Genomic DNA, 54,603 nt, shown 5'->3' with positions numbered 1-54,603 from the left:
AGGTCACGCGGGGTGTAGATCGAGTTGTTGGTGAGCACCAGGAAGGGCTTGCCGGACTCGCGCAGCCTCTTGAGGAAGGCGTCGGCACCGGGGATCGGGACGCCCTCGTGGATCAGCACACCGTCCATGTCGGTGAGCCAGGACTCGATGGGCCTGCGATCTGCCATCTGGGATCTCCTGCCGTACGCATGGGGGAACCGGGAACGCCACAACAACCGGGGAAGCCGCACCACTGGTGCGCGCCCGAGCCCCAGCGTAATCAGCACGGCCCGGCCGTGATCCCGCGGGCGCCGGATATGCGGGAGATCTCAGTGGCGTCCGCGACGCAGCAGGAACGGGGAGCCGGCCACGAGCACGCCGCCCGCCACCATGAGCAGCCCACCGATCACCGCGTCGAGGCGGTGCGCCGTCTGCCGCCCGCCCTCGGCCAGTGGCTGCGTGGACGGGCTGTGCCGCGGGGTGGGCGACGGCGTCACCGGTTCCTTGCGCTTCGGTTCGCCCGTCTTCCGCCCCTCCTCCTTCCGCGCGTCCTCCTTCGGTGCGTCGGCGGCGCCGGCCTTGGCGACGATCCGGAACCGGTAGTCGTTCGACTCGCCGACCCAGCCCCCGTCGTTCCCGCGCCGCTGCACGATCGCGGCGTTCGCCACGACGTCGTTGCGCCGGGCGTCGGAGGAGAGCGCGAGCCGTACCTTCACGGTGAGCGTTCGCCCGGGGGCCACGGTGAAGCCGGGGAAGCCGTCGTCGAAGGCGCCGACGAGCTCGCTCCGGTCGGTGCGCCGGAGGGCGACCGGGTGCGCGCGGTCTCCCTCGAAGAACTCCAGCTTGGGCTGCTCGGCCGTCAGCACGCGCCGGGTGTCGACCAGGACGATCACCGGGTGGATGTGGGCGCAGGTGTGCGCGGTCGTGTTCTTGAGGTCGATGAACCAACTGTGCTCGGCGCCACCGGCCTTGTATCGGTCGGGGCCGCCGTGGATGCGTGTGGTGAGCGGGAAGGCGTTGCCGGTGGCGGCGGCACAGGTGGGCTGCGGGCCGGCCGGCAGCGCTGCGACGGATGCGTGCAGGAAGAGGACGACGGCGGCCAGGGCGCAGGCCAGGAACAGGGGCAGCCGAGGCAGCAGAACGGTGCGGGGCAGCCGTGACAGGTGAGACAGGTGGGACGAGCAAGGCAGGCGAAAAATTCGAGGCGGTCGCATGAAAATATGACCGACCATGGGTGGCGGCCCCCTGCGCACGCCACGCCCTGAGGGCCGTAGTCGGCGGCCCAAGTCCCCTCGATCAGCGCAGTGGGATCGACGTCGGGGAACCCGGTGACTCACTTTGCCAACCGGGTTGCGAAAGTAGAGCCATGACTGGCACAGCCACTGGTACTGGCACCCCCCTCCGTGTGGGCCTCGTCGGCTACGGCCTCGCGGGCTCCGTCTTCCACGCCCCGCTGATCGCCGCCACCGAGGGTCTCGTCCTGGACACGGTGGTCACTTCCAACGCCGAGCGGCAGGAGCAGGCCCGCGCCGAGTTCCCGGACGTGCGCCTCGCCGCCACCGCCGAGGAGCTGTGGTCCCGGGCCGGTGAGCTGGACCTGGTCGTCGTCGCCTCCCCGAACAAGACGCACGTCCCCCTCGCGACGGCCGCGCTCGAGGCGGGCCTGCCGGTCGTGGTCGACAAGCCGGTCGCGGGAACGGCCGCCGAGGCGCGGGCGCTCGCGGCTCTGGCCGAGGAGCGCGGCCTGCTGCTGTCCGTCTTCCAGAACCGCCGCTGGGACAACGACTTCCTGACCGTGCGGGGGCTGCTGGCCGAGGGCGGGCTCGGTGAGGTCTGGCGCTTCGAGTCCCGTTTCGAGCGCTGGCGTCCACAGCCCAAGGGTGGCTGGCGCGAGTCCGGGGACCCCGCGGAGATCGGCGGTCTGCTGTACGACCTCGGAAGCCATGTCGTCGACCAGGCGCTCGTGCTCTTCGGCCCCGCGGCCAGTGTGTACGCCGAGTCGGACGTCCGCCGTCCGGGCGCGCAGGCGGACGACGACACGTTCATCGCGCTCACGCACATCAGCGGCGTCCGCTCCCACCTGTATGTCTCCGCGACGACCTCGCAACTCGGCCCGCGTTTCAGGGTGCTGGGCTCTGGGGCGGGCTATGTGAAGTACGGCCTCGACCCGCAGGAGGCGGCGCTGCGCGAGGGCGGGCGCCCCGGCCCCGGCTGGGGCGAAGAGCCCGAGGCGCTGTGGGGCCGTGTGGGCGCCGGGGAGTCCCCGCTGACCGGCGGCGGAGTCCCCGTACCGACCGTCCCCGGCGACTACCCGGCGTACTACGCGGCGATCGCGAAGGCCCTGCGCGAGGGCGGCCCGAACCCGGTCACCGCGCACGAGGCCGCCGCGGCCCTGGAGGTCCTCGAAGCGGCCCGGCGCTCGGCGCGTGAGGGCGTGACCGTGACGCTGTGACCGCTCTCAGCGGTACAGCACGGCCCGCTCGACCGCGCTCCACGTCGTACTGGTCACCACGTACAGCGCGGCGGCCAGCGGCATCACCGCCACGGTGACCAGCGTGAAGAAGGAGAAGAACGGCATGACCTTGGTGACCGCACCGAGGCCGGGCACCTGCTCGCCGTCGCCGGCCGGGGCCGGGGTCATGGCCGTCATCCGCTTCGTACGCCGGTAGGTGAAGGTGGCGACGGCCGCGACGAGCGCGAACAGCCCGAGGTAGACGAGCCCCGCCGCTCCGAAGAGCCCGCCATGACCGAGCGCGTCGGCCCACCGGTCGCCGAGCGGTGCGGCGAACAGCGTGTGCGTGAGCAGGTCGTTGCTCTCGCCGCCGATCGTCGTGCTGGAGAACAGGTGGTAGAGCAGGAAGAAGGCGGGCATCTGGAGGAGGGCGGGAAGGCAGCCGGACAGCGGGGAGACCTTTTCCTCCGCGTGCAGTTCGAGGATCGCCTTGTTGAGCTTCTCCGGGTTCTTGGCGTGCTTCCTGCGCAACTCGGTGATCTTCGGCTGCAGTTGGGCGCGCGCCTGTTGTCCGCGGGCCGAGGCCCGGGACAGCGGGTGGACGAGGAGGCGTACGAGCGCGGTGAACAGGACGATCGCGGCGGCCGCCGCGGAGGCGTGGAAGAGCGGCTGAAGCAGTTCGGCCAGCCGCTCGACCAGGCCTGCGAACGCGGACAGGAACATGGACATGGGTGAGCCCTCCGGGGGTCTCGTCGTGCCGGGTCGGTGAAGGTGTCGGCATGACGACCCGCGTTGGGGCCACACGGGCGGTACGGGGGGTACGGGGCTGTACGCGCACGTACGGCGAACGTACGGCGGTGCGTACGGCGTTGCGTACGGAAGAGGACCGGGTGTGTGGCCTACGCGGCGGTCGCCGGAAGGGCACGCCCGGGCGCCCGCGGTCGGCTGCGGCCCGGGGCGTCGGGGTCCCGTTGCGGCAGGAACGCGGTGCGCTGCGCACGGTCACGCAGGGCCGTGCGCACCCGGGTCGGCGGCACGGCGGGCACGCTGCGCGCGGCGATCAGCGCACAGACGGCGAGGGCGGAGCCGACCGCGGCGGTCGCGGCGAAGGCGACGGCGGCGGTGAGGCTGCCGGTGTCGAGGACGGCGGCCTGAAGGATCAGGAGCAGCAGCACGGCGGCGGGCCGCAGGTTCGTCCAGGACTGGATCACCGCTGCCCTCCCTCAGGTAATTGCCTTGTCGTACTTCACCGTTATACAGGATCGGCCACTGTCCACGATCGGCCACCGCCCGGGTCGACCACGGTCGGGAGGGGCGCTCCCGGGCCGTACCCCCGTCCAGAGGCGATCACTGCGCGGGTTCGGCCTCGATCGGCGTCAGCAGCCGCTTCGGCCTGAGCAGCGCCCGGCTCACCGGGTCGGCCGGGTCCGGGTCGAGTCCGGGGCCCGGCAGCATGTCGATCTCCGGGACGGGGACGACGGTTCCGCAGGCGGGACATTCGCCGTACGGCCCGAGTTCCTTCTCCGTCCCGCAGGTCGCGTGCCGGAACGCGCGCAACTGCGCCGTGGTGAAGTGTTCGCGCCCCCACAGGCCGAGCGAGCGCAGGACCGGCCACAGCGCGATGCCGCGGTCGGTGAGGACGTACTCGTCCCGGGGCGGCGCCTCCTGGTAGCGGCGCTTCTCCAGGAGCCCCTCGGTGGTGAGGGTCTGGAGGCGGGCGGCGAGGACGGCGCGCGGGATGCCGAGGTGGACGAGGAAGTCGTTGTAACGCCGTACGCCGTAGAACGCGTCGCGCACGACGAGCAGTGTCCACCGCTCGCCGACGACCTCCAGCGCGCGGGCGATCGAGCACTCCTGCGTCGCGTAGTCCTTACCGAGAGCCATGACCCCCACTGTAGCTGCGTCCGGACGCTTTAGTTCAGTGATCGAACCGACTTTTACTGCTCTTGGTTCATCGATCGAACCAAGGCTGCTACGGTCACTCCCGTCGAAGGTTCAGTAACTGAACCTTCGCGTGAGTCGCCGACGATCGATCGGTCGATCAGTCGGTCCGCCCGTCCCCGAACCGACCCGTCCCGACCCCTCCCGTCCCGTCCCGCCCCGGAAGGGCAGGCCATGCCACAGTTGGAACGCACCGCGGAAACCGTCGCCGCCCCCGCCGCCCCCAAGACCCCGCGGGCGGCCCCCACCCTCGCCCTGACCAGCGCGGCCACCGCCATGGCGCTGATGAACTACACCGCGCCGATGGTCGTACTCCCCGACACCGCCGCCGCCCTGCACACCCCGGTCTCCGCGCAAGCCTGGCTCCTCAACGGCACCCCCCTGGGCCTGGCCGCCCTGCTGCTGGTGGCCGGCAGTCTCGCCGACGACTACGGCCGCCGTCGGATCTTCCTGGCCGGCACCGTCGCCCTCGGCGTGACCACCGCGCTGGGTGCGCTCGCGACCACGACATGGCTCTTCACCCTGGCCCGCATCGCGCAGGGCGCGGCGAGCGCGGCGATCCTCGCCAGCAGCCTCGGTCTCCTGGTGCACGCCTTCCCGACCGCGCGCGGCCGACTGCACGCGACCGGGGTGTGGGGCGCGTTCGTCAGCGGCGGCATCGCGGTGGGGCCGCTGGTCGCCGGGGCGATGCCCACCTGGCGGGTGGCGTACGGGGTTCTGGGCGCCGCGACGCTGGTGGTCGCGGCCCTGTCGGCGGGCGCCCTGACGGAGTCCCGCGCACCCCGCGGCGGCCGACCGGACCTGGCCGGCGCCACCGTCTTCAGCCTCGCCCTCGTCTCCCTGGTGGCGGCGCTGACCCTGGGCCGCGACGGCTGGCTGCGCGCGCCGGTGGCCGAACTGTTCGCGGCTGCGGTGGCCCTGGTCGCGGTCTTCACCCTGATCGAACGCCGCGCCCGCACCCCGATGATCGACCTGGCCCTGCTGCGCCGCCCGCGCTTTTTGGGTTCCGCGGCCGGCGGCCTGTTCACGGGCCTGGCGGTGATCGGCCTCTTCAGCTTCCTGCCGGCCCTGCTCCAGCGGACGCTGGGCCTCACGCCGATGAACACGGCGTGGCTGCTGCTGCTCTGGTCCGGGCTGTCCTTCACGGTCGCGCTCCAGGCGAAGCGACTGGCGGGCCGTATCTCACCGCGTCGCCAACTGGCCGCCGGCTTCGCGCTCCACGCGGTGGGTGTGCTGACCATGCTGGGCGCGACCGGCGCGCACTCCTGGACCCGACTCCTGCCCGGCCTGCTGATCGGGGGCGTCGGCAGCGGCCTGCTGAACGCCGCGCTCCCGCTGGTCGCCGTGGACTCGGTCCCCACCCAGCGGGCGGCGATGGGCTCGGGCGCCCAGCAGACGTTCCGCTACATCGGCTCGTGCGCGGGCGTGGCCCTCACGATCGCCCTGGTGACATCGGGCGGCTCACCGGCCCACGGGGCGAACATCGCCCTTATCGTCTCGGCCGGGCTGGCGCTGGTGGGTGCGATCGGGGTGCTGGCGCTGCGGGAACGGGCGTGACGGTCGTCCCGAAGCCGGGTCGGCCTCTGCTCGGGCAGCGTGCCCCGCGAGCGCTGGACACACTGCCCGAGCAGGGCGCACCGGTCACATGGCCGCTCAGGCAGAATCACCTCACCGGTGTCTGCAGCATGAGTGGCCCGATCGGCGACGGGACGCCGGAGTTCGGCTGCTCAGCGGCCGCACGGCCCCTCACGCCTCGCGGGCGGCCGGGTAGTCGGGCCCGATCGCCGTTCGCCTGCCCGGGCCACGGGTCACCGGGTGCGGTAGGCGTCGACGATGGTCTGGGTGAGGGTGTTCCCGCCGGTGTCGGTCAGGTTCGCGCGCAAGGAGACGCCGGTGCCCGCCTTCGGGTTGCGGATCGTGACGGCGCCGTTCTCGACCGGGACCTGGGTCCACGAGGCGCCGCCGTTCACGGATACCGAGACCGCCAGCGAGCGCACTCGTCCGTGCGAGCCGGCACCCAGCACGGTGACGGGGACACGGAGTGTCGAGTTCGCCGCCGCCGTGCCGGTAGCGCTGAGCGCGGGCGAGAACCGCACGACGCTCACCGGCATCGAGGTCGGACTGGTCACTGTGCCCGAAGTGAAGGTCCACGACGCGGTCACGCGGGTTGCGGCGCCGGGGGCGCCGGTGCGATTCACCGTGCTGGTGAGCCGGTATGCCGCGCGCCCCTGCGGCACGGTGAACTTGGCCTTTCCGGGGGTGCCGGTCTTTGTCCCGACGAGCACGCCGTTGCGGTGCAGAGTGGTCGAGGCCGACGCGTACGTCGGTGACGACGGCACGTGGCCACCGCCGTCGGCGAGCAGCGGGACATCGACATTGAGGCTGTTGCCGTCACGTACGACGCCGGGACGGCCGGTGAGGAGGGGACCGAAGACGGCGTTGTCGAAGGTGTGCGTGACCTTGCCCCCGGCGCGCACGGCAATGCGGTCGGCGGAGTAGCGGTTGGGTGCCTTGCCGGGCGCACCGGGGACCGCGTAGCTGACGTCCCAGGTGCCGCGTCCGGGTGTCACGAAGTAGGTGGCCGTGCCGGGGGTCGCCAGGGTCCGGGCGACTCCGACGGTCGGTCCGACGGTCGGTTGCAGGTCGAAGGACGCTTTCCCTGTGGTGCCCGGCCGGGCCGCGCCGCGGATCTGCAAGGTGGCCAGGTCCTTCGTGGCAGGGTGACGGGTGAGCCCGGTCAGGGCGCGGGGGCCGGTGAAGGTGTAGCCGAGCGCGTAGCCGCCCTTGTCGGTCGTCCAGTACGAGTCGAACCACTGCTTCACCGAACCGGGTTCGGCGTCGGGGCCTAGGTGTGCGACGCGCAGTTTCGACGAGGAGGTGATCAGGTTGGTCTCGCGGACGGCGCCGCCCTGCGTGACCCGGACGAACATCGCGCCGTGCTGGAAACCCGCGGAGTGGTCGGGCGGCTGTACGTCGACGGGGGCGGTGGTCCGCGCGTCGATGGTGATGGTGGTGTCGCGGTTGAGGTCGAGGCGCGGTTGGACGATCCAGTCCGTGCCGTCCGCGCCGTCACCGGTGCTCAGGGAACTGTCCAGCAGGTACCGGCCCTGGGGAAGACGCACGGTGGTCGTGCCGGAAGCGTCGTACGGGTGGGCGACCTTGTCGGCGCCCGCGCCGGAGATTCCGGTGACGTTGGTGGCGTAGGACCCGGTCAAATGGCCCGCGCGGTCGAGGTGCTTGATCGTGAGGGTGTACGTCTTGGGCGTCGCGGCGAAGGCGGCGGCGTCCCATACGGCTGTCGTGCTGCCAACCAGGGCGACGGCGACAGCCAGATTCCGGAGGATGCTCCGGCGAGGTACGGAAGAAGTGCTCATGACCTGTACTGCACTGCCGGGCGCCGGAGTTCCTGTGTTCCACATCACTCCGGGTGCGGGGTCGCGACCTTGGGCGACAGGCGTGGTGCACGTCACTGGAACCGGTGCGACGGAAGCGGCAGAGCAGAGTGTGGAATCACTCATGAGGAAACGCTTCCGCCGCGGAGACCGCGACGCCTTGGGAGAGCTGTACGACGAGCACGCACAAGTGCTGTACCGCTATGCCCTGCGCGTCACGGGCGACTGGGCGGAGGCCGAGGACGTCGTCTCGGCGACCTTCCTGGAGGCGTGGCGCGGCCGGGAGAAGCTGCACCCCGAGGGGGACAGTCTGCGCCCGTGGTTGCTGGGAATCGCCACGAACATCATGCGCGGCAACGCACGCGCACGCCGACGCCGCGAGATCGCACTCGCCCGCATCCCGGAACGCGGCTCGGTTCCGGACTTCGCCGACGATCTCGTCACGCACCTCGCGGACGCGGAGAAACTGCGCGCCGCGCACACCGCACTCGCCCGCCTGCGGCGCCGCGACCGTGAGGTCTTCACCCTCGTGGTGTGGGCCGGCCTGGACTACGCGGCCGCGGCCAAGGCACTCGGCGTACCGATCGGCACCGTCCGGTCCCGCCTGTCCCGCGCCCGCACCCGGCTGCGCGAGCTTGCCGACGCCGAAACCCGGGCCACACGCTCGCAGGCTCCGCAGGCCCGAGCCGAACGGACGCCCGCGACGCACAGCGGGGAACCCTCCAGCGCCCCCGACAAGCCAGTACCGGACCGCGTCCCCGCGGCCCGGTGGTCGATCCAGGAGAACCACGGATGAACACCACCCCGCGGCGCCGTACGGACCACCGGTCCGAGGAGACCGAACGCCTCGGCCTCGCAGACCTGCTGCCCCCGCCACCGGTCCCGGGCCTGGGTCCCGACCGTGAACTGCGGTTGAAGGAAGCACTGTTGCGTAACGCCACCCTTGCCGAACCGACCGGTCGCGTCACCACCCGGGCCTCGCGCCCGCGCCGGCGACTGCTCCAGGTCATGGTGCCGGCCGTCGCCTGCGCCTTGGTGGTCTGCGGCGTCGTGGCAGCGAACCTCACGGACACACCGGGGCGCGGCACTACCGCGGTCACGGGTGGCGGCGCCCCGCGTACGCCCGAAGCGACGCAACTCCTCGACCGCATCGCACTCGCCGCCGCCGAGACGAAGCAACCGGCCGTCCGTTCCGGCCAGTTCGTGTACGTCGAGAGCAAGGTCGCCTACGCCGGGCAGAGCGCCGCAGGAGGCTCGATCACCATGCCTCCCGTGCACACGCGGCAGGTGTGGCTGTCCGCCGACGGCAGTCGCCCCGGCCTGCTGCGCGAGGCGGGCCGGCCCGACACCCCGCTCGGCGCCGACGCGCCGGTCCACACCCTCGACGGCCCAGGGGCGACGCCCCGCCCGAGCAGCCTGGGCAAGCAGGGCCCCTCGATCGACGACCCGACCTACGAGTACGTCGCGTCGCTGCCCACCGACCCTGACGCCCTGCTGAAGCTGATCCGGAACGAGACCCGCGGACAGGGCCAGGACCCGGACCAGCGAGCATTCACCGCGATCGGCGACCTGCTGGCCGAGACCTGGGCACCACCGCAGGTCAGCTCCGCGCTTTACAAGGCCGCCGCGAAGATCCCCGGGGTCACGGTGATCCATGCCGCAGCCGACGCCACGGGGCGCGAAGGCGTTGCCGTCGCCCGTACGGCACACGGGCAGCAGACGCAGTGGATCTTCGACCGGACCACGTACGCGTTCCTCGGCGAACGATCGGTCCTCACCGAAGCCGGCGACGCAGGCCCGGCCGGGACCGTTGTCGGCACCTCCGCCGTCCTCACCAAGGCCGCGGTCGACCGCGCCGGCGTGACTCCCGCGCCGACGACGACGTAGCGCGGCAGCCACGCGCACCGGCCGCCCCGGAGCGCGGTCCCACCGGGGCGGCCGATGAGCCGCGCGCCTGCGACGGTTCGCGGCCGTCCGCCCATCCTGTGCGGGCCGCCGTCGTCCGCTCGGCACTGCTCCTGTGATGACCCCCGCTGCGCCGGGCCAGGTGTCGGCCGGCACACGAGGCCGACGGGTCGCGCCCCGTTCCCTGGCAGGCACCCCGGTGTGACCGCCCCCTCAGCCCCCTCCCGCACCCCTGGCCTGCGAATCTCTCTCCTTTGTCGGTCGGCGACGACTACGGCCGCCGCCGGATCTTCCTGGCCGGCACCGTCGCCCTGGGCGTGACCACCGCGCTGGGTGCGCTCGCGACCGACCACGACATGGCTCTTCACTCTGGCCCGCATCGCGCAGGGCGCGGCGAGCGCGGCGATCCTCGCCAGCAGCCTCGGCCTCCTGGTGCACGCCTTCCCGACCGCGCGCGGCCGACTGCACGCGGCTCAGCCGACCCCGGGCCCTTCCTCCTCCGGAGGTGCGCCTCGGCCGATCGTCATGGACCACCGCACGGCCGAGGGCGCCTCCACGGACACCACCCCACTGCGGTCCGCCCCTGTCACGGCGATCTGGTTGTAGTCGGTGCTGACCTCGCCGGTGAGGCATTTCTGCGAGAAGGAAGTGTGCACGGACGACACGACGACTTTGATCTTCCCCTGCCCCTGACAACGCGCGGCCACGATGAGCGCGTCGCCCTTCTTGCCCTTTCCGTACGGGAAGGAAGCGTTCCCGCGGGTCTCCTTCTGACGGCCGGCGAGCGTTTCGGCGCTGTCCAGCTCCGGCGGTTTCCGCACGGAGGGCTCGATGGTGCCGGGGGTGGTCACCGCTACTGTCGGTACGGGCAGGGTCGAGCGTGTGGGCTGGACGGTGCGCTCGGTGCCGGAGGTCTCCGTCGTGCAGGCGGCGAGCGACAAGCTCAGCGCGCCAATGGCGATACCCAGTCTTGCGAAGGTTTGGCGAGACATGTCAGTTCCCCCCAGATGGCCAGCCGATATGGGCGGCGTGCAGCCGAATCATCCCAGCGCGCGGCGGGGAACCACAGCTTCCCGCGGCTTTCCTGAGCAAGAACTGAGGTACCCGCCGGAGCCCGTCGTCGGCTCCCGTCACGGAGACCGTCGCACGCGGGGGCTCTCCCCCGCGCCCCGGCGGACCGCCCGGGTGCCACGGGCACAAGAGACCTGAGAGACCCCCTCCCCTGCCCCTGGCCTGCGAATCTCTCTCCTTTGTCGGTCGGCGGCAGTACGGTGTCACCCATGCGCCCCGACACGCCTGCCGAGAACGTCGACCACAACGCCGAAGCGGCACGCCTGGAGCGGACTGCCGGCCTGTACCCCGCGGACGCGGAGCACCTGCTGCTCCAGGCCGCGGCCCACCGCGAACTGGCCGACGACCGTCCCGGCGCGACCGCGCTGTACGACCACCTGCTCTCGTCCTCCGAGCCGTTGGAGAACCCCCACCTCGTACGCGCCCTGAAGGCGTCGAACCTGTGGGAGTACGACCACGAGGCGGAGGCACGAGCGATCATCGACGGCATCCGCGCGGCCTCCCCTCGCCACCCGGCCCCCTGGGTGATCGTGGCGGAGTCCCTGGAGTCGCACGACGAGCTGGAGGCGGCGGAAGAAACGTTCACGGAGGGGCTGAGGCTCCTGCTAGGCGACACCTGGGAAGCCCCGCACTCCACGCACACGCTCCTCTACGGCCGCCACCGGGTCCGCCGCATGCTGGCCGCCCCCCACGACGACTGGGACATGCTGGCGGACACCCTTCACTCCTCCCCGGTCTCCCTGGACGAGCTCCACGACCCGAAGCGCATCTGGTCCCTGGGCTCGAGCAACCCGACGGAGCTGAAGGCGGAGATCAGCCGCCTGCGAGCAGAACTGGGCGCATACCGGGAAGCCCTGTCCCGCCCGTTCCCGGTGGCGGTCCTGCACTGGCCGGCCCCCGAACTGACGGAGCTGGTGTCGGCGTACCCGTCACTGGCCGCCGAGTACCCCTCCCACGAGGAGCACCTGGCGACGATAGAGGCCTCCATGAGAGAACTGGCGACCTCGGGCACCCCCAACCTGGGCATCGTCACGGGCACGGTCCCGTCGTACGAGGCCTTCGCGGCATCGGAGAGCTCGTCACCGACGGACGTCTCACTGCTGCCTCAGTACGCGACGACGCTGGCAGCGCGGGGGCGGGCTGTGGCTTGGCCGCCGGAGAGGGGGGATGGGTGTTGGTGTGGGTCGGGGCGGGCTTATGGGAAGTGCCACGGCGTAAAGGCGTAAGCCCCACTCAGGCATAGGCGGTTCCGAAGGTTGGCCTCGGCCTACCACCAGATGTCGTTTGGAGGGCTTGGGCCAACTCCGCAGGCCGGGACCAGGCAGTCGGGGGCCACGAGTGGCCCAAACCCTCCAATTTCGGCGGCTGTCCGAAAACGATCACCTTTCGTCCCACGACCTTCGGTTGTCAGTGAACGCTGCTAGAACAGATCCGTATCGGCGCGCGAGATCGCGCGGGGGCGCACCATGAGGGATCGAAGGAGCAGTCGTGGCGGAAGCGGGGGGGGCTGTCGCAGCCGGTCGCGGGGGTCTACGAGCAACTCATCACCGAGAATCTGCAGGATCGGATCGAAGGACTCGAAGCCGCAGGCTGGAAGGCCATCGACGCGGAGGTCAGCGCGGAGTCCGCACCGCATGTACTGGCCCGGTACATCGGCGAGGACGTGGGACGACGACTCAGCCAACTGCCGCCGCAGAAGCGGGTGGTCGCCGCCAACCAGATCATGCAAGCACTGGCTGCCAGCGCACCCGACCCGGATACGGACGGCTCCCTCTCCATCGTCGACGGCCCGCGGCAACTGCTCGCTCTTGCCAAGCAGGAAGCACCCGGCGTCTATGCGATGCGTCCCCTGACCCCTCTCTCGGAAACGGCGTTGATCACCAACGCGCCGGACGATCCCAATCTGGGTGCCGAGTTGCGCGCCGAGCTCGCCACGGCCGACAGCATCGACCTGCTATGCGCGTTCGTGAAATGGCACGGCATACGCGTGTTGGAGGACTCGCTTCGCGCGGCGAAGGAGCGCGGCGTCCGCATCCGAGTCATCACAACCACCTACATCGGCGCCACGGATCGGTACGCGTTGGACCGCCTGGTCCGAGAGTTCGGCGCCGAGGTGAAGATCAGCTACGAGATCCGGTCGACGCGTCTACACGCGAAGGCTTGGCTGTTCCGCCGCGAGACCGGCTTCGACACGGCGTACGTGGGCAGTTCCAACTTGTCGAAGGCCGCATTGCTCGACGGTCTGGAATGGAACGTACGACTGTCGTCTGTCGCCACGCCCCGGGTGATCGACAAGTTCGAGGCGACCTTCGACGCGTACTGGGACGATGCTGCCTTCGAGTCGTACGACCCCGACAAGGATGGGCAGCGACTCACCGACGCGTTGGCCCAGGCGGGCGGCAAGGGATCACCGGGTGACGAGCTCAAGATCAGTCTCTCTGGGCTCGAAGTCCAGCCGTTCCCGCACCAGCGAGACATGCTGGAGCGTCTACGCGTCGAGCGTGAGATTCGCGGCCACCACGAGAACCTCCTGGTCGCGGCCACTGGCACCGGTAAGACGGTTATGGCGGCGCTGGACTATCGCGACCTGCGCGACCAGCGCGGCGGGGAACTCCCTCGGCTGCTCTTCGTGGCACATCGCAAGGAGATCCTGAGGCAGTCCCTACGCACCTATCAGGAGGTACTCGGCAACGCCTCCTTCGGCGAGCTGCTCTACAACGGGGAGCAACCACGCGAGTGGACGCACGTCTTCGCCAGCGTTCAATCCCTCAACCTCCAGCGACTGGAGCAACTCACTCCAAGCCATTTCGACGTCATCGTCATCGATGAGTTCCACCACGCCACCGCGACCACCTACCGCCGTGTCCTTCAACACTTCACACCGACCGAGTTGCTCGGCCTCACCGCGACGCCGGAGAGGATGGACGGGCACAACGTGCAGGACGAGTTCTTCAAGGGCCGGATCGCCGCCGAGATGCGGCTGTGGGAAGCACTGGAGAACGATCTCCTCTGTCCCTTCCACTACTTCGGAATCCCAGACGGCACCGACCTCTCCCAGCTCAACTGGCGAGCGGGTTCCTACGATCGAGATGAACTCGGCAACCTCTACACGGCCAGCCACGCTCGGGCCCTCATCGTCGTCAAGCAGGTTCAGGACAAGATCTCCAACCCGGCCGCCATGCGTGCCTTGGGCTTCTGTGTGACCAAGAAGCACGCGCACTTCATGGCCGACCGCTTCCGCGAGGCGGGGTTCCAGGCCGCCGCGCTCGACAGCGAATCGACCCCCGCCGAGCGCGAGCGCACACTGAACGATCTCAAGGCCGGCCGGATCCAAGTGATCTTCTCCGTGGACCTGTTCAACGAGGGCTTGGACATCCCGGACGTCGACACCCTGCTACTCCTGCGCCCCACGAACAGTGCGACCGTCTTCCTCCAGCAGTTGGGACGCGGGCTGCGCCGTACACCGAACAAGCCGGTGCTGACGGTGCTGGACTTCATCGGCCAGCACCGGGCGGAGTTCCGCTTCGAAGAGCAGTTCCGTGCCCTGACCAACCTCTCCCGCAACCGCCTGGTCGACAACATCGAGCGGGACTTTCCCCAGTTGCCCTCCGGCTGTCAGATCATCCTGGAGGGCAAGTCCAAGGATCTCGTCCTGGACAACATCCGTACGCAGCTCAACGCCACGATCAACACGCTGGCGAAGGAGGTCAGGGACTACAGCACGCCCAAGCTGGCCGACTACCTGCGCGAGAGCCGTCGCGAGATCAAGGAGCTCTACAAGAACAAGAACTCCTGGACGGCGATCCTGCGTAAGGCCAGGCTCGTCAAGGGCTCCGATGTGCCGGGCGAAGAGGAACTCCTCAAGCGTGTCCACGCGTTCCTCCACGTGGACGACCACGAGCGAGCCCACGCATATCTGCGCCTCCTCACAGACGACGCCCCCGACTACGACTCCCTCTCCCCCACCGAGCAGGCGTACGCTCGCATGCTGTTCTTCAACCTGTGGGACAAGGCGGGCGGCTTCTCCAGCTACCGCGAAGGCCTTGAGTCACTGCGCGCGCAGCACGTGTTCCGCGACGAATTGCAGCAGGTCCTGTCGTACGTCCTCGATCGAACCGACCACTTCCCCATTCCGCTGGACGGTCCGCTCAGCCACCTCCCGCTGAAGATCCACAGCTCCTACAACCGATCTGAGGTTCTCGCGGCCCTCGGAGTGGCCCGGCTGGGCGGCCAGATGCCCGGAGTCTTCGCCCAAGGAGTGACCTGGGTCGAGGACATCAAGACCGACGCCCTTCTCATCACGCAGGAGAAGAACGAGAGGGACTTCTCACCCAGCGTCCGCTACAAGGACTACGCGCTCAGCCCCACCCGGTTCCACTGGGAGTCGCAGGGAAACACGCCTGAGAACTCACCAACGGGGTTGCGCTACCAGCGGCATGTCGAGGAGGGGAGTCACGTCCTGCTGTTCCTGCGCCGCTACAAGAACAACAGCATCGGCAAGTCCGAGCCCTGGATGCTCCTGGGCCCGGCGACCTACGTGAAGCACACCGGCAGCAAGCCGATGGCGATCACCTGGGAGCTCCAGCACGAGCTTCCGGCCGACGTGTGGGCGTATTCGGCCATCGCCACGGGATAAGGACGCCATCCAAGAAGCGCGTGAAGCATGGCCGATCACGGACCTTCTCACCATACGGTTCGACGTGGCAGGCTCCGGCTCTCTTCGACCTGCGCCTCGAAGCGCGTTTGGGCACGGTCCACCACATCGTCCGCGTCCCACCCATGGGCCCGCAGCCAGTGAAGAAGGTCCGTCAAGACGTCGATCACCGTCTCTTGAGCGATCAACGTGCTGAGCTTGCTGGAACGCGGCTCACTGGGGCGGCGTGTCTGTTTGTAGAGGCCGAGGAGCGCCTCGGCGCGAGTCACGCCCGCGCCTCCCACATGGCCGTGTGGTGAGGTCAGCGGTGTCGCCAGCTCGCACCAGGTGACTTTCCGATCGGGGTGCAGTTGGACGCCCCACCGATCGGCGACGGCATCGAGAAGGGCCATGCCGCGTCCGGTTTCGGCGTCGGAGTCCGCGTCGACGAGAGTGGGAAGGGCGCGTGTGTCGGGATCGGAGACCTCGATGCGCAGATGAGTGCCGCTCATGGAGACCGCCAGGGTGGCCGGGGTGCCGTGGCCGACGTGCGTAATGACGTTGGTTACAAGCTCACTCACGCAGAGTTGGGCCTGGCCGGTGAGGTCGTGCAAGCCCCAGATCCCGAGATGCAGCCGCATGACGCGGCGCAAGGCGGCCACCTCGGCGGGTTCAGCCGTGAAGGCCAGGTCCCACGGCTTGCGTGACATACAGACTTCCTGGATCACGAGGACCCCCTCTTCTCACACGCCAACTCACCAGTTAGCGCAGAGCTATGGACACTCACCGTGAGTGTCACTGTCCGGTCGCGGCCGACTGCGTCCTCCACTCGAACCAAATACAAATTGCACTTGACCGCACACACAGAGTTGCATTGCAACTCTCGAAATGGAACTCTCATCACAGGGGCTTCGGAGCACACCCGCGTACCGTGCGCCCCCGGCGCACACCGTCTTGCCGTTGTGCTCGCACACCCAGGACGATCTGTTGGAACGATATGGAGGGCCGCGAACATGCCAGTTGGACCCACGACCCGCAGGCGTCAGCTGGGCGCTGACCTGCGCCGTCTCCGTGAACTCAAAGGCATGACCCTGGAGGAGGCAGGCGCACACGTCGGCATCTCGAAGGCCACGCTCAGCCGTTACGAAACCAAAGAGGGCACTGTGAAGTGGCCAGCCGTCGACGCCCTGTGCCGCGAGTACGGGGTATCCGATGAAGAGCGATTGGCACTCGTCGAGCTGGCGAAGGGAGCGAAGATCCAAGGCTGGTGGCGCTCATTGGCCGACCCCATCCCCGAGTCCATGAACCTCATGCTCACGCTCGAGGACGAGGTGGTGCGCGAGGACCACTACGCCTGCATGTACATCCCGGGCCTTCTCCAGACCCGCCAGTACGCCGAAGCGGTACATCGCGCCTCCGAAGTGCAGTGTGCCGAACGGGAAGTTCAGCACATGGTCGACATCCGCATGAAGCGACAGGAGCTCTTGGAGCGGGATCAACCGCCGCACATCTGGTGTGTGATCGACGAGGCAGCGATCCGCCGTCGCGTGGGTGGCCGGGAAATCATGCAGGAGCAGCTCAAGCACCTTCTTGCCGTTGGACAGCGACCTCACGTGACGATTCAGGTGCTTTCCTTCTCGACAGGCGCACACGCTGCGTCCGTCGGCAGCTTTGCGATCCTGCGCGGTCAGAGCCCGGAGCTGGACGTTGTGTACGTGGATCTTCTCGGCGGCGGGCTCTTCATGGAGAAACCGCAGGAGTTGGATCGCTATAGGTTGGCGTTCGAATATCTCAGCGCTCAGGCACTCGACTTCGAGTCCTCGGCTGAGCTGGTCAACCGCATAAGCCAGGAGATGACGTGACGGCACCCAGAGCTCTGAAGTGGTTCAAGTCCTCACACAGCGGCGGCAGCGGGACCGAGTGCGTGGAGTGCGCCCGCGCCCCCCACGGCGCGCTTGTACGCGACTCCAAACTCGCGAGTGGGCCTGTCGTCGCAGTGAGGGGCGAGGCGTGGCGTTGCTTTGTAGACGCGGTGAGCCAGGACGCGCTGTTTGTCCGGGCTTGACGGCGGCGTGGCCCTCGGGCGCCCCGAGTGGGGCCGCCTCGTCGTCCTACTCCTCCGGCTCCCAGGCCTTGAGCAGGTCGAAGAGCTGCCGGTCGCCGTCGAGCTCCAGGGAGTCCATCGGAATGCGGTCGTACAGGGCGAGGAGCAGCTCGCCGGCCGTGCCCCGGGCGGAGGCGACGGCCGTGTCCGGGCGATCGCCGGCAGCGGTGCCGGGCGCGGGCAGACGGGTGCTCCGTGCGCCGTCGGAGGAGAGCGAGAGGCGCCAGGAGCGGCCCTCGGTGGCTTGGAAGTCGATGGCAGCGGGCTGGTGCGGCCAGGCGCTCTTCCAGGCGCAGCAGGTGGACAGGAACTCCTCGACACCGTCGAGTGCCGCCTCGTCCGGCAGCGGCTGCGGGGTGCCCAGGGTGATCTGGGCGTCGTAGGTGTGCACCGCGGCCTCTTGGACCTGGTGCCGGGCGACGGCACCGGCGGTCTGCGGCGACTGCGACGGACCCCACCACGTCCAGCAACCGCGATCCGGGCCGGCCTCGCGCAGCGCGTCCAGTAGCTGCTGCGTCGATGCGGCCGACCAGGCCAGCAGAGCCTCGCGTTCCCGAGGCGCGGCCTCGACGAGCTCCGGCTCGGACTCGGCCGGAGGCACGGCGGCAGGCCCCGCGGCGACGGCGGCGGCCCAGAAGCGGTGCACGCCACCCAGGTGCTGCGCCAGGTCCAGCAGCGTCCACTCGGGGCAGGTCGGCACCTGCGCGTCGAGGCTGGGCGCGGAGGCGACCACGGCCCGGAACGCGATCGACCGTTCGTCTATCAGCCGCAGCAGAATGGGGTGCTCCAGAGTCTCTTCCACGCCGGTTGTCTATCACCGTGCTCCGCCGGGCTGCACGCGGTTTGAACCGCCGACGCGGCGGGCGCGCGGCACGAGCGGCGAGCCCTCGGATGACGCGGTGTACGGCGCCTGTTCAACGGCGGGGGAATCCGTACGCGTGACACTTTTTGCGAATGTGTCACGCTTCGGCCGGTACGCCCCCGGGGCCCCGGCCGCCGGTTCCATCGTCAAGTGGCCGCTGAGCGGCGGCGATTACGCAACCCCGCTCGGTAGGTCCGGGAGATCAGCCCTGCCCCCGCTCCCCCACCCCACGTTCCACGCAGAACTCGTTGCCCTCGGGGTCATGCAGCGTCACCCAGCCCGTGCCGTCGGGTCTGCGGTGGTCGCCCTGGAGTGTGGCGCCCAGGGAGAGCAGGCGCTCGACCTCCTGGTCCCGGGTGCGTTCCTGGGGCTGGAGGTCCACGTGGACGCGGTTCTTCACCGTCTTGGGGTCGTCCACCCTGACGAAGAGCAACGTGGTCGAGGAGGTCGTGACCACGGCTTCCGGGTCTCCTGGGAAGTCGTCGTCGGCCAGTGAACCGTCCAGGGCCTTGGCCCAAAAGCTCGCCAGTGCACAGGGGTCTGCGCAGTCGATGGTGAGGTGCCGAATTATGGGAGCCATGCCGGTAAGCCGATCACGGATGCCCTCCGGCGTCCACGGAGTATCGGCTACGCGTGCCGATACGTGGGGCAACGGGGCAGCGTGGGACGGAGAGAGCCCGGAAAGCCGGTGGTGGCCCTCCGGGCTCCTCGCCCGTGTCTGCTCCGGCAGGTCCGCGCCGGTGGCGAGTGACCTGATGTGCGGTCAGCCGAACTGGCCCGGCTGGTAGTCGCCCGCCGGCATGCGGACGATGACGTTCAGGCGGTTGTACGTGTTGATGAGGGCGATGAGGGCCACCAGGGCGGCGAGCTGCTCCTCGTCGTAGTGCTTGGCGGCGTTCGCCCAGGCCTCGTCGGTGACACCGCCGGCCGCGTCAGCGATGCGGGTGCCCTGTTCCGTGAGTTCCAGGGCGGCCCGCTCGGCGTCGGTGAAGACCGTGGCCTCCCGCCAGGCCGCGACCAGGTTGAGACGCACCGAGGTCTCCCCGGCGTGTGCGGCGTCCTTGCTGTGCATGTCCGTGCAGAAGCCGCAGCCGTTGATCTGGCTGGCGCGGAGCTTCACCAGCTCCTGTGTCGCGAGGGGCAGCGTCGAGTCCGTGATGGCCTTGCCCGCCGAGTTGAGGTACTTCCCGAACTGCGTCGCGACGGAGCTGCCGAAGAGGTTGAGACGGGCTTCCATGACGATCTCCTTGCCGTGTCGACGGTTACACCACACAGACGGTTCGGGACCGGCTGGATGTGACACATCAGCAGGGCAGGTGGGTGTGGCGTGCGTCACCCGCCCGGCGGGGCGGGAGGGGCACCCTGCATGCCCCGGCCGACCCCGGGGCCGCCGCGCCCCCGCGCGCGGAGTTAGCCTCGTTCCGCCGGACGACCACCGGCACGATCAGCGGCGTGGCCACCAGGATGGCCGGGCGACGCACCGAGAGGCAGGCAGCGATGGCGAAGGTTCCTACAGCAGTGGTAGCCGCGAGTGGACTCGTCGGCGGGTACGGAGTCGCCCGCTGGACCAAGAAGCGGCAGCTCGGCGGGGTCGTGCTGGCCGTCGCGGGGGCCGCGGCCGCGCAGCAGTGGCGCAAGCAGGCCGGTGGGGTGGCGGCCGGGGCGCTGACCACCGCGTATGTGGCCGCGTTCGCCGGGTCGCACCCGCTGGCCAAGAAGGTGGGCGCCTGGCCCTCCGTGTTCGGGGTGGCCGGGGCCGTCGCCCTCGCCTCATGGGCGGTGGCCGACCGGCGCGGCTGAGGCCTTCCGCGCCGGGCCGACTCCACGCTTCGGGCCACCTCTGCGACGGCTCCCAAGCGCACCCCCGTCCAGTTCCCCGAGTGCCTGTGCCGGGTCCCTACAGGTCCGCGGCCGCCCGCTCTGAGACCGGGCGCCTGCGCCATGCCCGCTCGGTGAGCGACGGCGGCTGCCAGACGCCGTCGGCCCGGTAGAGATCGGTTCCGGGCGCCACGATCTCGTCGATACGGTCGAGCACCGCGTCGTCGAGCAGCAGGTCGGCTCCCTTGAGCAGCGAGGTGAGCTGGTCCATGGTGCGCGGGCCGATGATCACCGATGTGACGGCCGGGTGCACCAGCGGGAAGGCGACGGCCAGTTCGGGCAGGGTGCAGCCCACTTCCTCGGCGAGAGAGGCGAGCTGCTCGACGGCCGCGAGTTTCGCGGCGTTGCCCGGGACGGCGGGGTCGAAGCGGTGCGGAGTGAGCTTGGCGCGGCCGGTGGTGAGGTCGACGGGCCGGCCCTCGCGGTAGGCGCCGGAGAGAAATCCCGAGGCGAGCGGCGCCCAGGTCAGCACTCCCATGCCCAGGCGCCGGGCGGTGGGCAGCACGGACCGTTCGATGCCGCGCGCGAGTATCGAGTACGGCGGCTGCTCCGTGCGCAGCCGCATCAGTCCGCGTCGCTCAGCCACGTGGTGAGCCTCGACGAGGTCCTCGGCGGGGAACGTGGAGCAGCCGAAGGCCCGGATCTTGCCCGCCCTCACCAGGTCGCTGAGGACGGACAGGGTCTCCTCGATATCGGTGGTGTGGTCAGGACGGTGCACCTGGTAGAGGTCGATCCAGTCCGTGTCCAGCCGCCGCAGACTGTCCTCGACGGCGTTGAGGATCCAGCGGCGCGAGTTGCCGCTGCGGTTGCGTCCCTCCCCGAGCGGGAAGTGCACTTTCGTGGCGAGCACGACGTCGTCGCGTCGGCCCTTGAGGGCCTTGCCGACGATCTCCTCGCACTCACCGGCCGAGTACATGTCGGCGGTGTCCACGAAGTTGATGCCCGCGTCGAGCGCGGCGTGGATGATGCGTGCGCCGTCCTCGTGGTCGGGATTGCCGACGGCACCGAACATCATCGTGCCGAGGCAGTGGGTGCTGACCTCGATGCCGGTCTTGCCGAGGCTTCGATAGCGCATAGGGGTGCTCCGTCGCAGGTGGGGCGGATCGGGTGCGTCAGCCTAGGAGTTGGAGTGCGCTCGATGGCAAGAGCGCGAGGCATGGCAGCCCGCGGAACGGCGGGCCTGTCGGTACGTGGGCATGTACCGCACGTGGGCATGTACCGCGGCAATCCCGTGCACTACCGGGTCTGGGCGTCCCACTTCATCGAGACGGGGACGCGGTACTTCTACGGCACCTGACACACGCGGGTACGGCGGTCCGCTCTCACAGGCCGCCGTGGCGTGGACGCTCACGTTCCTCGGGACGCCGCTTCGCGTCCGCCGGTGCGGCCGTCAGCGGGCGGGCGATGTCCTCCAGGGACCGCCGCTCGGCCGGTACCGCGAGCAGCGCCGCGACCAGGCCCGCCGCGCACATCAAGGAGGCGCCGGTCTGGAAGGCGAGGACCGTGTCGCCGATCCGGCCGGTGTTCGTGAGGTCCGCGAACAGGAGCGGGCCGCTGATGCCGCCGGCCGCGGTGCCGAGCGCGTAGAAGAAGGCGATCGACATGGCCCGCGTCTCCATCGGGAACACCTCGGAGACCGTCAGGTACGCGCTGGACGCGCCCGCCGACGCGAAGAACAGCACCACGGACCAGCACGCCGTCAGCGTGCCCGCGCTCAGCGAGCCCCGGCCGAACAGCCAGGCCGTGCCGAACAGCAGCAGGCCCGACAGCAGATAGGTCGAGGAGATCATCACCTTGCGGCCCAGCGAGTCGAAGAGCTTGCCGAGCAGCAGCGGGCCGAAGAAGTTGCCGAACGCGATGACGGCGAAGTAGTAGCCCGTGTCACCGGTGGGAACGTCGAAGAACCTCGTCAGGATCGCGCCGAAACCGAAGGTGATCGCGTTGTAGAGGAAGGCCTGGCCGATGAAGAGGGAGAAGCCCAGCACCGCCCGGCGGCGGTAGTCACGGAAGACCGTACGGGCGATGGTGCCGAAGCCGATGCTCGCGCGCTGGTGGATGGTGATCTCGCCGTGGGCGGGCGGGAGCGGCCCCTTCTCCGCCTTGACCCGCCGCTCGATCGCCGACACCACCCGTTCCGCCTCCCGGTGCCTGCCGTGGATCAGCAGCCAGCGTGGGCTCTCGGGGACATGGCGTCGCACCACGAGGATGACCAGGCCGAGGACGACGCCCAGGGCGAACGTCAGCCGCCAGCCGACGTCCTTGGGCAGGAAGTGCGTGTTCAGCGCGACGATCGACAGCAGCGAACCGCCCACCGCGCCCAGCCAGAAGCTGCCGTTGATGATCAGGTCGACACGGCCGCGGTAGTAGGCCGGGATCAGCTCGTCGATCGCGGAGTTGATGGCCGCGTACTCGCCGCCGATACCGAAACCGGTCAGGAAGCGGAAGAGGAAGAACCACCAGGTGTGGGAGGAGACCGCGGTCAGCGCGGTGGCGCCCAGATAGACCGCGAGGGTGATCATGAAGAGTTTCTTGCGGCCGTAGCGGTCGGTGAGGCGGCCCCAGATGAGGGCACCGGAACACGCGCCCGCCACATACAGCGCGGCCGCGACGCCGGTGACCTCGCCGGAGGTGATCGGCAGGCCGCTGCCGGGCTCCGCCAGACGGCTCGCGACATTGCCGACGACCGTGACCTCCAGGCCGTCGAGGATCCAGACCGTGCCGAGCCCGATCACGATCGTCCAGTGCCAGCGCGACCACGGCAGACGGTCGAGACGGGCGGGGATCGCGCTGGTGACCGTACCGGTCCGGGGCGTGCCGACGGACATGCTTGCCTCCTCGGGCGACGCCGGGGCCGGGTGACGCCGTCCGCGGCCCGAGTGCCCGCGCAGCCGCGGGTTACGCCCCCAGCGTCCGCGACACCGTGTAGATCAGCAACCCCGCCAGCGAACCCACCACCGTGCCGTTGATACGGATGAACTGCAGGTCACGGCCGATGTGTGCCTCGATCTTCCGCGTGGTGTGCTCGGCGTCCCAGCCGGCGACCGTTTCCGTGATCAGGGAGGTGATCTCCTTGCGGTAGGTCGTCACGACGTGCACCGCCGCGCCCTCCAGCCACGTGTCCATCTTGGACTGCGTCTTCGGCTCGGTGGCCATGCGCTGACCCAGTGACAGCAGCGACGCCCGCACACGCAGCCGGAGCTGGCTGCGCTCGTCCTCGGCGGCGGACACGATCATGGATCGTACGGCCGTCCAGGCGGAGGCGATCAGGTCCTGGACCTCCCCGCGACCGAGCACCTCGCCCTTGAGGCGCTCCACGCGCGCCCGGGTGTCCGTGTCGGACTGCAGGTCGGAGGCGAAGTCGGCGAGGAAGCGGTCGAGGGCGCCGCGCGCCGGGTGCGAGGGCTCGTCGCGCATCTCGGTGACGAAGCGGAGCAGCTCCTTGTAGACGCGCTCGCCGATCTTCTTGTCGACGAAACGGGGGGTCCAGCCGGGGGCACCGCCCTGGACGGCGAACATGACCTGCTCGTCGTGCAGCACGAGCCAGTCGTGGGCGCGCACGCAGATCAGGTCGACGAACCGTTTGTGACCGCCGTCCGCGACGACCTTCTCCAGCATCTTGCCGAGGCCGGGTGCGATCTCCTGGGCGCCGGCCCGCCGGGTGATGGCCTCGCTGACCACCGCCTGGACGTCCGAGTCGCGCAGCACGGTCAGCGCGCCGCGCAGGGCCGTCGCCAGCTCGCTCGTCACCCGGTCCGCGTGTTCCGGCTCGGCGAGCCACGCGCCCAGCCGGCGGGCTATGCCCACAGCGCGCAGGCGCTGCCGTACGACCTCCTCGGACAGAAAGTTCTCGCCGACGAACTCGCCCAGCGAGACACCGAGCTGGTCCTTCTTCGTGGGGATGATCGCGGTGTGCGGGATGGGCAGGCCGAGCGGGTGGCGGAAGAGCGCGGTGACCGCGAACCAGTCGGCGAGCGCGCCGACCATGCCGGCCTCGGCGGCCGCCGCCACATAGCCGGCCCAGGCGCCCGCCCCCGCACCCTCCGCCCACTTGGCGAGGGCGTACACCAGCGCCACGAGGAGCAGCAGCCCGGTCGCCGTGCTCTTCATCCGGCGTACGCCCCGGCGCTTCTCCTCGTCGGCGGGCGTGAAGGAGGTCATGGCACGACCCGGCACGGCCGCCCGTCCGGCGGCCGCGGTAGCGGGGGTGCCGGAGCGCGCAAGCCGCCCCACGGCACCCTTTTCTTCCGGCTTCGTACGTTCCATCCACTCCACCCGATCGCATCCCCCTGCACTCATTGTCTCTTCCTGACGACTCCTGGAACGGAACAGGAGTTCCCGACGTCTGTCCTGGGGGAGAAGAATCAGGGGCTTTTCAGGGTTCCTACGGGATCCGCCGAGGAGTCCGCAACCATCCTCCTCCCCATCACCCATCATGGTGATGATCCGTGCCGGAGCCTCGGGCTCCCGTCGTCCGAGGAGACACACACCGCATGACCAGGCGCCACGGCTGCGCCCTGCTTTCCGCGATCCTCGCCGTGATCGTGGCCGTATCCGCCGCCATCTACGTCGGCTTCGCGGCCGACGACGGCGTCCGCGGCACCGTCGTCGCAGGCCGAACCCAACCGCACAACCACCCGCACAACTCCGCCGCCCCCGTCTCCACCGGCACCTGGGTCGGCGCCTGGTCGGCGTCACCCTCGGGGGCCGAGCCCGGCACCGAGATGCGGGGGCTGGCCGGACAGTCGGTGCGCAACGTCGTCCACACGAGCGTCGGTGGTACGAGTGCCCGCGTCACGCTCTCCAATCTCTACGGCCAGCAGCCGCTCGCCCTCACGCACGCCTCGATCGCTGCCGCCGCCACGTCACAGGACGCGACCGCGGCCGCCGACACCATGCGCCGGCTCACCTTCGGCGGCGCCACGACGGTCGTCATACCGCCGGGCGAGCAGGTCGTCAGCGACGCCGTGGCCATCGCACTCCCCCAGGGCTGCGACGTGCTCGTGACCACGTACTCGCCGACCCCCTCGGGCCCGGTCACCTACCACCGGCAGGCCCGCCAGATCTCGTACGCCGCCCAGGGCGACCACACGGAGGACACGAGCGGCGTCGCCTACACCGAGCAGACCTCGCTCTGGCGCTATCTGACCGCGCTCGACGTGCTGAGCGACGAGGCGATCGGCACGGTGGTCATGTTCGGCGACTCGCTCACCGACGGCATCACCTCCACCCCGGGAGCCAACCACCGCTGGACGGACGTCCTCTCGGACCGGCTGCGCGCGGCGGCCGGGTCCACGGCCGTGCCCCGCTACAGCGTGGTCAACCAGGGCATCAGCGGCAACCGCGTCCTCGCGAGCGGGACCGGCCGGCCCGCCGACAACCCGAGCGCGCTGTCCCGCTTCGAGCGCGACGTCCTGGGCCGCACGAACGTCAAAGCCGTCGTCATCGACCTCGGCATCAACGACATCCTCCGCGACCCGGGCCACGCCGACCCGGACCGGATCACGGCGGGGCTGCGCACCCTGGTGCGCGAGGCGCACGCGCGCGGCCTGAAGGTCGTCGGCGCGACGCTGATGCCCTACAAGGGCCACCGCGGCTACCGGGCCGACGGCGAGCAGGTACGACAGGCCGTCAACGCGCAGATCCGCTCGGGCACGGTCTACGACGAGGTCGTCGACTTCGACAAGGCGCTGCGCGACCCGTACGACCCGCGCCGGCTGCGCCTGGAATACGACTCGGGTGACCGCCTGCACCCCAACGACAGGGGATTCAGCCGGATGGGGCAGGTCTTCGACCTGGCCACGCTGAGGGGGGCGGCACCGGCGCAGCTGTGACGGACTGACGGGCCCCGGGCGGACGGTCAGTACCGGCCGTACCGCCTGCGGTACCGCTCCTCCCGGCGTCCCTCCCGCCGCTCCCGCTGGATTTCGCGGCGCTCCTCGTGCCGCTCCCGCAGCAGATCCCGGTGGCCCTCGAGCATCTTGCGGTGGGCCTCCTCCATCTCCTCGCGGTATGACTCGTGCAGTTCCCGGCGGGAGGCCTTGCGGTCCAGCTTCTCCTGGCGACGCTCCTCCTTCAGTCGCTGCCGCTCGGCCCGGGTCAGCTTGCGCTCGACGCCGACACCGCCCCAGAACGCGAACCCGGTGACGATCACACGCGGCGCGCCCGGTTCCGCCGGCACGCCCTCCTCGCGGTGGTCGAAGCCGCCCATGATCCCGATGCCGCGCACGACCACCTCGACCCCGGGCGGCACGATGACGTTCATCCCGCCCATGATGGCGATGCAGTTGATCTCGATCTCGCGGTCCGCGAAGTTCGCCTCCCGCAGGTCGATCTCACCGCCGCCCCAGAAGGCGAAGCAGTTGAACCGCTTCGGCGCCGTCCAGCGCCCCTTGCGCTGGAAGCCGGACATCACGGCGACAGCCCACGAGGACGACCCGTCGCCACCGACGATCCGCTCCGCCCAGCTCCCGCTCTCGGCAGGCTCCTTCGTCAGCGACACGGCGGGCGGAGTCACGGCTCCCGCGGTCGGCAGGTCCCGGGTGATCGGCGTCAGTTGGCCGTACGTCCGCGCTTTGTACGTGGCCTCCAGCCGCTCCTCGAACTCCTCCATGTCGAGTCGGCCGTCCGCGAGGGCGTCGCGCAGCACCTCGGCGACTTGTTCACGGTCGGCGTCGGAAGCCCTCAGTTCCTGGGCGGCGTTGGCGGGTGCGTGCGGCGTCGGCCGCCGATCGTCACTTCCCCCGGGAGACACAGCGTCGGTCATACCGTCAGCCTACGAGTTCCCGGAGCGGGCGGCTACGACGCCGCCCGCTCCGACCGGGCTCGACGCGCCTGGTCCCCCCGCGAGTGCAGCATCTTCGCGATCACCGCCTCGATGTCCGGCTCCCGCACCGACAGGTCCACCAGCGGGTACTCCGCCGCGATCCGCGCCACCAGCTCAGCCGCCGACCGGGACGCCGGAAAGGCCAGCCACTGCCGCGGCCCCTCCACCCGCACCACCCGCGCGGGCGACGCCTCGATCGGCGGCAACTCCCGCTCCAGGTCGACCACCAGGGTGCGCTCGCTGTCCCCCACCTCGTGCAGCCCGGCGAGCGAACCGTCGTACATCAGACGCCCGTGATCGATGACCATCACCCGCGAGCACAACTGCTCGATGTCCTGCAGGTCATGCGTGGTCAGCAACACGGTCGTGCCACGCTCGGCGTTCAACTCCCGCAGGAACTCCCGGACCTTGGCCTTGGAGATCACGTCGAGACCGATGGTCGGCTCGTCCAGGTAGAGCACCTCGGGATCGTGCAGCAGCGCCGCCGCGATGTCGCCGCGCATCCGCTGCCCCAGCGACAACTGCCGCACCGGAACATCCAACAGGGCGCCCAGTTCGAGGAGTTCGACGCAACGGTCGAGGTTCTCGCGGTAACGCCCGTCGGGAATGCGGTACATGCGGTGCATCAGCCGGTAGGAGTCGATCAGCGGCAGGTCCCACCACAGGGTCGTGCGCTGCCCGAACACCACCCCGATGCGCTGCGCGAGCCGCGTCCGCTCACGGGAGGGATCGATCCCGGCGACCCGCAGCCGACCGCCGCTCGGCGTCAGGATCCCGGTCAGCATCTTGATCGTGGTGGACTTCCCGGCGCCGTTCGGCCCGATGTAGCCGACCATCTCGCCACGCGCCACGGTGAAGGAGATCGAGTCGACGGCCCGCACCTGACGCCGCTCGCGGCGCAGGAACCCGGTCCGCCTGAGCACGTCGAAGACCTTCTCGACCCCATCGAGTTCGATGAGGGCGCCGTCCCCGACAGCACCCTCCGCGGCGGCACCGCCCTTGGATCCACTGCCCATCGGTCCCCTCAGCTCCCCGTGCTCCGGTACGAACGCAGTCCCGCGCGCCAGGCGAGCCCCGCCAGGGCACAACAGCCCGCCGCCACCAGAGGCGGGGCGAACGCGACCCAGGTGGGCAGGCCGAGCGGATACGGCCGCCCCAGGACGTACAGCGCGGGCAGCCAGTTGACGAAAGCGAGCGGCAGCACGAAGGTCACCCCACGCACCAGCTCCTTCGCGAAGACGCTCGGCGGATACTGCAACAGCGTCTGACCGCCGTAGGTGAAGGAGTTCTGCACCTCGGAGGCGTCCTGCGCGACGAACTGGAAGGCCGCTCCCGCCACGAACACCGAGCAGAAGATCGCGCCTCCGCTGAGCAGCATCAGCGGGACCATCACCGCCTTCAGCGGCGTCCAGACGCTGTCGAGCGCGACGACGGCGTACCCGAGGACACACAGCCCCTGAATGACCCGGCCGAGCCGGCGCAGCCCGAAACGGTCCGCGGCGACCTGCGCCAGGACGGGCGCGGGGCGCACCAGAAGAGTGTCCAGGGTGCCGTCGCGCAGCCGCCGCCCCAAGCGGTCCATGGAGCCGAGCGCGAGGTCCGCGAACCCGAAGGCGGTCGCGGATAGGCCGTACAGGAAGGCCACCTCCGGCAGCCGGTACCCACCGAGCACGTCGACTCGGGAGAACATCAGCAGGATCGTGACGAAGTCCAGCGCGGTCGCCGCGAAGTTGCCGAGAGCGGTCATCACGAAGGAGGCACGGTAGGCCATCGTGGAGCGGATCCACATCGCAGTGATCAACCGGTACGCACGCAGCCCCTCGCGCACCCGGCCGTAGGGCCGCGCGTCGCCGTACGCCGCCTCAGCCACCCTGGACCACCACCCTCCGTGTCGCCACCGACTGGAGCATCCGCCCGGCCGCCAACAGCGCCACCGCCCACCCGAGCTGACGGGCGAACACCGGCAGCGGATCCGCCGCGCCCAACAGGATGTCCGCGGGCGACTGGATCAGCGACGCCCAGGGCAACGCACGGACGATCTCGCCGAGCGCCCCGGGAAACACATTGAGCGGCAGCAACATCCCCGAACAGAAGCTCGCCGTGATCCACGAGATCTGGGCGACGCCCGCCCCGTCCAGCAACCAGAACGCGGTCAGCGCGACCAGGAAACGGATCGCGAAGCTCACCACCACACCGAGCAACACGGCGACCAGGAAGGCCAGCCAGGTCAGCGGGCGGGCCGGCAGAGCGAGCCGGAAGAGGAACGCGCCGGCCACCATCGGGGCCACGCCCCGGGCCAGTAGCTGGAACAGGGCCCGGCCCAGGTCCTGGGCCAGCCACCACAGCTGCAGATCGGCAGGCCGGTACAGGTCGATCGCGATGTCCCCGGTGCGGATGCGCTCCATCAACTCGTCCTCGAAACCGCCGCCCATCACCGACACCGCCACGAGCAGCGCCTGCCCGATCCACACGTACGTCAACGCCTGCGCCTCGTCGTACCCACCGAGATGTGGCCGTTCGTGCCACAGGGCGAGGTATGTGTACGCCAGGATGATCCCGAAGACCGTGTTGGTGAACACACCCGCCGCGGTCGCGGTCCGATAGGTCGCGTACCGCCGGAAACCACCGGCGGCGACGGCGGCGTACAACCGTCCGGTGCCCACGGGTGTCACCTCCTTCGACGCGTGCCGGGCGAAGCGCAGGAGCCTAGCGGGCGAAGCAAGTGGACCACCACACGATTTTTCCCGCACGACATGTCCCTCGTCCCGGGAACGGAACACTTGGTGGGACAGTCTTCACCAAGGGACGCAGAAGGCTTATGAGGCGTACGGGTACGTACGAACGCGAAACGGGAGTCCGGCACCAATATGAGCGACGAGCCGCAGCCGCAGCGAAGCAGCCAGGGCGATGAGTCCGCAGAGCCGCGCCCCGCGGCTCCCGAGGCGTCCCCGGGCAAGAAGCCGAAGCGGCCCCGGCGCACCGGGTGGCGCCGGCTGGTCCCCACCTGGCGGATAGTGCTCGGCACCTTCGTGATCGGGGTCATGATGCTGGCCGCCCTGTTCGTGCTGGGCTACACCCTGGTCCAGATCCCGGCCGCGAACGCGACAGCGGTCAAACAGAGCAATGTGTACCTGTACGCGGACGGCAGCGAACTGGCCCGCGACGGCTCGGTCAACCGCGAGATGGTGCCGCTCTCGCAGATCTCCAAGGAAGCCCAGCACGCGGCGCTCGCCGCCGAGGACCGCGACTTCTACACGGAGTCCGCCATCGACCCGAAGGCGATGGTCCGCGCCGCCTGGAAGACGGCCACCGGCAAGGGCAAACAGTCCGGGTCGACGATCACCCAGCAGTACGTGAAGAACTACTACCTGGGCCAGGAACAGACCCTCACCCGCAAGGCCAAGGAGTTCTTCATCGCGATCAAGCTGGACCGCGAGAAGAGCAAGGACGACATCCTCGAGGGCTACCTCAACACCAGCTACTTCGGCCGCAACGCGTACGGCATCCAGGCCGCCGCCCACGCGTACTACGGCGTCGACGCCAAGGACCTGACGGTCGGACAGAGCGCCTACCTCGCCTCGCTGCTGAACGCGCCGAGCGAATTCGACGTGGTCGCCCACCCCGAGAACAAGGCGGCCGCCCTGGCCCGCTGGAACTACGTGCTGGGCGGCATGGTCAAGAAGCACTGGCTCAGCCAGGCCGACCGGCAGAAGGTGACGTTCCCCGCCCCCGGCCAGCAGGTGTCCGCGTCCGGTATGTCCGGCCAGCGCGGCTACCTGGTCGAGGCGATCAAGGACTACATCACCTCTCACCAGATCCTCGACGAGGACGCCCTGAGCGGCGGCGGCTACCGGATCACCACCACCCTGCGCAAGCCCGCGCAGGACGCCTTCGTCAAGGCCGTCGACGACCAGGTGATGAGCAAACTCGACAAGAAGAACCGGAAGGCCGACCGCAACGTCCGCGCGGGCGGTGTCTCCATCGACCCGGCCACCGGCAAGGTCATCGCGATGTACGGCGGCATCGACTACACGAAGCAGTACGTCAACAACTCGACCCGCCGCGACTACCAGGTCGGCTCCACCTTCAAGCCGTTCGTGTTCGCCTCGGCCGTGGAGAACAGCTCCCGGACGCAGGACGGCGCCACGATCACCCCGAACACGGTGTACGACGGCACCAACAAGCGGCCCGTGGTGGGCTGGAGCGGCACGCCGTACGCGCCCGAGAACGAGGACGGCCGCTCCTACGGCCCGATCCCCGTCCGCACGGCCACGGACAAGTCGGTGAACGCCGTGTACGCGCAGATGGCGGTGGACGTCGGCCCGTCCAAGGTCATGCAGACCGCCATCGACCTCGGTCTGCCCAAGAGCACGCCCGAGCTGTACCCGTCCCCGTCGATCGCGCTCGGCACGGCCACCGCGAGCGTCCTCGACATGGCGGAGGCCTACGCGACGCTCGCCAACCACGGCAAGCGCGCCCCCTACACCATGGTCGAGAAGATCGAGACGATCTCGAGGAGCGGCGCGGAGGACGTCGAGGTGCCACGGCAACAGGCACAGCAGGTGGTGAGCCGCACGGCGGCGGACACGACCACGGCGATGCTGCAGAGCGTGGTGGACAACGGCACCGCGATCGCCGCGCAGGCCGCCGGCCGGCCCGCCGCAGGCAAGACGGGCACCGCGGAGGAGGACCGGGCGGCCTGGTTCGCGGGCTACACCCCGAACCTGGCGACGGTGGTCGCCGTCATGGGCCAGAACCCCGACACCGGCAGGCAGGAGTCGCTGTACTACTCGATGGGCCAGGCCCGCATCAACGGCGGTGGCGCGCCCGCCCAGATCTGGGCGCAGTTCACCAGGCAGGCCCTGAAGAACAAGCCGGTGAAGAGCTTCGAGCTGCACCTCCAACCCGGCGCGGACCAGACCGAGGAGCCCAGCATGGACCCCACGGACCAGCAGCCGGGCAGCACGGGCAGCCAGGACGACGGCGGCACTACGGGCGAGTCCAGCAGCCAGGGGCAGACGGACGGCGGCACCTCGGGGACGGACGGCACGTCGGACACGGGCGGCACCGGCGACGACGGCGACGACGGTGACTGGGGCACCACGGGCACGGGCGGCTGGACCGGAATCGGGGGCGCCACGGGCATCGGCGGCGCCACCGGAACGGACGGCTCGACCGGCACCGGCGGTGCCACCGACACGGGCGGCACCACGGACTCGGGCGGCACCACCGGAACGGGCGGCACCGGCGACAACGGCGGCACCGGCGGCACCGGGGACAACGGCGGCACCACCGGCGGGCCCGGAGGGACGACGGGCACCGGGGGCACCGGTGGTACGACGGGCGGAACGGGGGGCCCGGGGTTGCTGGGCACGCGGCGGAACTAGTCCCGCGGGAGGCCACTTCCGGGCCCCCGGATCCTCAGATGCCCAGATCCTTGATGATCTTCGCCACGTGGCCGGTCGCCTTCACGTTGTACAGGGCACGCTCGACCTTGCCCTCCTCGTCCACGACCACCGTGGAGCGGATGACACCGACGACCGTCTTGCCGTACAGCTTCTTCTCGCCGAAGGCGCCGTACGCCTCCAGGACCTTCTTGTCGGGGTCGGCGAGCAGGGTGACCTTCAGGGACTCCTTCTCACGGAACTTCGCGAGCTTCTCCGGCTTGTCGGGCGAGATGCCGATGACGTCGTAGCCGGCCCCGGCCAGCAGTTCCAGGTTGTCCGTGAAATCGCACGCCTGCTTGGTGCAGCCGGGGGTCAGCGCGGCAGGGTAGAAGTAGACGATGGTCCTGCGGCCCTTGTGGTCGGCAAGGGAGACCTCGTTACCGTCGGCATCCGGCAGGGTGAAGGCGGGTGCGGTGTCGCCGGGCTGGAGTCGCTCGCTCATCGGTACCTCACGTGACAGGGGCGGGTTACCCGACGAGCCTAATCTCCTCGGGCCGCTCCACAGAGGTGCCGGGGAGTGCGTTCGCCACGAAGCTGACAGACTGTCGATCACAGATGCAGGAATTGCGCGGAACACGTCGCAATCGACCACGGAGGAAGCACGGTGGCGGACACGTCGAGCACACCGGACACCAGGACTCCCGCGCAGATCGAGGCGGACATCAAGCGCCGTCGCGAAACGCTCGCCGCGACGCTCGACGAGATCGGCGTCCGAATGCACCCGAAGACGATCGTCGGGGACGCCAAGGCCAAGGTCGTCTCCCACGTCGACCACACGTTCGGGCGGGCGTATGTCAGCGCCAACCGGGTCGTCGGCCAGGCGAAGAGGCAACTGGTCACGGAGGAGGGCGCGCCGCGTCTGGAGCGCATCGTGCCCGTGGCGCTGGTCGTGATCGGGGTCGGCGGGCTGTTCGCCCTGGGGTCCAGGGGCTCCCGGAGCTCCCGGAGTTCCAAGGGCTCCCGGCGGCGCAAGAACTGACCCGGGCGCGCACGAAGCCGTCGACGACAGGTAGGTTCGGGGCGTGAGCGAGAAGACCCACCACGACAAGTTGCCCATCCGGATGCTGCACGACCGTGTGCTCGTACGGCAGGACACCGCCGAGGGCGAGCGCCGTTCCGGAGGCGGCATCCTGATTCCCGCGACCGCGGCCGTCGGCCGTCGCCTCGCCTGGGCCGAGGTCGTCGCGGTCGGGCAGAACGTACGGACCGTGGAGGTGGGCGACCGCGTCCTGTACGACCCGGAGGACCGGGCCGAGGTCGAGGTGCGCGGGACCGCGTACGTCCTCATGCGCGAACGCGACCTGCACGCCGTGGCGGCGGACCGCTTCGAGGGCACGGAAGACTCCACGGGGCTCTACCTCTAGTTCGTAGGAGGAAGGGGCTGGTGACCCTTGTCACCAGCCCCTTTCGCATTTCGTCGCCGTGCTTCTTGCTACGTTGGACGGGCCCCGCGAGGGCCCCGACGAGACGCGCCGTACCGGGACCGCAAAGACGACGCACCCCTGTTGCTACTGGAAAACGGAGGTGCCGTCATGGCCTGGATCCTGCTCGTGGTCGCCGGTCTGCTCGAGGTCGCCTGGTCGATCGGAATGAAGTACACCGACGGTTTCACCCGCCTCTGGCCGAGCCTGGCCACCGGCGCGGGCATCGTCGCGAGCATGCTCATGCTGTCGTACGCCGCGAAGTCCCTGCCCATCGGAACGGCGTACGGGGTCTGGGTGGGTATCGGCGCGGCCGGCGCGGCAGTGCTGGGCATGGCCGTACTCGGCGAGCCCGCGACCGCCGCCCGGATCTTCTTCGTGGCTCTGCTGCTGGTGTCCGTGGTGGGGCTGAAGGTGACGTCGGGACACTGAGGCCGCCGTACACCGCCGTCCCGGAGGTTCTTCGTAACTGTCCGATGAGCCTTTCGTTACTCCGTACGAGACTGCGAACAGGTGGCCGGGAACGGAGGGGGCCGACGGTGGCGAGCCGATACACACGCGAGGTGCTGGCCGCAGCAGCAGCATCGTCCCGCACGCTCTCCGAGGCGTTGGAGAAGCTGGGAGTGGAGCCTAAAGGCCCTTCCCGACGCTACCTGCACGACCGCATGCGGAAGCTCGGTGTGGATACCTCTCACTTCGAGCGTGAATCGGGGGCACGGTGGACGAAAGAGGTTCTCGAGCCCGCTGTGGCCGCATCCACCAGCGTGAATGGCGTCCTGCGGTACTTGGGAATCGAGGTTGTGGGTGGTCACCACACGAACATCAGCCGCCGGATCAAGATGTACGGCATCGACACCTCGCACTTCCAAAGAGGGCCCCGGTATCAGGTTCCGACGCAACGCCGCACTCCGGAGGAACTGTTGGTCGAACAGGATCCATCACAAGCTCGGCGGATCCGCAGCGACCGGCTCAAGCGAGCCATGATCACGCTGGGGGTGGTCGAGCGGTGTGCGCTGTGCGGGACGGAGCCTGCATGGCGGGGGCGCCCGCTGCCGCTGGAGGTCGATCACTTGGATGGCGACTGGCGCAACAATCGACCGGAGAATCTGCGCCTGCTGTGCCCCAACTGCCACTCGTCCACGGACACCTACCGGGGAAGGAACAAGGGGCGGCGGGCATGAACAAGCCGGTTCGCTACACAAGAGAAGCACTCGCGCAAGCCGCAGAGCGCTGCTCGGACATCGATGAAGTCATCGCCCACCTGGGCGTCCGGCCTTACCACCAACTCCGTCGGTACTTGTTCCAAAGATTCGAACACTTCGGGATCGATGTCACCCATTTCCGGCAATTCAAGCGAGAGCCTCGCCCCTCCCGGCCCGAACTGGCCGCGGCCGTCGCGGAATCATCCTCAGCGGCGGAGGCACTGCGCCGACTCGGTCTGCCCAAAAACTCCCGCACGCGGTTCCACGAGTGGACCGCCGAATACGGAGTCGACACATCCCACTTTCTGGGACAGGCTCACCTACGCGGCAAACCAGGGACCACCCCTCGAAGACCATCTGCCGATGTACTGGTACAGCACGACGGCCGGCGGCGTACCAAAACCATCCTGCTGCGTCGTGCCCTACTGGATGTGGGTGTTCCCGAGCAGTGCGACGAGTGCGGCACCCCGCCTCAGTGGTATGGACGACCCATGACGCTGGAGATCGACCACGTCAACGGCGACTGGAGCGACGACCGGCGCGAGAACTTACGGTTCCTGTGCCCCAACTGCCATGCGGTCACCAGCACTTGGTGCCGAGGTGGTCGGCGTCGGAGTTCGTAGGTACCTCTGCTCCCTCAGCCAAACAGGCCCAGTAGAGTGGAACGCGGTACAAGCGCCCGTACTCCAATTGGCAGAGAGACTGGCCTTAGAAGCCAGGTGTTGTCGGTTCAAGTCCGACCGGGCGCACTCACAGAGGGGCCGGATGCCGCACGTCACAGGCACCCGGCCCCTCCGTAGCCACGCCTCAGCCCAGCAGTTCCCGCACCACCGGCACCAGCGCGCGGAACGCCTTCCCCCGGTGGCTGATCGCGTTCTTCTCCTCGGGGGTCAGTTCCGCGCAGGTACGGCTCTCGCCCTCCGGCTGGAGGATGGGGTCGTAGCCGAAGCCGTTCGTGCCCGACGGGGCGTGGCGGAGGGTGCCCGTCAGTCGGCCCTCGACGACCCGTTCCGTGCCGTCCGGCAGGGCCAGGGCCGCCGCGCAGGCGAAGTGGGCGCCCCGGTGGGCGTCGTCGATGTCCGCAATCTGGGCCAGGAGCAGGTCCAGGTTGGCCTTGTCGTCGCCGTGCCGGCCCGCCCAGCGTGCCGAGAAGATGCCCGGTGCCCCGTTCAGGACGTCGACGCACAGGCCCGAGTCGTCGGCCACGGCGGGCAGGCCCGTCGCCTTGGCCAGCGCGTGGGCCTTCAGGAGGGCGTTCTCGGCGAACGTGACGCCGGTCTCCTTGACGTCGGGGATGTCGGGGTAGGCGTCCGCGCCGACCAGGTCGTGCGGGAGGTGCGCGTCGGCGAGGATCGCCCTCAGTTCGGTGATCTTTCCGGCGTTGCGTGTGGCGAGGATCAGGCGGGTCATGTCCATCAGTATCCGCTCGGCGCCGGGACAGCCCTCAGGGGGTGCACACCTTCGTCAGCTCCCCCGCGGCGTCCGTGAGCGGGCGGAGGTCGGGTGGGCTGTCGCCGTTCCTGACGGCGGTGCGGACGTTGGTGACCGCCTTGCGGAGGCCCTCGACCGCCTTGTCGACGTCCACGTCGTCCGTCGTGTCACCGATCTTGTCGAGGTCCTTCTCGATGGAGTCGAGGGATTTGTCCGTCTGCGCCGGGTCGTTCGCCGCGTTCTCGACGGCCTGTTGCAGGCCGGTGACCCGGTCGGCTATCGCGTCGGCGGTGTGGACGCAGTCGATCGCCCTGTCGATGGCGTCGCAGCCCGTGCTCGCGCCCATGGCGGCGAGTACGGCGACGACGGCGAGCGCGGCGGTGGCGGTGCGGCGGCGGTGGCGCGCGGCCATGGAACGGTTCCCCTCCCCGTAACGGGTGCTGCACTCTCACCCGGGCGCGCCGACCGGTCCGGTCCGGTTCGCCCGGCGTGTCGATGGTCGTACGGAACCGTGGGCGAGCGCACGGGGTTTTCCGTGCGCCCCGCCCGCGAGCCGTGCGCCTACCCCAGATAACGCCGATCAGGCCTTACCGGGTTGCTTCCAGGGTCGTGCGCTGGATCTCCGCCAGTTGGTCGCAGCCCGCCACTGCCAGGTCGAGGAGGGCGGTCAGTTCCTTGCGGTCGAAGGGTGTCGCCTCCGCTGTGCCCTGTACCTCAACGAAGCGGCCGTCACCGGTGCAGACGACGTTCATGTCGGTCTCGGCCCTGACGTCCTCCTCGTAGCAGAGGTCCAGGAGGGGTACGCCGTCGACGATGCCCACGGAGACGGCGGAGACCGTGCCGGTCAGCGGCTGTCGACCCGCCTTCACCAGCTTCTTGGTCCGGGCCCAGGCGACCGCGTCGGCCAGCGCCACGTAGGCGCCGGTGATCGCGGCGGTGCGGGTGCCGCCGTCCGCCTGGAGCACGTCGCAGTCGAGGACGATGGTGTTCTCGCCGAGCGCCTTGTAGTCGATGACGGCGCGCAGGGAGCGGCCGATGAGGCGGCTGATCTCGTGCGTACGGCCGCCGATCTTGCCCCTGACGGACTCGCGGTCGCCACGGGTGTTGGTGGAGCGGGGCAGCATGGAGTACTCGGCGGTGACCCAGCCCTCCCCGCTGCCCTTGCGCCAGCGCGGCACGCCTTCGGTGACGGAGGCGGTGCAGAAGACCTTCGTGTCGCCGAAGGAGACGAGGACGGAGCCCTCGGCGTGCTTGCTCCAGCCGCGCTCGATCGTGATGGGGCGGAGCTGTTCGGGGGTACGGCCGTCGATTCGAGACATGGCCCGAGCCTAGCCGTACATGGGGAAGGGGCCCGCTCGCGGTAGAGGGGCCCCTTTTCCGGTGGGCGCGTGGACCCGGTCGGGGTCCGGGCGCCTCACATCATGTCTTCGATCTCCGCGGCGATCGGGTCGGCGTCCGTGCCGATGACGACCTGGATGGCGTTGCCCATCTTGACGACGCCGTGGGCGCCCGCGGCCTTCAGGGCGGCCTCGTTGACCAGCGAGGCGTCGTGGACCTCGGTGCGGAGCCGGGTGATGCAGCCCTCGATCTCGTCGATGTTGTCGATGCCGCCGAGGCCGGCGACGATCTTCTCAGCCTTGCTGGCCATGTCTTTCTCCCTGATCCGAACCGCTTTGTCGCAGTAACCCACAGTTGGCCGTGCTTTGCGAGCGGCCATGTCGTCGGTACCGGAGGACGGCGTCCACGACGGGGCGACCGTCCGGCAACTGGTCTACACCAGCTGAGGAGTGGTCGCCAAACCCGGTTGCGCACGCCGGATCCGGATGCGACGACTCATGGGCTTGCGGCGAAGGGTGCGACACTGGTTCACATATGTCCGGGACTGCAGATTATGTCCGAGGCCACAGGAAGCGCAGGTTCCGGATCCCGCGCGCCCCATGTTCCAATAGGTCTACACCACTGAGTGGTGTAGACCACAGGATGCTGCCCACCCCCGATTCCCTTGTTCCGTCCCCGGCGGCATCCGGGCACATGGAGGAAGTATGAGCACCGCCACCGCCAAGGCGGCCCCCGCGAAGAAGCGGGGATCCGGCCTGTTCCAGGGCCTGCAGAAGGTCGGCCGCAGCCTGCAGCTCCCGATCGCGGTGCTGCCGGCGGCGGGCATCATGGTCCGGCTCGGCCAGGATGACATCTTCGGCAAGGACGGCCTCGGCTGGGACAAGGTCGCCGCCGTGTTCAACGCCGCGGGCGGTGCCATCACCGGCAGCCTGCCGATGCTCTTCTGCATCGGTGTCGCGATCGGCTTCGCCAAGAAGGCGGACGGCTCCACCGCCCTCGCCGCGCTGGTCGGCTTCCTCGTCTACAGCAAGGTGCTCGAGGCGTTCCCGCTGGTCGAGCAGCACATCGAGGACGGCAAGATCGTCGAGGCGACGTACAACAACCCCGGTGTCCTCGGCGGCATCATCATGGGTCTGCTGTCGGCCGTGATGTGGCAGCGCTTCCATCGCACCAAGCTGGTCGACTGGCTCGGCTTCTTCAACGGCCGCCGTCTGGTGCCCATCCTGATGGCCTTCGTCGGCACCCTCGTGGGTGTCTTCTTCACCCTGGTCTGGGAGCCGATCGGCAACGGCATCACCGACTTCGGTGAGTGGATGACCGGTCTCGGTGCCGGCGGCTCGGCCATCTTCGGTCTCGTCAACCGCGCCCTCATCCCGATCGGCATGCACCAGTTCGTGAACACCGTGGCGTGGTTCCAGCTCGGTGACTTCAAGGACGCCGCGGGCGAGGTCTTCCACGGTGACTACGGTCGCTTCCTGCACGGCGACCCGACCGCCGGTATGTTCATGACCGGCTTCTTCCCGATCATGATGTTCGGCCTCCCGGCCGCGGCCCTCGCCATCGCGCACTGCGCCCGCCCCGAACGCCGCAAGGTCGTCACGGGCATGATGGTCTCGCTGGCGCTGACCTCGTTCGTCACGGGCGTGACCGAGCCGATCGAGTTCTCGTTCATGTTCATCGCCCCGGTCCTGTATGCGATTCACGCCGCGCTGACCGCGCTGTCCATGGCCGTCACCTGGGGTCTGGGCGTCCACGCGGGCTTCAACTTCTCCGCAGGCGCTCTCGACTACCTGCTGAACTGGAACCTGGCCACCAAGCCGTGGCTGATCATTCCCATCGGCCTGGTCTTCGCGGCGGTCTACTACTTCCTCTTCCGCTTCGCGATCACCAAGTTCAGCCTCCCCACCCCGGGCCGCGAGCCCGAGGAGGAGATCGAGGACCTCACCAAGGCGTGAGCGCACCCTGACGTACGCGAGGGCCCCGGAACCCGATCACGGTTCCGGGGCCCTCGCGCATGCCGGGCTCAGATCTCGTACGTCGTCCCGGGAGCGGCCAGATCCACCGGCCCCTGGTACGCCGCGCGGGCGTCCCTCAGGTTGACCTGGGCGTCCGTCCACGGCGGGATGTGGGTGAGGACCAGACGGCGGGCTCCGGCGCGGGCGGCCGTCTCGCCGGCCTCGCGGCCGTTGAGGTGGAGGTCCGGGATGTCCTCCTTGCCGTCGATGAACGCGGCCTCGCACAGGAACAGGTCCGTGTCGCGGGCGAGTTCGTCCAGGGCCTCGGTCACGCCCGTGTCGCCGGAGTACGTGAGCGACCTGCCGCCGTGCTCGATCCGGATGCCGTAGGTCTCCACGGGGTGACGGAGGCGTTCTGTGTGGACGGTGAAGGGGCCGATCTCGAAGGTGCCCGGCTTGACCGTGTGGAAGTCGAAGACGTCGCTCATCGAGGAGGCGGACGGTGTGTCGGCGTAGGCCGTGGTCAGGCGTTGCTCGGTGCCCTCGGGGCCGTAGACGGGGATCGGGGCGCAGCGGCCGCCGTCATGGCGGTAGTAGCGCGCGACGAAGTAGGCGAGCATGTCGATGCAGTGGTCGGCGTGCAGATGGCTGAGGAAGATCGCGTCGAGGTCGTAGAGACCGCAGTGGCGCTGCAGCTCGCCCAGGGAACCATTGCCCATGTCGAGAAGCAGCCGGAAGCCGTCGGCCTCGACGAGGTAGCTCGAGCAGGCCGACTCCGCGGACGGGAACGACCCCGAGCAGCCGACGACGGTGAGCTTCATAGAGCTGGAACCTCCGCGTGGCAGTGAAGTGCAGAAGGCATGGACGGGGACGGTGACGGGGGTCGTGCGGTCCGTCGAGCCTAAGGCGCGAAAGGGTGGGTCGCTCCATCGGCAGCGGTCGTTGTGGGGGAACTCACCTGTGGTGTCACCGGTTCGGCTGGAGCGGCGGCGCGCGGTGCGGCGTACGGGAGTTACAACAGCGCGGGCGATGGGGCGTACGCGCCGGTACCGTCATCCGTATGGACACGTCCTGGTGGCTGGCGCTCGCGGCGGTCGTATTGCTCGCGCTGGTCGCGGCGCTGATGGACGGCTGGGGGCGCGGGCAGCGTCGCCGCGCGGCCACTCGTGGGCGGGGGCGTCCTCAGGTGCATCCCCGGCCGGCTGAGATCTGGTGGGCGAGCGTGCCGCACGAGGACCGGGCGGGCAGCAGGAAACGGCCGTGTCTGGTGCTGGCTGTGCGCGGGGACAGTGCGACGGTCGCGCAGATCACCAGCCGCTACCACGACGAGCGGGTGGGTGTGATCCCGCTGCCGCCGGGGACGGTGGCCGACGCCCACGGGCGGCCCAGTTTCCTGGAGACGGACCGGCTGTGGGACGTGCCGCTGTGGGATTTCCAGCGGCGGGTCGGGGTGGTGGATCCCGTTCTGTGGGACCAGGTGCGGTACCTGGCGGGTTGACCGGCCTCATGGCGTCCTCACCGTCACCGTGACCGTCCACTTCTGTACGGCCAGGCAGGAGTTCTGGCCCGCTCGCCTGGCGCACAGGGGGCGGGTCGAGGTGAGCTGTGCCGTTCCGGGTGCGACCGCGTCGAAGGCGGCGACGGCGTCGCCCGGCCGGACGGCGATACCGGCGTTGACGGCCTTCAGTGTGTTGCCCGTGGCGGTGACGGGGGTCCAGGGCCGGTCCTTGGTGCCGTGCAGCGTCAGACGGATCTGCCCGCCCGTCGTCAGGCATACGGTGCGGCCGTCGTCGGCCACGGTGAGCCGGGCCTGCGCGGCGCATCCCTTTCCGCTCCCGGTGGGGGACGGCGAGGGTGACGCGGGCGGCGACACCGTGCCGCTGGCGGATGTCCCGCCGCCGCTCTGTGTCCCGCAGCCGGCGAGGAGGAGTGCCGCCGCCACGGCGGTGGTCCGGTGGAGTGTCGTACGACGCATGGGCAGGCTGCCTTCCTGTGCGCTTGTCCCTGTACCCGTCTTCTCGACAACCGGTGTGACGTTCCTCCTCCGTTTCAGGATCCCCCTGCGGCCGTGACGGCGGGGGCCCCGGCCGTGTGTACGGCCGGGGCCCTTGGAGCGGTGGTGCGGTGGAGCGATGGTGCGTCAGCTGGTCGTCAGGGCGGTGTCGTCGATGACGAAGCTGGTCTGCAGCGTGGCGTCTTCCACGCCGGTGAACTTGAGGGTGACCGTGGACCCGGCGAAGGACGACAGGTCGAAGGTCTTCTGGCTGTAGCCGGAGGCGGCGTTCAGGTTCGAGTACGTCGCCAGGGTGGTCGACCCGGCGGTCACCGTCAGCTTGTCGTACGCGGCGCCGGTGGTGGACTCCGCGGTGTCGATGTGCAGGTAGAAGGTGAGCTTCGCCTTGCAGCCGGACGGGATCGTCACCGATTGGGCCAGCGTGTCGGTGTGGGAGGTGCCGTAGCCGTCGAGCCAGGCGTAGTAGGAGCCGCTGTGCGGCGACTGGCCGCTCTGGTTGGTGATGACGCCGCTCGTCGTGGTCCAGCCGGTGTTGCCCGACTCGAAGCCCGGGTTGCCGAGAAGCTGCGTCGAGTTGCAGGTGCCGCCGCCGGACGAGCTGACCGTCCAGGTGAAGGAGACGGAGCCGGAGGCGCCCGTGCTGTCTTTCGCGGTGACCGTGGTGCTGTAGGTGCCCGCGGTGGATGCGGTGCCGGTGATCAGACCGGTGGAGCTGTTGATCGACAGGCCGGTCGGCAGGCCGACGGCGCTGTAGGTGAGGGCCGCTCCCGCGCTGTCGGTGGCCGAGATCTGCAGGCTGACCGAGCTGCCGGTGGTGGTGGACTGGCTGCCCGGGTTGGTCACGGTCACCGTGTTGCCGGAGCTGCTGCCGGGAGTGAAGGCGGCCGTGCCGTTGGGGGTGCCCCAGCCGGTCGGGCCGTCGTAGCCGGCGCCCGCGGTGCAGAAGTACGAGGGGGAGCAGGTGCCGTTGTTGCCGCTGGTGACGTCGTTCAGGTTCGCGGTGTGGGCGTAGGGGTACTGCGCCGGGTAGTCAGCGGAGCCCGGGGTGCCCGCGAGGGCGTAGACGCCGGCGACGATCGGGGCGGAGGCGCTGGTGCCACCGTAGACCGCCCAGCCGGAGCCGCCGTAGGTGTCGTAGACGGCGACGCCGGTGGCCGGGTCGGCGACCGCGGAGACGTCGGCCTCCATGCGCTTGGCGCAGCCGGTGTCGGTCTGCCAGCTCGGCTTGGCGTCGTAGGCCGAGCAGCCGGAGCCGGTGCCCTCGGTGCTGTTCGTCTTCCAGACGGTCTCGTTCCAGCCGCGGGAGTTGGAGGCCGTGGTGAGGGCGGTGCCGCCGACGGCGGTCACGTACTGGGAGGTCGCCGGCCACTCGGCGCCGTAGCCGGAGTCGCCCGAGGAGACGGTGATGGCGACGCCGGGGTGCTTGAAGTACTGGGTGTCGTAGCTGGTCTGGGAGGACGTCTCGGAGCCGCCCCAGCTGTTGGAGACGAACTTGGCGCCGAGGGTGACCGCCTCGTTCTCGGCGGCGCCGAGGTTGGCGTCGGTGGGCGAGTTGGCCTCCACGAGGATGATGTTGCAGTTGGGGCAGACGGCGCTGACCATGTCGATGTCGAGCGCCTCCTCACCGGCCCAGCCGCTGTCGTTGGGGGGCAGCGAGGTGGTGGAGCCGGTCTGGCTGACCTGCTTGAAGCAGCCGTTGGCCTTGGTGCACGGCGACAGTCCGTACGTCGAGCGGTAAGTGGCCAGGTCCGACTCGGCGTTGGGGTCGTTGTACGCGTCGACCACCGCGACGGTCAGACCGGAGCCGCCGGTCGCGGGCAGGCTGTACGCGCTGTGCAGGTTGGCCGGGCTCAGGCCGGAGGGCGTGGCGGCCAGCTCGGAGGCGAGCGCCTGCCGGATGTCGGTGCGCCGCTCGGCGAAGCACGACGCGTGCCCGGCGGCCGGGGCGCCGCACAGGTGCTGGGTCGGCACCTTCTGCCCCGGCTTGCCCGTCGCGTGGACGGTCTGCGCCTTGGCGTCCGTCAGGGCCTTGGCGTTCTGGGCGGCGCGGGAGGAGTGCGAGGAGAGCGGGGAGAGCGGGGCGTCGGAAGCGGCCTGCGCGCCGGCGGCCGGGGCCGCGAAGAGACCGGCGACGGTCAGGGCGAGGGCGGGCACGGCGGCGGTCAGAAGTCTTCGCAGGCTTCGGGGGCGCCTGCTCGCGCGTGACTCACGCATGGGGGTGCTGCCTCCATCGGTTCGAGGCCGGCGCCGCGCGGACCCGGATCGGGCCGTACTCGACGCCACAGCCGGATGTGGGGGATCTCGAACTGAGCGACAGGCCCATGACGTGCAGAGATCAGCCCTGCATAGCCATGGGCATGACAGTTACCCTGGGATGTCGGTGAGCGTGACATGACAGGACTCGGCGAACATAGCCCTGCGAGACGGCGAACGGATTCCACCGGGCAAAGATCTTTGCCGCTCCATAGGCGGCGATTGGCAGCCCCTTAGGCGGCGGTTGGCCTGCCGATGAAAGGACGAGGTCCGGGGGCGTTTCCCCCGGACCCCTGAAGGGACATCCCTATGCCCACAACTGCCCCTGCAGTGTCTCGACGGCCTCTTCGGTCGTGGCCGCCGTGTAGACGCCCGTCGAGAGGTACTTCCAGCCGCCGTCGGCGACGATGAACGCGATGTCCGCGTTCTCGCCCGCCTTGACGGCCTTGCGGCCGACGCCGATCGCCGCGTGCAGGGCGGCGCCGGTGGAGACTCCGGCGAAGATGCCTTCCTGCTGCAGGAGTTCACGGGTCCGGGCCACCGCGTCCGCCGAGCCGACCGAGAAGCGGGTGGTGAGGACCGAGGCGTCGTACAGCTCCGGCACGAAGCCCTCGTCGAGGTTCCTGAGGCCGTACACCAGGTCGTCGTAGCGCGGCTCGGCCGCGACGATCTTCACGTCCGGCTTGTGCTCGCGCAGGTAACGGCCCACGCCCATGAGAGTGCCGGTGGTGCCGAGACCGGCCACGAAGTGCGTGATGGAGGGCAGGTCGGCGAGGATCTCGGGCCCGGTCGTCGCGTAGTGTGCGCCCGCGTTGTCCGGGTTGCCGTACTGGTAGAGCATCACCCAGTCGGGGTGTTCGGCGGCCAGCTCCTTGGCGACGCGCACGGCGGTGTTGGAACCGCCCGCGGCCGGGCTGGAGATGATCTCGGCACCCCACATGGCCAGCAGGTCCCGGCGCTCCTGCGAGGTGTTCTCCGGCATCACGCACACCATGCGGTAGCCCTTGAGCTTCGCCGCCATGGCCAGCGAGATGCCCGTGTTGCCCGAGGTGGGCTCAAGGATGGTGCATCCGGGAGTCAGACGGCCGTCCTTCTCCGCGTGCTCGATCATGAACAGCGCGGGGCGGTCCTTGACCGAGCCGGTCGGGTTGCGGTCCTCCAGCTTGGCCCAGATACGGACGTCGGGGGACGGCGAGAGCCGCGGCAGGCGGACCAGTGGGGTGTTGCCCACCGCGGCCAGCGGGGAGTCGTAGCGCATCGGTGATCAGCGACCGTCAACCATGCAGGCAGAACCTCCGGCGACGGCCGGCAGGATCGTCACGCTGTCGCCGTCGGCGAGCTTGGTGTCGAGGCCGTCCAGGAAACGGACGTCCTCGTCGTTCAGGTAGACGTTGACGAAGCGGCGCAGTTCGCCACCGTCCACGATCCGGGCCTGGATGCCCGTGTGCCGCGTCTCGAGATCGGCGAACAGCTCGGCGAGGGTCTCCCCGCTGCCCTCGACGGCCTTCTGGCCATCGGTGTACGGGCGGAGGATGGTCGGAATGCGGACCTCGATGGCCATGGTTGCGGACTCCTGTCAGGAGGTGTCGGGTCGGAGCGCGCGCGGCGGCGCGGGAGCGTGGTCGTACGCAGGAGGACGCCGCGCGGCTCACGGCCGGACAGCGGCAGGACGCGGCAGGGGCAGCGTCAACAGATGGCGCTGGCGAGCCTGCACAGGTCGACGTGCAGCCGCGCCACGAGCAGTGCGCCCGGGGTCTTCTCGCTCACGTCGTTGAGAACCATGCGCTCATCGTAACGATTCCCGGTCCGGGTCCTGGAATATGATCTCGCATGCTGGAACGGCACTGCCCGAACTGTGGGCAGGGGGCCAGGCATGGCCTGCTCAGTAGGCGTCGACGACCTTGACCTCCTCCTCGGTGACCTCGCCGTCGAGGATCCGGAAGGAGCGGAACTGGAACTCGCCGAGGCCGTCGGCGTCGGCCGTCGAGACCAGCACGTAGTGGGCGCCGGGCTCGTTGGCGTAACCGATGTCGGTGCGGGACGGGTACGCCTCCGTCGCGGTGTGGGAGTGGTAGATGATCAGCGGCTCCTCGTCGCGGTCGTCCATCTCTCGGTAGAGCTTGAGCAGATCCTGCGAGTCGAACTCGTAGAAGGTGGGCGAACGGGCCGCGTTGAGCATCGGGATGAAGCGCTCGGGGCGGCCGGAGCCCACGGGGCCGGCGACCACGCCGCACGCCTCGTCGGGGTGATCCTCGCGCGCGTGGGCGACGATCTGGTCGTAGAGGGCCTGGGTGAGGGTCAGCATGGTGGCCAGGATAAGCAGAGGGGCCGCTCCGTACCGAGGATTGGTACGGAGCGGCCCACATGATGGACGTCCTGAGCGGCGGCGGCCAGGGGCACCCCGAGTGCTCCCGGCCCCCGGACGTCCGGCGGTGGTGTCCTGACGGGCGGCGTCAGCGCTTGCGGAAGGCCGCGGCCTCCGGGTTGCGGCCCCGGAGCACCCAGTAGGCGACGCCGAGGATCACGGCCCACAGCGGCGCACAGTACAGCGACACCCGGGCGTCCTTGTCGATGCCCATGAGCACGATCACCATGAAGATGAACAGCAGCGCGAAGTAGCTGGTGAACGGGGCTCCCGGCGCACGGAACTCGCTCCGCGGGAGCTGCCCGCGGTCCGCCTTGGCCCGGTAGCGGATCTGGCAGATCAGGATGACGATCCAGGCCCACATGCCGGAGATGGTCGCGAAGGACACCACGTAGTCGAACGCCTTGCCCGGCCACTGGTAGTTGATCCAGACGCCGACCATCATCAGCGCGGCGGAGAACGTCGTACCGATCAACGGGGTACCGCTGCGAGTCAGCTTGGTGAAGAGCTTCGGGCCCTGGCTGTTGAGCGCCAGGTCACGCAGCATGCGGCCGGTGGAGTACATGCCGGAGTTGCAGGAGGACAGCGCGGCGGTGAGGACGACGAAGTTGACGATGCCGGCGCCCGCGGCCAGGCCCATCTCCTCGAAGGCCTTCACGAAGGGGCTCACGCCCGGGTGGAACTTCGTCCACGGCACGACCGAGAGGATCATGATCAGCGCGCCGATGTAGAAGACGGCGATGCGCCACGGCACGGTGTTGATCGCCCTCGGCAGCACCTTCTTGGGGTCCTTGGACTCGCCCGCGGTCACACCGACCAGCTCGACGGCGAGGAAGGCGAACATGACCATCTGCAGGGTCATCAGCGTGCTGCCGATGCCGTGCGGGAAGAAGCCGCCGTCGTTCCACAGGTGGCTCACCGAGGCGGTCTCGGCGGCGTCGGAGAAGCCGATCGTCAGGATGCCGGCACAGATCAGGATCATGCCGATGATCGCGGTGACCTTGACCATGGAGAACCAGAACTCCAGCTCACCGAAGAGCTTCACGGAGATCAGGTTGGCGCCGTAGAGCACGACCGTGAAGATCAGGGCCGAGACCCACTGCGGCGTTTTGAACCAGTACGTCATGTAGGAGGCCGCAGCCGTCACCTCGGTGATGCCGGTGACCACCCAGAAGAGCCAGTAGGTCCACCCGGTCACGAAGCCCGCGAACGGGCCGATGAACTCGCGCGCGTACTCCGAGAACGAACCCGACACCGGGCGGTACATCAGCAGTTCACCGAGCGCCCGCATGATCAGGAAGATGACGCAGCCCGCGATGGCGTACGCCAGGATCAGGCTGGGGCCGGCCTTGGAAATACCCTTGCCCGCGCCGAGGAACAGCCCGGTACCGATGGCACCGCCGATGGCGATCATCTGGATCTGCCGGGCACCGAGCCCGCGCTGGTATCCCTCGCCAGCCTCGCCGTCCTCGACCCGCGCGGCCTCCTGGCCGTCGCGATGCTGGTCGACCTGCGATGAGGTCATGATGGTGCGCCTTTCTCCATACCGACCCGTGGCCGTTCGTCGGCCTCGCGTCAGGTCTCGATCCCCCCGGACTGATGGAGTTGTTGCCTGGCCGACGGTCGCCGGCGCGGTGGCGCACCCGACCGGACATGGGTGGCGTCCTGTCGGGCAGTCGTAAGGATTTACCACGGCGGGGGCATTGATCGGCTGCCCGATGTATGGCACACATCACTGGAAGAAGCGGACAAAAGGCCACCGAAAAGGGCATAGAGGACCATCGCTGTGACGCGATCGTTATTCGAACTCCGATGCCCGCTGAGCGGACACCGGAGGGCGACCCCAGGGGTCGCGAAGCCCTACGTGTCGGTACGTATCAGGGCATAAGGGTGGTGACGAGGGTCTCCTGGAGGCCGCCCAGCCACAGGTACGCCATCACCATCGGCTTGCGCGGATCCTCGTCGGAAAGCGCATAGAGCTCGTCGATGTCGTCCTCGTCGACGACCTCCAGCCGGGAGCCGATCGCCAGGCGCAGGTCGTTCAGGGCACCGAGCCACTGCCTGGACCCCTCGGTCGACAACTCGAGGACGGCGGCCTCATCGCCCTCCGGGGTCAGCGTGTCCAGCGAGCGGATCACCGCGAGGGCGTTCTCACGCTTGCCCGCACGCAGGTCGTTCTCGGTGAAGCGGCGGAACTCGGCGGAGTGGGCACGCCGCTCCTCCACCTCCTCGGGCGAGGCCGGCGCGCCACCGGGGCCGCCGTAGGCGTCAGGGAACAGGCGGCGCAGCACCGGGTCGGCGGGCGGCTCGCTCGGCCCCTCCGCGAACAGTTCGGCAAGCGGGTCCTCGGAGCCCTTCTCCGCCCCGGGGCCCGGCCCGATGAGCTCGAGCAGCTGGACGGCCAGCGACCGGATGATGGAGATCTCGACGTCGTCGAGGGCGACGGCCGCGCCGCCGCCGGGGAGCGGTTCGAAGTGTCCTGGCATGAGTCTTTTCGGGGTTCGAGGGGCCTGCTGACTACTTGCGGTCCTGCTGGAGCGTGGCCCACAGACCGTAGCCGTGCATGGCCTGGACGTCGCGCTCCATCTCCTCGCGCGTCCCGCTGGACACCACTGCCCGGCCCTTGTGGTGGACGTCGAGCATGAGCTTGGTCGCCTTGTCCTTGGGATAGCCGAAGTACGTCTGAAAGACATACGTCACATAGCTCATGAGGTTGACCGGGTCATTATGGACGATCGTCAACCAGGGGACGTCCGGCTCGGGGACGGCGAAGGCCTCCTCCGCCGACTCGGTCTTTTCGATCTCTAGGGGTGCGGGAGCCGTCACACGGCCCATGCTGCCACCACTGTGGGGCGCTCGCACAAACGAGGCCACAAAATCGTCAGACTGACGAGATGAAGGTACGATCGTCCACCATGGAGACAGCGGACCTTGGGCTGCCGGTGGACGTTCCCTCGACGGCGCTCTTCACCGACCACTACGAGCTGACGATGCTGCAGGCCGCCTTGAAGGCGGACACCGCCGAGCGGCGGTCAGTCTTCGAGGTCTTCACCCGGCGGCTGCCCGAGGGTCGCCGTTACGGCGTCGTGGCCGGCACCGGGCGCGTCCTGGACGCGGTCGAGAACTTCCGCTTCGACACGAGCGTCCTCGATTTCCTGCGGGAGCGCGGGGTCGTCGACGAGGAGACCCTTCAGTGGCTGGCCTCCTATCGCTTCAGCGGCGACATCTGGGGCTACCCGGAGGGCGAGGTGTACTTCCCGGGCTCGCCGATCATGCGGGTCGAGGGCACCTTCGCGGAGTGCGTGCTCCTGGAGACCGTGATCCTGTCGATCCTCAACCACGACTCCGCCGTCGCGGCCGCCGCCTCCCGCATGGCCTCCGCCGCCGGTGACCGGCCGCTGATAGAGATGGGTGCCCGGCGCACCCATGAGCTGGCCGCCGTGGCCGCCGCACGCTCCGCGTACGTCGGCGGCTTCGCGACCACCTCCGACCTGGCCTCCGGCTTCCGGTACGGCATCCCGACGGTCGGGACGTCCGCCCACGCCTTCACGCTCCTGCACGACACCGAGCGGGACGCCTTCCGCGCCCAGGTCGAGTCGCTGGGCCGGGACACCACGCTGCTGGTGGACACCTACGACGTCGCCGAGGCCGTCCGGGTGGCCGTCGAGGTCGCCGGGCCCGAGCTGGGCGCCGTACGTATCGACTCCGGTGACCTGTTGCTGGTCGCGCACCGGGTGCGGCAGCAGCTCGACGAGCTGGGCGCGACCGGCACGAAGATCGTCGTGACCTCGGACCTGGACGAGTACGCCATCGCCTCGCTGGCCGCGGCGCCCGTGGACGCGTACGGCGTCGGCACCCAGCTGGTGACGGGTTCTGGTCATCCGACCTGCTCGATGGTCTACAAGCTGGTCGCCCGCGCCGAGTCGGCGGACCCGAAGGCTCCGCTGCTGCCGGTGGCGAAGAAGGCGAGCGGCGGCAAGACGTCCATCGGCGGGCGCAAGTGGGCGGCCCGGCGGCTGGACGAGCACGGGGTGGCGGAGGCCGAGGTGGTCGGCACCGGGCCGGTGCCGACCGAGCTGGCGGACCGCCAGTTGCTGGTCCAGCTGGTCAAGGGCGGCCAGGTCGTCGCCCGTGAGCCCCTGGACGTCGTACGCGACCGGCACGCGGCCGCGCGCGCCAATCTGCCGCTGTCGGCGACGCAGTTGTCCCGTGGGGAACCGGTGATTCCGACCGAGTACCTGTGACGTACCTCTGACGCCTTCGGCGTGACCATGGGGGTAAGGGCGGGGTGTGGGCTTCGGACTGCCTGGTCCACGCGCGCATGAACGCACCGCCGGCGGGAATGCAACGGCAGCGCACCCGCGCACCCGACCCGACTCGGCATGCCCTCTCCCGCCCCGCCCCTGAAGTCCCTAGGCTCGGTAGTTCACTCGGACGGCCGGGCCCGCACCTCCCCCACCGAACCACCGCCAAGCCGAAGGACACCGACCATGCGCCGCGCCCTGATCGTCGTAGACGTACAGAACGACTTCTGTGAAGGCGGCAGCCTCGCGGTGGCCGGGGGCGCCGATGTGGCGGCCGCGATCACCGAGCTGATCGGCCAGGCTCCCGCCGGGTACCGCCATGTCGTCGCCACACGTGACCACCACATCGCCCCGGGCGGGCACTTCGCCGACAACCCGGACTACGTCCGTTCCTGGCCCGCGCACTGTGTGGCGGGTACGGAGGGAGTGGGCTTCCACCCGAACTTCGCTCCGGCGGTCACCTCCGGCGCGGTCGACGCCGTGTTCGACAAGGGGGCGTACTCGGCGGCGTACAGCGGGTTCGAAGGGGTCGACGAGCACGGGGTGCCGCTGGGCGACTGGCTGCGGGCGCGGGAGGTCGACCAGGTGGACGTGGTGGGGATCGCCACCGACCACTGCGTGCGCGCCACCGCGCTGGACGCGGTGCGGCAGGGCTTTCGCACACAGGTCCTGCTCGACCTCACCGCCGGGGTGTCCGAGGAGACCACCGAGCGGGCGCTGGAGGAACTGCGCGGGGCGGGCGTGGAGCTGTCCGGCAAGCCGGTGGTGTAGTGCCGCGGCGGGCACGGTTCACGCCTGGGTCGTGGGCTTGCGCAGCAGGGCCCTGATCGGGTGCCACAGTTCCTGGGACAGCTCCTGGGAGGCGGTGCCGGGGGCCGTGCGCCAGATCAGGCCGTCGGGGTGGTGGAGGACCGCCGTGATCTCGTCGGGGGTCGGCGGTGCGGCGTTGCCGCGCAGGTAGACCGCGCGCAGGCCCAGATTGCGCAGACGAGTCAGGGCGCGGGCCCGGTTGCGGGCCAGCACGAGGACCCGCACCGCGCCGCTGCCCGACCCGGGGCTGGGCAGGTTCAGCGCCACCACCACACTGCCGTTCGGCAGCTTGCAGAAGCCTCCTGCGGCCATGCGTGTCACGCTCCCGTGAGACCTTGTGTCCATAAGCGGGTCACAGGACGCACCTAAACACGATCGGCGGCGACCCGCCAGGGGTCACCGCCGATACGCTTTTGACCTGCGAGGATGCGGACTACTTCACCGCGGGACCGACCTTGAGGTCGACCGTGGAGCCGTCCTTGGCCATGTTCTTGATCTCGATCTTGGTGTTGGTGTCAGTGACCTTGACACCGGCGGTCGGGGCCGACGGGTCGTAGTAGGTGTTGGTGTGGTCGTTGAAGACCGACACCCCCTTCTGCGACTTGATCGTCACCGGCACGCCCGCCTTGTGCAGCGTGATCGCGTCGGTGGGCTCCAGGGTGAACGTCGAGTCGTAGGCCTGGAACCGGTTGCGCAGCAGCGTGCCGTCGGTCCACTTCAGCGGCGCCGGGTGCGAGTCGACCGGCAGGATCAGACCGGTGCCCTTGTGCGCGCCGGTGTTGTTGTCCGGCTGCGAGGTGTCCCACTTCCAGATCAGCAGGCCGTTCTGGTACGGGATGTGCTCCACCCAGTCCGGACGGGTCGTCGAGAAGCCGAAGTTGTACGGGCCGACCTTCAGGGTCTTGTCGTACGACACGTACTGCCGGTTCTCGGCGAGGTAGTACTGCTCGTAGTCCTTGGTGAAGGACGCGCCGATGCGGGAGAAGCCCGAAGCGGTCCAGGCCGCGTCCGCGCTCTCGGCGTCGTCGGAGAAGACCGTCGAGCCGTCAGCGGTCACCTTGATCTCGTCGGCCGCGAAGCCCTTGAGCGCCACACCGCCGTCGGTCTGGTAGCGGAAGCGCAGGTCGACCTTCTTGCCCGCGTAGGCGTCCAGCGGGTACGCCAGCTTCGCGTACGCGTCGATGGAACCGGTCAGCGCCGGCTTGTCGCTGGCGTCGCGCGGGATCGGTTGACCGTCCACCGTGCCGTCGAGGGCGGTCCAGTTGGCGCCGCCGTCCGTCGACACCTCGGTGTAGAGGAAGTCGTAGCCGGCCTCGATGTCGTACCAGCCGTCCAGGGACAGCGTGGCCGAGGACTTGCCGGTGAGGTCGACCGAGCGGGTCAGGGTGTTACGCAGGTCGTTGCCGCTGCCGCTCCACCACTGGGTCTCGCCCTGGGCGGGGGTGACCACCTTGGTGGTGACTTCCTTGTCGGGCAGCGAGACGAGCAGCGCCTGCTTGTCCTTGGTGTTGTACTCGGCCACGCCCAGCTTGTGGCTGGACTTCACGCCGGCCTTGGCCGTGTCGTAGTCGAGCCAGCCCAGCTTGAGCTTGTCCCAGGCGTTCAGGTCGCCGGGCAGGTCGCCGATGGCCTCCTTGCCCGTGCCCAGCCAGGAACCGGACGACATCAGCGTCCAGAACCCGGTCGAGTTCTCGCCGCCGTTGGTGTCGTACTCGTCCGGCAGGCCGAGGTCGTGGCCGTACTCGTGGGCGAAGACGCCGAGTCCGCCGTTCTCCGGCTGGATGGTGTAGTCGCCGACCCAGATGCCGGTGTCGCCGATCTGGGTGCCGCCGAGCTTGTTGTCGTCGGGGCCGGTCGCGCCCGCGTCGGTGCCGAAGGCGTACCAGCGGTGGGCCCAGATGGCGTCCTCGCCCTGGGCACCGCCGCCCGCGGACTCGTCCTCGCCGGCGTGCACGATCTGGAAGTGGTCGATGTAGCCGTCGGGCTCGTTGAAGTCGCCGTCGTTGTCGTAGTCGTAGCGGTCCCACTGGTCGTACTTGGCCAGCTCGGTACGGATCTGAGCGGTGGTCATCCCCTCGGCCTTGCGGTCGGCGACCCAGGCGTTGACGCCGTCCTGGACCGCGTACCAGGCAGCGGAGTCGTCGGCCAGGTTGGACCCGTAACGGGCCTCGTTGTAGGGGACCTTGACCCAGTCCATCACCTGACCGTCGACCGAGTAGCGGCCCGAGGACTGCGTCTCGTAGTACTTCTTCAGCGACTCGGTGTTCTTGCCGGTGCCGAAGTACAGGTCCTGGAAGTGCTTCTGATTGTAGTCCGCCTGCCAGGCCGTGCTGTTGTCCTTCGTACGGTCGGGCGCTTCGATCTCGTTGTGCCGCGGGCCGGGCGTACCGCCGTAGCGGCTGTCGACCTTGTCGCCGAACTCGACGAGGATCGTGAAGATCTTGTCGGTCTTCTCGCGGCCGAGCTCGACGTACTTGCCGTGGCCCTTGTTGCCCTTGAGCTCGACGACCTTCGAACCGTCCTGGTCCTTGACCTTCGTCTTGCCGGATATGACCTGCTTGAGGGCCTCGTCGCGCTGAGCGTCCTGGGTCTTGCTGAGCGGCCCGTCGAAGTCGTGCTCCTTCTGCTTCACCGGCTGCGGGTCGTGCCGGTTCACGGCGGCGGTGTTCGCCGGCGTGCTCGCCTCCGCCACCGCGAAGGTCGCGAACGTGGCCGAGGCGGTCGCAAGGGTCACACCTATCGCGGCCGCCCTGAACGTCCAGGTTTTGCTGGTCACTTGATGAATTCCTCCCCGACGCGTCGATCGCGCGGAAGAGGAAGTCCCGATCGGGGAACGGTCCGCGCGTGGTGCACGCGTGTGCCAAGTGACGACATTTGACCGGACGTTTAGAAGAAAAGACAGATCTTGACTCGGACAGGTCAAGTGCACTAGACGAGTCTTTCCGAACACGGTTAGTGGTCGTAGGCGGTCAGTGAGCGGCTGACCGCCTGGCCGGTCTGGAAGTTGTGCCAGATCGCGGCGG

55 protein-coding genes, 1 tRNA gene, 1 pseudogene and 1 riboswitch (1 of these 58 only partly in view) are annotated in these 54,603 nt (G+C 69.4%); of the genes and pseudogenes, 22 read left to right on the top strand and 35 right to left on the bottom strand.

Translation table 11 applies throughout. The features are described from left to right. Both ACWDEX_RS26905 and ACWDEX_RS26900 read right to left on the bottom strand, forming a co-directional pair. Positions 1–167: the start of an HAD-IIA family hydrolase gene (locus ACWDEX_RS26905; protein WP_450466696.1), read on the bottom strand. Its footprint begins 613 nt before the window's first position; only the first 167 of its 780 coding nucleotides appear in the window; it begins with the start codon at positions 165–167; its stop codon lies beyond the left edge, outside the window. A gap of 141 nt (positions 168–308) precedes the next feature. Continuing rightward, positions 309–1,193: a hypothetical protein gene (locus tag ACWDEX_RS26900; protein ID WP_450466694.1), complete on the bottom strand. Its 885-nt coding sequence runs from the start codon at positions 1,191–1,193 to the stop codon at positions 309–311. Positions 1,194–1,345: 152 nt separating this feature from the next. Here ACWDEX_RS26900 and ACWDEX_RS26895 point away from each other — a divergent pair, with 152 nt between their 5' ends. Next, positions 1,346–2,431 (top strand): Gfo/Idh/MocA family oxidoreductase, encoded by a 1,086-nt coding sequence (locus ACWDEX_RS26895; RefSeq protein WP_450466692.1) that lies wholly within the window; start codon positions 1,346–1,348, stop codon positions 2,429–2,431. A 6-nt stretch (positions 2,432–2,437) separates the two neighbouring features. Here the strand turns inward: ACWDEX_RS26895 and ACWDEX_RS26890 are convergent, their stop codons facing one another. The 3 genes from ACWDEX_RS26890 to ACWDEX_RS26880 all read right to left on the bottom strand — a co-directional run bounded on the left by ACWDEX_RS26890 (position 2,438) and on the right by ACWDEX_RS26880 (position 4,315). Beyond that, a complete protein-coding gene (locus tag ACWDEX_RS26890; protein WP_450466690.1) occupies positions 2,438–3,160 on the bottom strand; it encodes a YidC/Oxa1 family membrane protein insertase in 723 nt (240 codons plus the stop codon). Between the two features lie 170 nt (positions 3,161–3,330). Continuing rightward, positions 3,331–3,642 carry a DUF6412 domain-containing protein gene (locus ACWDEX_RS26885; protein WP_450466689.1) on the bottom strand — a complete coding sequence of 104 codons (312 nt, stop codon included), beginning with the start codon at positions 3,640–3,642 and terminating at the stop codon, positions 3,331–3,333. A 136-nt stretch (positions 3,643–3,778) separates the two neighbouring features. Next, positions 3,779–4,315, bottom strand: a complete 537-nt coding sequence (locus tag ACWDEX_RS26880) for a winged helix-turn-helix transcriptional regulator (RefSeq protein ID WP_450466688.1) — start codon at positions 4,313–4,315, stop codon at positions 3,779–3,781. A gap of 231 nt (positions 4,316–4,546) precedes the next feature. Between ACWDEX_RS26880 and ACWDEX_RS26875 the strand changes: the two genes are divergently transcribed. Then, positions 4,547–5,929 carry an MFS transporter gene (locus ACWDEX_RS26875; protein WP_450466687.1) on the top strand — a complete coding sequence of 461 codons (1,383 nt, stop codon included), beginning with the start codon at positions 4,547–4,549 and terminating at the stop codon, positions 5,927–5,929. 251 nt (positions 5,930–6,180) lie between these two features. On the opposite strand, the gene ACWDEX_RS26870 is transcribed toward ACWDEX_RS26875, so the two are convergent. Further along, complete coding sequence (locus ACWDEX_RS26870; protein ID WP_450466686.1) at positions 6,181–7,746, bottom strand: serine protease; 1,566 nt, start codon at positions 7,744–7,746, stop codon at positions 6,181–6,183. 142 nt (positions 7,747–7,888) lie between these two features. Here ACWDEX_RS26870 and ACWDEX_RS26865 point away from each other — a divergent pair, with 142 nt between their 5' ends. The 3 genes and pseudogenes from ACWDEX_RS26865 to ACWDEX_RS26855 form a co-directional block, all read left to right on the top strand. After that, the gene (locus ACWDEX_RS26865; protein ID WP_450466684.1) at positions 7,889–8,560 is read left to right on the top strand and encodes an RNA polymerase sigma factor; all 672 of its coding nucleotides are present in this window, start codon (positions 7,889–7,891) and stop codon (positions 8,558–8,560) included. Further along, on the top strand, positions 8,557–9,651 hold the full coding sequence (locus tag ACWDEX_RS26860; protein ID WP_450466683.1) for a CU044_5270 family protein: 1,095 nt from the start codon (positions 8,557–8,559) through the stop codon (positions 9,649–9,651). Before ACWDEX_RS26865 ends, ACWDEX_RS26860 begins: the two co-directional genes overlap by 4 nt. Before the next feature lie 146 nt (positions 9,652–9,797). Continuing rightward, positions 9,798–10,194: pseudogene (locus ACWDEX_RS26855) on the top strand (MFS transporter); the annotation flags it as partial. On the opposite strand, the gene ACWDEX_RS26850 reads toward ACWDEX_RS26855, so the two are convergent. Continuing rightward, positions 10,143–10,661, bottom strand: a complete 519-nt coding sequence (locus ACWDEX_RS26850; protein WP_450466682.1) for a hypothetical protein — start codon at positions 10,659–10,661, stop codon at positions 10,143–10,145. The pseudogene ACWDEX_RS26855 and the gene ACWDEX_RS26850 sit on opposite strands and share 52 nt — an antisense overlap. 288 nt (positions 10,662–10,949) lie before the next feature. Here ACWDEX_RS26850 and ACWDEX_RS26845 point away from each other — a divergent pair, with 288 nt between their 5' ends. Beyond that, on the top strand, positions 10,950–11,966 hold the full coding sequence (locus ACWDEX_RS26845; protein WP_450466681.1) for an SEC-C domain-containing protein: 1,017 nt from the start codon (positions 10,950–10,952) through the stop codon (positions 11,964–11,966). Positions 11,967–12,247: 281 nt separating this feature from the next. After that, the gene (locus ACWDEX_RS26840) at positions 12,248–15,376 is read left to right on the top strand and encodes a DUF3427 domain-containing protein (RefSeq protein ID WP_450466753.1); all 3,129 of its coding nucleotides are present in this window, start codon (positions 12,248–12,250) and stop codon (positions 15,374–15,376) included. 47 nt (positions 15,377–15,423) lie between these two features. Here the strand turns inward: ACWDEX_RS26840 and ACWDEX_RS26835 are convergent, their stop codons facing one another. Continuing rightward, complete coding sequence (locus ACWDEX_RS26835) at positions 15,424–16,083, bottom strand: ATP-binding protein (RefSeq protein ID WP_450466680.1); 660 nt, start codon at positions 16,081–16,083, stop codon at positions 15,424–15,426. Between the two features lie 303 nt (positions 16,084–16,386). On the opposite strand from ACWDEX_RS26835, the gene ACWDEX_RS26830 reads away from it, so the two are divergent. Together ACWDEX_RS26830 and ACWDEX_RS26825 are read left to right on the top strand one after the other, a co-directional pair. Next, positions 16,387–17,235 (top strand): helix-turn-helix domain-containing protein, encoded by an 849-nt coding sequence (locus ACWDEX_RS26830; protein ID WP_450466679.1) that lies wholly within the window; start codon positions 16,387–16,389, stop codon positions 17,233–17,235. Continuing rightward, entirely contained in the window at positions 17,232–17,438 is a 207-nt protein-coding gene (locus ACWDEX_RS26825) for a DUF397 domain-containing protein (RefSeq protein ID WP_450466678.1), read from the top strand. Before ACWDEX_RS26830 ends, ACWDEX_RS26825 begins: the two co-directional genes overlap by 4 nt. 46 nt (positions 17,439–17,484) lie before the next feature. On the opposite strand, the gene ACWDEX_RS26820 is transcribed toward ACWDEX_RS26825, so the two are convergent. The 3 genes from ACWDEX_RS26820 to ACWDEX_RS26810 all read right to left on the bottom strand — a co-directional run bounded on the left by ACWDEX_RS26820 (position 17,485) and on the right by ACWDEX_RS26810 (position 19,576). Continuing rightward, positions 17,485–18,279 carry a maleylpyruvate isomerase family mycothiol-dependent enzyme gene (locus tag ACWDEX_RS26820; protein WP_450466677.1) on the bottom strand — a complete coding sequence of 265 codons (795 nt, stop codon included), beginning with the start codon at positions 18,277–18,279 and terminating at the stop codon, positions 17,485–17,487. A 262-nt stretch (positions 18,280–18,541) separates the two neighbouring features. Continuing rightward, positions 18,542–18,919: a VOC family protein gene (locus tag ACWDEX_RS26815; RefSeq protein ID WP_450466676.1), complete on the bottom strand. Its 378-nt coding sequence runs from the start codon at positions 18,917–18,919 to the stop codon at positions 18,542–18,544. A 183-nt stretch (positions 18,920–19,102) separates the two neighbouring features. Then, a complete protein-coding gene (locus tag ACWDEX_RS26810) occupies positions 19,103–19,576 on the bottom strand; it encodes a carboxymuconolactone decarboxylase family protein (protein WP_450466675.1) in 474 nt (157 codons plus the stop codon). A 260-nt stretch (positions 19,577–19,836) separates the two neighbouring features. On the opposite strand from ACWDEX_RS26810, the gene ACWDEX_RS26805 reads away from it, so the two are divergent. Then, positions 19,837–20,139 carry a hypothetical protein gene (locus tag ACWDEX_RS26805; RefSeq protein WP_450466751.1) on the top strand — a complete coding sequence of 101 codons (303 nt, stop codon included), beginning with the start codon at positions 19,837–19,839 and terminating at the stop codon, positions 20,137–20,139. A 97-nt stretch (positions 20,140–20,236) separates the two neighbouring features. Here ACWDEX_RS26805 and ACWDEX_RS26800 read toward each other — a convergent pair whose 3' ends face one another. Further along, positions 20,237–21,292 carry an aldo/keto reductase gene (locus tag ACWDEX_RS26800; RefSeq protein WP_450466674.1) on the bottom strand — a complete coding sequence of 352 codons (1,056 nt, stop codon included), beginning with the start codon at positions 21,290–21,292 and terminating at the stop codon, positions 20,237–20,239. Positions 21,293–21,373: 81 nt separating this feature from the next. Here ACWDEX_RS26800 and ACWDEX_RS26795 point away from each other — a divergent pair, with 81 nt between their 5' ends. Continuing rightward, on the top strand, positions 21,374–21,514 hold the full coding sequence (locus ACWDEX_RS26795) for a hypothetical protein (protein ID WP_450466673.1): 141 nt from the start codon (positions 21,374–21,376) through the stop codon (positions 21,512–21,514). Between the two features lie 25 nt (positions 21,515–21,539). Here ACWDEX_RS26795 and ACWDEX_RS26790 read toward each other — a convergent pair whose 3' ends face one another. Beyond that, entirely contained in the window at positions 21,540–23,042 is a 1,503-nt protein-coding gene (locus ACWDEX_RS26790; protein WP_450466671.1) for an MFS transporter, read from the bottom strand. 70 nt (positions 23,043–23,112) lie between these two features. Then, positions 23,113–24,513, bottom strand: coding sequence for a DUF445 domain-containing protein (locus ACWDEX_RS26785; RefSeq protein ID WP_450466670.1), 1,401 nt, complete (start codon positions 24,511–24,513; stop codon positions 23,113–23,115). Positions 24,514–24,707: 194 nt separating this feature from the next. Here ACWDEX_RS26785 and ACWDEX_RS26780 point away from each other — a divergent pair, with 194 nt between their 5' ends. Next, entirely contained in the window at positions 24,708–26,048 is a 1,341-nt protein-coding gene (locus ACWDEX_RS26780; protein WP_450466669.1) for an SGNH/GDSL hydrolase family protein, read from the top strand. A 26-nt stretch (positions 26,049–26,074) separates the two neighbouring features. On the opposite strand, the gene ACWDEX_RS26775 is transcribed toward ACWDEX_RS26780, so the two are convergent. Genes ACWDEX_RS26775 through ACWDEX_RS26760 form a run of 4 tightly spaced genes read right to left on the bottom strand, consistent with a single transcriptional unit; the run spans position 26,075 to position 29,703 of the window. Continuing rightward, positions 26,075–26,980 carry a DUF1707 SHOCT-like domain-containing protein gene (locus tag ACWDEX_RS26775; RefSeq protein WP_450466668.1) on the bottom strand — a complete coding sequence of 302 codons (906 nt, stop codon included), beginning with the start codon at positions 26,978–26,980 and terminating at the stop codon, positions 26,075–26,077. Between the two features lie 32 nt (positions 26,981–27,012). Continuing rightward, positions 27,013–28,056, bottom strand: a complete 1,044-nt coding sequence (locus ACWDEX_RS26770) for an ABC transporter ATP-binding protein (protein WP_450466667.1) — start codon at positions 28,054–28,056, stop codon at positions 27,013–27,015. Between the two features lie 8 nt (positions 28,057–28,064). Then, positions 28,065–28,910: an ABC transporter permease gene (locus ACWDEX_RS26765; protein ID WP_450466666.1), complete on the bottom strand. Its 846-nt coding sequence runs from the start codon at positions 28,908–28,910 to the stop codon at positions 28,065–28,067. Then, on the bottom strand, positions 28,903–29,703 hold the full coding sequence (locus ACWDEX_RS26760) for an ABC transporter permease (RefSeq protein ID WP_450466665.1): 801 nt from the start codon (positions 29,701–29,703) through the stop codon (positions 28,903–28,905). Before ACWDEX_RS26760 ends, ACWDEX_RS26765 begins: the two co-directional genes overlap by 8 nt. Positions 29,704–29,907: 204 nt before the next feature. On the opposite strand from ACWDEX_RS26760, the gene ACWDEX_RS26755 reads away from it, so the two are divergent. Next, complete coding sequence (locus tag ACWDEX_RS26755) at positions 29,908–32,427, top strand: transglycosylase domain-containing protein (protein WP_450466663.1); 2,520 nt, start codon at positions 29,908–29,910, stop codon at positions 32,425–32,427. Between the two features lie 34 nt (positions 32,428–32,461). Here the strand turns inward: ACWDEX_RS26755 and bcp are convergent, their stop codons facing one another. Beyond that, entirely contained in the window at positions 32,462–32,929 is a 468-nt protein-coding gene (gene bcp / locus ACWDEX_RS26750; protein ID WP_450466662.1) for a thioredoxin-dependent thiol peroxidase, read from the bottom strand. Between the two features lie 162 nt (positions 32,930–33,091). On the opposite strand from bcp, the gene ACWDEX_RS26745 reads away from it, so the two are divergent. The 5 genes from ACWDEX_RS26745 (at position 33,092) to ACWDEX_RS26725 (ending at position 35,859) form a co-directional block, all read left to right on the top strand. Then, positions 33,092–33,466, top strand: a complete 375-nt coding sequence (locus ACWDEX_RS26745; RefSeq protein WP_450466661.1) for a DUF3618 domain-containing protein — start codon at positions 33,092–33,094, stop codon at positions 33,464–33,466. A 43-nt stretch (positions 33,467–33,509) separates the two neighbouring features. Continuing rightward, positions 33,510–33,851 carry a GroES family chaperonin gene (locus ACWDEX_RS26740; protein WP_252421319.1) on the top strand — a complete coding sequence of 114 codons (342 nt, stop codon included), beginning with the start codon at positions 33,510–33,512 and terminating at the stop codon, positions 33,849–33,851. A gap of 76 nt (positions 33,852–33,927) precedes the next feature. Beyond that, positions 33,928–33,988, top strand: a riboswitch (guanidine-III (ykkC-III) riboswitch). A 31-nt stretch (positions 33,989–34,019) separates the two neighbouring features. Then, positions 34,020–34,340: a quaternary ammonium compound efflux SMR transporter SugE gene (sugE, locus tag ACWDEX_RS26735; RefSeq protein WP_450466659.1), complete on the top strand. Its 321-nt coding sequence runs from the start codon at positions 34,020–34,022 to the stop codon at positions 34,338–34,340. 131 nt (positions 34,341–34,471) lie between these two features. After that, complete coding sequence (locus ACWDEX_RS26730) at positions 34,472–35,089, top strand: HNH endonuclease signature motif containing protein (RefSeq protein WP_450466657.1); 618 nt, start codon at positions 34,472–34,474, stop codon at positions 35,087–35,089. 696 nt (positions 35,090–35,785) lie between these two features. Then, positions 35,786–35,859, top strand: a tRNA-Leu gene (locus ACWDEX_RS26725). Between the two features lie 58 nt (positions 35,860–35,917). On the opposite strand, the gene rdgB is transcribed toward ACWDEX_RS26725, so the two are convergent. The 4 genes from rdgB to ACWDEX_RS26705 form a co-directional block, all read right to left on the bottom strand. Further along, the gene (gene rdgB, locus ACWDEX_RS26720) at positions 35,918–36,520 is read right to left on the bottom strand and encodes an RdgB/HAM1 family non-canonical purine NTP pyrophosphatase (RefSeq protein ID WP_450466656.1); all 603 of its coding nucleotides are present in this window, start codon (positions 36,518–36,520) and stop codon (positions 35,918–35,920) included. A gap of 34 nt (positions 36,521–36,554) precedes the next feature. Then, positions 36,555–36,953: a hypothetical protein gene (locus ACWDEX_RS26715; RefSeq protein ID WP_450466655.1), complete on the bottom strand. Its 399-nt coding sequence runs from the start codon at positions 36,951–36,953 to the stop codon at positions 36,555–36,557. 175 nt (positions 36,954–37,128) lie between these two features. Beyond that, complete coding sequence (rph, locus tag ACWDEX_RS26710) at positions 37,129–37,860, bottom strand: ribonuclease PH (RefSeq protein ID WP_450466654.1); 732 nt, start codon at positions 37,858–37,860, stop codon at positions 37,129–37,131. A gap of 95 nt (positions 37,861–37,955) precedes the next feature. After that, positions 37,956–38,258, bottom strand: a complete 303-nt coding sequence (locus ACWDEX_RS26705; RefSeq protein WP_450466653.1) for a glucose PTS transporter subunit EIIB — start codon at positions 38,256–38,258, stop codon at positions 37,956–37,958. Positions 38,259–38,583: 325 nt separating this feature from the next. Between ACWDEX_RS26705 and ACWDEX_RS26700 the strand changes: the two genes are divergently transcribed. After that, positions 38,584–39,834: a PTS transporter subunit EIIC gene (locus ACWDEX_RS26700; protein ID WP_450466652.1), complete on the top strand. Its 1,251-nt coding sequence runs from the start codon at positions 38,584–38,586 to the stop codon at positions 39,832–39,834. A 68-nt stretch (positions 39,835–39,902) separates the two neighbouring features. Here ACWDEX_RS26700 and ACWDEX_RS26695 read toward each other — a convergent pair whose 3' ends face one another. Then, complete coding sequence (locus ACWDEX_RS26695) at positions 39,903–40,655, bottom strand: MBL fold metallo-hydrolase (protein WP_450466650.1); 753 nt, start codon at positions 40,653–40,655, stop codon at positions 39,903–39,905. 239 nt (positions 40,656–40,894) lie between these two features. On the opposite strand from ACWDEX_RS26695, the gene ACWDEX_RS26690 reads away from it, so the two are divergent. Then, positions 40,895–41,332, top strand: coding sequence for a type II toxin-antitoxin system PemK/MazF family toxin (locus ACWDEX_RS26690; protein WP_450466648.1), 438 nt, complete (start codon positions 40,895–40,897; stop codon positions 41,330–41,332). A gap of 6 nt (positions 41,333–41,338) precedes the next feature. Here the strand turns inward: ACWDEX_RS26690 and ACWDEX_RS26685 are convergent, their stop codons facing one another. From ACWDEX_RS26685 to clpS, 9 genes are all read right to left on the bottom strand, one after another. Next, complete coding sequence (locus tag ACWDEX_RS26685) at positions 41,339–41,809, bottom strand: hypothetical protein (RefSeq protein WP_450466646.1); 471 nt, start codon at positions 41,807–41,809, stop codon at positions 41,339–41,341. 165 nt (positions 41,810–41,974) lie between these two features. Further along, on the bottom strand, positions 41,975–44,062 hold the full coding sequence (locus ACWDEX_RS26680; RefSeq protein ID WP_450466645.1) for a putative Ig domain-containing protein: 2,088 nt from the start codon (positions 44,060–44,062) through the stop codon (positions 41,975–41,977). Positions 44,063–44,408: 346 nt separating this feature from the next. Then, positions 44,409–45,359: a PLP-dependent cysteine synthase family protein gene (locus ACWDEX_RS26675; protein ID WP_450466643.1), complete on the bottom strand. Its 951-nt coding sequence runs from the start codon at positions 45,357–45,359 to the stop codon at positions 44,409–44,411. Between the two features lie 6 nt (positions 45,360–45,365). Then, on the bottom strand, positions 45,366–45,662 hold the full coding sequence (locus ACWDEX_RS26670) for a MoaD/ThiS family protein (RefSeq protein ID WP_450466642.1): 297 nt from the start codon (positions 45,660–45,662) through the stop codon (positions 45,366–45,368). A gap of 125 nt (positions 45,663–45,787) precedes the next feature. Continuing rightward, on the bottom strand, positions 45,788–45,883 hold the full coding sequence (locus ACWDEX_RS26665; protein ID WP_020132206.1) for a putative leader peptide: 96 nt from the start codon (positions 45,881–45,883) through the stop codon (positions 45,788–45,790). Between the two features lie 100 nt (positions 45,884–45,983). After that, a complete protein-coding gene (locus ACWDEX_RS26660) occupies positions 45,984–46,406 on the bottom strand; it encodes a Mov34/MPN/PAD-1 family protein (protein WP_071368329.1) in 423 nt (140 codons plus the stop codon). Between the two features lie 148 nt (positions 46,407–46,554). Continuing rightward, a complete protein-coding gene (locus tag ACWDEX_RS26655; protein WP_450466641.1) occupies positions 46,555–47,991 on the bottom strand; it encodes an amino acid permease in 1,437 nt (478 codons plus the stop codon). A 352-nt stretch (positions 47,992–48,343) separates the two neighbouring features. Then, a complete protein-coding gene (locus ACWDEX_RS26650; RefSeq protein WP_450466639.1) occupies positions 48,344–48,952 on the bottom strand; it encodes a DUF2017 domain-containing protein in 609 nt (202 codons plus the stop codon). Between the two features lie 31 nt (positions 48,953–48,983). Further along, a complete protein-coding gene (gene clpS / locus ACWDEX_RS26645) occupies positions 48,984–49,301 on the bottom strand; it encodes an ATP-dependent Clp protease adapter ClpS (RefSeq protein ID WP_450466638.1) in 318 nt (105 codons plus the stop codon). Positions 49,302–49,381: 80 nt separating this feature from the next. Between clpS and ACWDEX_RS26640 the strand changes: the two genes are divergently transcribed. Both ACWDEX_RS26640 and ACWDEX_RS26635 read left to right on the top strand, forming a co-directional pair. Beyond that, entirely contained in the window at positions 49,382–50,710 is a 1,329-nt protein-coding gene (locus ACWDEX_RS26640) for a nicotinate phosphoribosyltransferase (protein ID WP_450466636.1), read from the top strand. Positions 50,711–50,956: 246 nt separating this feature from the next. After that, a complete protein-coding gene (locus ACWDEX_RS26635) occupies positions 50,957–51,541 on the top strand; it encodes an isochorismatase family protein (RefSeq protein WP_450466635.1) in 585 nt (194 codons plus the stop codon). A gap of 18 nt (positions 51,542–51,559) precedes the next feature. Here the strand turns inward: ACWDEX_RS26635 and ACWDEX_RS26630 are convergent, their stop codons facing one another. Together ACWDEX_RS26630 and ACWDEX_RS26625 are read right to left on the bottom strand one after the other, a co-directional pair. Continuing rightward, positions 51,560–51,892: a hypothetical protein gene (locus ACWDEX_RS26630; RefSeq protein ID WP_450466634.1), complete on the bottom strand. Its 333-nt coding sequence runs from the start codon at positions 51,890–51,892 to the stop codon at positions 51,560–51,562. Positions 51,893–52,013: 121 nt separating this feature from the next. Then, a complete protein-coding gene (locus ACWDEX_RS26625; protein ID WP_450466633.1) occupies positions 52,014–54,356 on the bottom strand; it encodes an immune inhibitor A domain-containing protein in 2,343 nt (780 codons plus the stop codon). Positions 54,357–54,603: the final 247 nt, after the last annotated feature.

It is taken from the genome of Streptomyces sp. NPDC001020 (assembly GCF_053599115.1).
This window is presented reverse-complemented; position numbering and strand designations above follow the sequence as displayed.

Excerpts from the sequence above, each read along its gene's own strand:
- ACWDEX_RS26900 (WP_450466694.1), bottom strand. The coding sequence starts at position 1,193 with ATGCGACCGCCTCGAATTTTTCGCCTGCCTTGCTCGTCCCACCTGTCT.
- ACWDEX_RS26895 (WP_450466692.1), top strand. The coding sequence starts at position 1,346 with ATGACTGGCACAGCCACTGGTACTGGCACCCCCCTCCGTGTGGGCCTC.
- ACWDEX_RS26890 (WP_450466690.1), bottom strand. The coding sequence starts at position 3,160 with ATGTCCATGTTCCTGTCCGCGTTCGCAGGCCTGGTCGAGCGGCTGGCC.
- ACWDEX_RS26880 (WP_450466688.1), bottom strand. The coding sequence starts at position 4,315 with ATGGCTCTCGGTAAGGACTACGCGACGCAGGAGTGCTCGATCGCCCGC.
- ACWDEX_RS26875 (WP_450466687.1), top strand. The coding sequence starts at position 4,547 with ATGCCACAGTTGGAACGCACCGCGGAAACCGTCGCCGCCCCCGCCGCC.
- ACWDEX_RS26870 (WP_450466686.1), bottom strand. The coding sequence starts at position 7,746 with ATGAGCACTTCTTCCGTACCTCGCCGGAGCATCCTCCGGAATCTGGCT.
- ACWDEX_RS26865 (WP_450466684.1), top strand. The coding sequence starts at position 7,889 with ATGAGGAAACGCTTCCGCCGCGGAGACCGCGACGCCTTGGGAGAGCTG.
- ACWDEX_RS26860 (WP_450466683.1), top strand. The coding sequence starts at position 8,557 with ATGAACACCACCCCGCGGCGCCGTACGGACCACCGGTCCGAGGAGACC.
- ACWDEX_RS26850 (WP_450466682.1), bottom strand. The coding sequence starts at position 10,661 with ATGTCTCGCCAAACCTTCGCAAGACTGGGTATCGCCATTGGCGCGCTG.
- ACWDEX_RS26845 (WP_450466681.1), top strand. The coding sequence starts at position 10,950 with ATGCGCCCCGACACGCCTGCCGAGAACGTCGACCACAACGCCGAAGCG.
- ACWDEX_RS26835 (WP_450466680.1), bottom strand. The coding sequence starts at position 16,083 with ATGTCACGCAAGCCGTGGGACCTGGCCTTCACGGCTGAACCCGCCGAG.
- ACWDEX_RS26830 (WP_450466679.1), top strand. The coding sequence starts at position 16,387 with ATGCCAGTTGGACCCACGACCCGCAGGCGTCAGCTGGGCGCTGACCTG.
- ACWDEX_RS26815 (WP_450466676.1), bottom strand. The coding sequence starts at position 18,919 with ATGGCTCCCATAATTCGGCACCTCACCATCGACTGCGCAGACCCCTGT.
- ACWDEX_RS26810 (WP_450466675.1), bottom strand. The coding sequence starts at position 19,576 with ATGGAAGCCCGTCTCAACCTCTTCGGCAGCTCCGTCGCGACGCAGTTC.
- ACWDEX_RS26805 (WP_450466751.1), top strand. The coding sequence starts at position 19,837 with ATGGCGAAGGTTCCTACAGCAGTGGTAGCCGCGAGTGGACTCGTCGGC.
- ACWDEX_RS26800 (WP_450466674.1), bottom strand. The coding sequence starts at position 21,292 with ATGCGCTATCGAAGCCTCGGCAAGACCGGCATCGAGGTCAGCACCCAC.
- ACWDEX_RS26795 (WP_450466673.1), top strand. The coding sequence starts at position 21,374 with ATGGCAGCCCGCGGAACGGCGGGCCTGTCGGTACGTGGGCATGTACCG.
- ACWDEX_RS26790 (WP_450466671.1), bottom strand. The coding sequence starts at position 23,042 with ATGTCCGTCGGCACGCCCCGGACCGGTACGGTCACCAGCGCGATCCCC.
- ACWDEX_RS26785 (WP_450466670.1), bottom strand. The coding sequence starts at position 24,513 with ATGAGTGCAGGGGGATGCGATCGGGTGGAGTGGATGGAACGTACGAAG.
- ACWDEX_RS26780 (WP_450466669.1), top strand. The coding sequence starts at position 24,708 with ATGACCAGGCGCCACGGCTGCGCCCTGCTTTCCGCGATCCTCGCCGTG.
- ACWDEX_RS26775 (WP_450466668.1), bottom strand. The coding sequence starts at position 26,980 with ATGACCGACGCTGTGTCTCCCGGGGGAAGTGACGATCGGCGGCCGACG.
- ACWDEX_RS26770 (WP_450466667.1), bottom strand. The coding sequence starts at position 28,056 with ATGGGCAGTGGATCCAAGGGCGGTGCCGCCGCGGAGGGTGCTGTCGGG.
- ACWDEX_RS26755 (WP_450466663.1), top strand. The coding sequence starts at position 29,908 with ATGAGCGACGAGCCGCAGCCGCAGCGAAGCAGCCAGGGCGATGAGTCC.
- bcp (WP_450466662.1), bottom strand. The coding sequence starts at position 32,929 with ATGAGCGAGCGACTCCAGCCCGGCGACACCGCACCCGCCTTCACCCTG.
- sugE (WP_450466659.1), top strand. The coding sequence starts at position 34,020 with ATGGCCTGGATCCTGCTCGTGGTCGCCGGTCTGCTCGAGGTCGCCTGG.
- rdgB (WP_450466656.1), bottom strand. The coding sequence starts at position 36,520 with ATGACCCGCCTGATCCTCGCCACACGCAACGCCGGAAAGATCACCGAA.
- ACWDEX_RS26715 (WP_450466655.1), bottom strand. The coding sequence starts at position 36,953 with ATGGCCGCGCGCCACCGCCGCCGCACCGCCACCGCCGCGCTCGCCGTC.
- rph (WP_450466654.1), bottom strand. The coding sequence starts at position 37,860 with ATGTCTCGAATCGACGGCCGTACCCCCGAACAGCTCCGCCCCATCACG.
- ACWDEX_RS26705 (WP_450466653.1), bottom strand. The coding sequence starts at position 38,258 with ATGGCCGCTCGCAAAGCACGGCCAACTGTGGGTTACTGCGACAAAGCG.
- ACWDEX_RS26700 (WP_450466652.1), top strand. The coding sequence starts at position 38,584 with ATGAGCACCGCCACCGCCAAGGCGGCCCCCGCGAAGAAGCGGGGATCC.
- ACWDEX_RS26695 (WP_450466650.1), bottom strand. The coding sequence starts at position 40,655 with ATGAAGCTCACCGTCGTCGGCTGCTCGGGGTCGTTCCCGTCCGCGGAG.
- ACWDEX_RS26690 (WP_450466648.1), top strand. The coding sequence starts at position 40,895 with ATGGACACGTCCTGGTGGCTGGCGCTCGCGGCGGTCGTATTGCTCGCG.
- ACWDEX_RS26685 (WP_450466646.1), bottom strand. The coding sequence starts at position 41,809 with ATGCGTCGTACGACACTCCACCGGACCACCGCCGTGGCGGCGGCACTC.
- ACWDEX_RS26680 (WP_450466645.1), bottom strand. The coding sequence starts at position 44,062 with ATGCGTGAGTCACGCGCGAGCAGGCGCCCCCGAAGCCTGCGAAGACTT.
- ACWDEX_RS26675 (WP_450466643.1), bottom strand. The coding sequence starts at position 45,359 with ATGCGCTACGACTCCCCGCTGGCCGCGGTGGGCAACACCCCACTGGTC.
- ACWDEX_RS26670 (WP_450466642.1), bottom strand. The coding sequence starts at position 45,662 with ATGGCCATCGAGGTCCGCATTCCGACCATCCTCCGCCCGTACACCGAT.
- ACWDEX_RS26665 (WP_020132206.1), bottom strand. The coding sequence starts at position 45,883 with ATGGTTCTCAACGACGTGAGCGAGAAGACCCCGGGCGCACTGCTCGTG.
- ACWDEX_RS26660 (WP_071368329.1), bottom strand. The coding sequence starts at position 46,406 with ATGCTGACCCTCACCCAGGCCCTCTACGACCAGATCGTCGCCCACGCG.
- ACWDEX_RS26655 (WP_450466641.1), bottom strand. The coding sequence starts at position 47,991 with ATGACCTCATCGCAGGTCGACCAGCATCGCGACGGCCAGGAGGCCGCG.
- ACWDEX_RS26650 (WP_450466639.1), bottom strand. The coding sequence starts at position 48,952 with ATGCCAGGACACTTCGAACCGCTCCCCGGCGGCGGCGCGGCCGTCGCC.
- clpS (WP_450466638.1), bottom strand. The coding sequence starts at position 49,301 with ATGGGCCGTGTGACGGCTCCCGCACCCCTAGAGATCGAAAAGACCGAG.
- ACWDEX_RS26640 (WP_450466636.1), top strand. The coding sequence starts at position 49,382 with ATGGAGACAGCGGACCTTGGGCTGCCGGTGGACGTTCCCTCGACGGCG.
- ACWDEX_RS26635 (WP_450466635.1), top strand. The coding sequence starts at position 50,957 with ATGCGCCGCGCCCTGATCGTCGTAGACGTACAGAACGACTTCTGTGAA.
- ACWDEX_RS26630 (WP_450466634.1), bottom strand. The coding sequence starts at position 51,892 with ATGGCCGCAGGAGGCTTCTGCAAGCTGCCGAACGGCAGTGTGGTGGTG.